The 55365-nt window shown below is 70.8% G+C and carries 56 protein-coding genes and 5 tRNA genes (1 of these 61 cut by a window edge); 38 read left to right on the plus strand and 23 right to left on the minus strand.

The window, feature by feature from the left end; all coding sequences use genetic code 11:
* Nucleotides 1-242 carry the 3' end of a catalase gene (locus RNL97_RS24135; protein WP_030580300.1) on the plus strand. The gene continues 1282 nt to the left of window position 1, outside the view, so 242 of the gene's 1524 nt are visible here — the last part of the coding sequence; its start codon lies beyond the left edge, outside the window; the stop codon is at nt 240-242.
* Between the two features lie 66 nt (nt 243-308).
* Here the strand turns inward: RNL97_RS24135 and RNL97_RS24140 are convergent, their stop codons facing one another.
* On the minus strand, nt 309-782 hold the full coding sequence (locus tag RNL97_RS24140) for an NUDIX hydrolase (protein ID WP_030580303.1): 474 nt from the start codon (nt 780-782) through the stop codon (nt 309-311).
* Between the two features lie 96 nt (nt 783-878).
* Between RNL97_RS24140 and RNL97_RS24145 the strand changes: the two genes are divergently transcribed.
* Complete coding sequence (locus RNL97_RS24145; RefSeq protein WP_313751187.1) at nt 879-1487, plus strand: GNAT family N-acetyltransferase; 609 nt, start codon at nt 879-881, stop codon at nt 1485-1487.
* An 89-nt stretch (nt 1488-1576) separates the two neighbouring features.
* Here RNL97_RS24145 and RNL97_RS24150 read toward each other — a convergent pair whose 3' ends face one another.
* The gene (locus RNL97_RS24150) at nt 1577-1873 is read right to left on the minus strand and encodes a hypothetical protein (protein WP_030580309.1); all 297 of its coding nucleotides are present in this window, start codon (nt 1871-1873) and stop codon (nt 1577-1579) included.
* A gap of 144 nt (nt 1874-2017) precedes the next feature.
* Nucleotides 2018-2587: an MSMEG_1061 family FMN-dependent PPOX-type flavoprotein gene (locus tag RNL97_RS24155; RefSeq protein WP_030580312.1), complete on the minus strand. Its 570-nt coding sequence runs from the start codon at nt 2585-2587 to the stop codon at nt 2018-2020.
* Nucleotides 2588-2796: 209 nt separating this feature from the next.
* On the opposite strand from RNL97_RS24155, the gene RNL97_RS24160 reads away from it, so the two are divergent.
* The 4 genes from RNL97_RS24160 to RNL97_RS24175 all read left to right on the plus strand — a co-directional run bounded on the left by RNL97_RS24160 (nt 2797) and on the right by RNL97_RS24175 (nt 6947).
* Nucleotides 2797-3870: a FecCD family ABC transporter permease gene (locus RNL97_RS24160; RefSeq protein WP_030580315.1), complete on the plus strand. Its 1074-nt coding sequence runs from the start codon at nt 2797-2799 to the stop codon at nt 3868-3870.
* Entirely contained in the window at nt 3867-4949 is a 1083-nt protein-coding gene (locus tag RNL97_RS24165; protein ID WP_030580318.1) for a FecCD family ABC transporter permease, read from the plus strand. The genes RNL97_RS24160 and RNL97_RS24165 overlap by 4 nt, the downstream gene beginning before the upstream one ends.
* A 1-nt stretch (nt 4950) precedes the next feature.
* Nucleotides 4951-5814 carry an ABC transporter ATP-binding protein gene (locus RNL97_RS24170; RefSeq protein ID WP_243315273.1) on the plus strand — a complete coding sequence of 288 codons (864 nt, stop codon included), beginning with the start codon at nt 4951-4953 and terminating at the stop codon, nt 5812-5814.
* Nucleotides 5815-5915: 101 nt separating this feature from the next.
* Nucleotides 5916-6947: an iron-siderophore ABC transporter substrate-binding protein gene (locus tag RNL97_RS24175; protein ID WP_313751189.1), complete on the plus strand. Its 1032-nt coding sequence runs from the start codon at nt 5916-5918 to the stop codon at nt 6945-6947.
* 79 nt (nt 6948-7026) lie between these two features.
* On the opposite strand, the gene RNL97_RS24180 is transcribed toward RNL97_RS24175, so the two are convergent.
* Nucleotides 7027-7635 carry a YceI family protein gene (locus RNL97_RS24180; RefSeq protein WP_030580329.1) on the minus strand — a complete coding sequence of 203 codons (609 nt, stop codon included), beginning with the start codon at nt 7633-7635 and terminating at the stop codon, nt 7027-7029.
* A 248-nt stretch (nt 7636-7883) separates the two neighbouring features.
* Here RNL97_RS24180 and RNL97_RS24185 point away from each other — a divergent pair, with 248 nt between their 5' ends.
* Complete coding sequence (locus RNL97_RS24185) at nt 7884-8408, plus strand: hypothetical protein (protein ID WP_030580332.1); 525 nt, start codon at nt 7884-7886, stop codon at nt 8406-8408.
* Nucleotides 8409-8459: 51 nt separating this feature from the next.
* On the opposite strand, the gene RNL97_RS24190 is transcribed toward RNL97_RS24185, so the two are convergent.
* Complete coding sequence (locus tag RNL97_RS24190; protein ID WP_030580336.1) at nt 8460-9134, minus strand: peptidoglycan-binding domain-containing protein; 675 nt, start codon at nt 9132-9134, stop codon at nt 8460-8462.
* A gap of 159 nt (nt 9135-9293) precedes the next feature.
* On the minus strand, nt 9294-10505 hold the full coding sequence (locus RNL97_RS24195; protein WP_243316421.1) for a glycoside hydrolase family 64 protein: 1212 nt from the start codon (nt 10503-10505) through the stop codon (nt 9294-9296).
* Nucleotides 10506-10896: 391 nt separating this feature from the next.
* Between RNL97_RS24195 and RNL97_RS24200 the strand changes: the two genes are divergently transcribed.
* The 3 genes from RNL97_RS24200 (at nt 10897) to RNL97_RS24210 (ending at nt 16902) form a co-directional block, all read left to right on the plus strand.
* Nucleotides 10897-14784 carry an endo-alpha-N-acetylgalactosaminidase family protein gene (locus tag RNL97_RS24200; RefSeq protein WP_243315275.1) on the plus strand — a complete coding sequence of 1296 codons (3888 nt, stop codon included), beginning with the start codon at nt 10897-10899 and terminating at the stop codon, nt 14782-14784.
* Between the two features lie 262 nt (nt 14785-15046).
* Nucleotides 15047-16630 carry an acyl-CoA carboxylase subunit beta gene (locus tag RNL97_RS24205; protein ID WP_010056337.1) on the plus strand — a complete coding sequence of 528 codons (1584 nt, stop codon included), beginning with the start codon at nt 15047-15049 and terminating at the stop codon, nt 16628-16630.
* A 68-nt stretch (nt 16631-16698) separates the two neighbouring features.
* Complete coding sequence (locus RNL97_RS24210; protein WP_030580347.1) at nt 16699-16902, plus strand: acyl-CoA carboxylase subunit epsilon; 204 nt, start codon at nt 16699-16701, stop codon at nt 16900-16902.
* Between the two features lie 89 nt (nt 16903-16991).
* Here RNL97_RS24210 and RNL97_RS24215 read toward each other — a convergent pair whose 3' ends face one another.
* The 8 genes from RNL97_RS24215 to RNL97_RS24250 all read right to left on the minus strand — a co-directional run bounded on the left by RNL97_RS24215 (nt 16992) and on the right by RNL97_RS24250 (nt 27590).
* Complete coding sequence (locus tag RNL97_RS24215) at nt 16992-17573, minus strand: GTP-binding protein (RefSeq protein WP_014048542.1); 582 nt, start codon at nt 17571-17573, stop codon at nt 16992-16994.
* Entirely contained in the window at nt 17554-18198 is a 645-nt protein-coding gene (locus tag RNL97_RS24220) for a DUF742 domain-containing protein (protein WP_030580353.1), read from the minus strand. The genes RNL97_RS24215 and RNL97_RS24220 overlap by 20 nt, the downstream gene beginning before the upstream one ends.
* Nucleotides 18199-18288: 90 nt before the next feature.
* Nucleotides 18289-18702: a roadblock/LC7 domain-containing protein gene (locus RNL97_RS24225; protein WP_006127847.1), complete on the minus strand. Its 414-nt coding sequence runs from the start codon at nt 18700-18702 to the stop codon at nt 18289-18291.
* A 10-nt stretch (nt 18703-18712) separates the two neighbouring features.
* On the minus strand, nt 18713-21952 hold the full coding sequence (locus tag RNL97_RS24230; protein ID WP_313751190.1) for a sensor histidine kinase: 3240 nt from the start codon (nt 21950-21952) through the stop codon (nt 18713-18715).
* 363 nt (nt 21953-22315) lie between these two features.
* Nucleotides 22316-22897: a GTP-binding protein gene (locus RNL97_RS24235; protein ID WP_003966011.1), complete on the minus strand. Its 582-nt coding sequence runs from the start codon at nt 22895-22897 to the stop codon at nt 22316-22318.
* Nucleotides 22878-23285, minus strand: coding sequence for a DUF742 domain-containing protein (locus RNL97_RS24240; RefSeq protein ID WP_003966010.1), 408 nt, complete (start codon nt 23283-23285; stop codon nt 22878-22880). Before RNL97_RS24240 ends, RNL97_RS24235 begins: the two co-directional genes overlap by 20 nt.
* A gap of 135 nt (nt 23286-23420) precedes the next feature.
* On the minus strand, nt 23421-23834 hold the full coding sequence (locus tag RNL97_RS24245) for a roadblock/LC7 domain-containing protein (protein WP_006127850.1): 414 nt from the start codon (nt 23832-23834) through the stop codon (nt 23421-23423).
* 9 nt (nt 23835-23843) lie between these two features.
* Entirely contained in the window at nt 23844-27590 is a 3747-nt protein-coding gene (locus RNL97_RS24250) for a sensor histidine kinase (protein ID WP_030580359.1), read from the minus strand.
* Between the two features lie 582 nt (nt 27591-28172).
* On the opposite strand from RNL97_RS24250, the gene RNL97_RS24255 reads away from it, so the two are divergent.
* The 9 genes from RNL97_RS24255 (at nt 28173) to RNL97_RS24295 (ending at nt 32092) form a co-directional block, all read left to right on the plus strand.
* Nucleotides 28173-28355 carry a hypothetical protein gene (locus tag RNL97_RS24255; protein WP_030580362.1) on the plus strand — a complete coding sequence of 61 codons (183 nt, stop codon included), beginning with the start codon at nt 28173-28175 and terminating at the stop codon, nt 28353-28355.
* Between the two features lie 94 nt (nt 28356-28449).
* Nucleotides 28450-29235 (plus strand): fumarylacetoacetate hydrolase family protein, encoded by a 786-nt coding sequence (locus RNL97_RS24260; protein WP_030580365.1) that lies wholly within the window; start codon nt 28450-28452, stop codon nt 29233-29235.
* The gene (gltX, locus tag RNL97_RS24265) at nt 29228-30703 is read left to right on the plus strand and encodes a glutamate--tRNA ligase (protein WP_030580368.1); all 1476 of its coding nucleotides are present in this window, start codon (nt 29228-29230) and stop codon (nt 30701-30703) included. Before RNL97_RS24260 ends, gltX begins: the two co-directional genes overlap by 8 nt.
* A gap of 97 nt (nt 30704-30800) precedes the next feature.
* Nucleotides 30801-31520, plus strand: coding sequence for an HAD family hydrolase (locus RNL97_RS24270; RefSeq protein WP_030580371.1), 720 nt, complete (start codon nt 30801-30803; stop codon nt 31518-31520).
* 88 nt (nt 31521-31608) lie between these two features.
* A tRNA-Gln gene (locus RNL97_RS24275) sits at nt 31609-31680 on the plus strand.
* 27 nt (nt 31681-31707) lie between these two features.
* Nucleotides 31708-31780, plus strand: a tRNA-Glu gene (locus RNL97_RS24280).
* Nucleotides 31781-31842: 62 nt separating this feature from the next.
* Nucleotides 31843-31915: transfer RNA gene (locus RNL97_RS24285), tRNA-Glu, on the plus strand.
* A 12-nt stretch (nt 31916-31927) separates the two neighbouring features.
* A tRNA-Gln gene (locus RNL97_RS24290) sits at nt 31928-31999 on the plus strand.
* 20 nt (nt 32000-32019) lie between these two features.
* Nucleotides 32020-32092 (plus strand) — tRNA-Glu (locus RNL97_RS24295).
* 61 nt (nt 32093-32153) lie between these two features.
* On the opposite strand, the gene RNL97_RS24300 is transcribed toward RNL97_RS24295, so the two are convergent.
* Together RNL97_RS24300 and ndgR are read right to left on the minus strand one after the other, a co-directional pair.
* Nucleotides 32154-32294, minus strand: coding sequence for a hypothetical protein (locus RNL97_RS24300; protein ID WP_243315278.1), 141 nt, complete (start codon nt 32292-32294; stop codon nt 32154-32156).
* A gap of 48 nt (nt 32295-32342) precedes the next feature.
* Entirely contained in the window at nt 32343-33059 is a 717-nt protein-coding gene (ndgR, locus tag RNL97_RS24305) for an IclR family transcriptional regulator NdgR (RefSeq protein WP_006127859.1), read from the minus strand.
* 173 nt (nt 33060-33232) lie between these two features.
* Here ndgR and leuC point away from each other — a divergent pair, with 173 nt between their 5' ends.
* The 4 genes from leuC (at nt 33233) to RNL97_RS24325 (ending at nt 36384) form a co-directional block, all read left to right on the plus strand.
* Nucleotides 33233-34660 (plus strand): 3-isopropylmalate dehydratase large subunit, encoded by a 1428-nt coding sequence (gene leuC / locus RNL97_RS24310; protein ID WP_030580375.1) that lies wholly within the window; start codon nt 33233-33235, stop codon nt 34658-34660.
* Between the two features lie 2 nt (nt 34661-34662).
* Nucleotides 34663-35256, plus strand: coding sequence for a 3-isopropylmalate dehydratase small subunit (gene leuD / locus RNL97_RS24315; protein ID WP_030580377.1), 594 nt, complete (start codon nt 34663-34665; stop codon nt 35254-35256).
* 104 nt (nt 35257-35360) lie between these two features.
* Nucleotides 35361-35588, plus strand: a complete 228-nt coding sequence (locus RNL97_RS24320) for an SCO5555 family protein (protein ID WP_030580379.1) — start codon at nt 35361-35363, stop codon at nt 35586-35588.
* Between the two features lie 142 nt (nt 35589-35730).
* On the plus strand, nt 35731-36384 hold the full coding sequence (locus RNL97_RS24325) for an HU family DNA-binding protein (RefSeq protein WP_030580381.1): 654 nt from the start codon (nt 35731-35733) through the stop codon (nt 36382-36384).
* Between the two features lie 138 nt (nt 36385-36522).
* Here the strand turns inward: RNL97_RS24325 and RNL97_RS24330 are convergent, their stop codons facing one another.
* Both RNL97_RS24330 and cofC read right to left on the minus strand, forming a co-directional pair.
* Entirely contained in the window at nt 36523-36726 is a 204-nt protein-coding gene (locus RNL97_RS24330; RefSeq protein ID WP_010062008.1) for a hypothetical protein, read from the minus strand.
* A gap of 10 nt (nt 36727-36736) precedes the next feature.
* Nucleotides 36737-37423, minus strand: a complete 687-nt coding sequence (cofC, locus tag RNL97_RS24335) for a 2-phospho-L-lactate guanylyltransferase (RefSeq protein WP_030580383.1) — start codon at nt 37421-37423, stop codon at nt 36737-36739.
* A 146-nt stretch (nt 37424-37569) separates the two neighbouring features.
* On the opposite strand from cofC, the gene RNL97_RS24340 reads away from it, so the two are divergent.
* Genes RNL97_RS24340 through RNL97_RS24350 form a run of 3 tightly spaced genes read left to right on the plus strand, consistent with a single transcriptional unit; the run spans nt 37570 to nt 40539 of the window.
* Nucleotides 37570-38322 carry a lysophospholipid acyltransferase family protein gene (locus RNL97_RS24340; protein ID WP_030580386.1) on the plus strand — a complete coding sequence of 251 codons (753 nt, stop codon included), beginning with the start codon at nt 37570-37572 and terminating at the stop codon, nt 38320-38322.
* Entirely contained in the window at nt 38319-39329 is a 1011-nt protein-coding gene (locus RNL97_RS24345; protein WP_030580388.1) for an NAD(P)H-dependent glycerol-3-phosphate dehydrogenase, read from the plus strand. The genes RNL97_RS24340 and RNL97_RS24345 overlap by 4 nt, the downstream gene beginning before the upstream one ends.
* 34 nt (nt 39330-39363) lie before the next feature.
* Nucleotides 39364-40539 carry a D-alanine--D-alanine ligase family protein gene (locus tag RNL97_RS24350; protein WP_313751191.1) on the plus strand — a complete coding sequence of 392 codons (1176 nt, stop codon included), beginning with the start codon at nt 39364-39366 and terminating at the stop codon, nt 40537-40539.
* 18 nt (nt 40540-40557) lie between these two features.
* Here the strand turns inward: RNL97_RS24350 and RNL97_RS24355 are convergent, their stop codons facing one another.
* Together RNL97_RS24355 and RNL97_RS24360 are read right to left on the minus strand one after the other, a co-directional pair.
* Entirely contained in the window at nt 40558-41046 is a 489-nt protein-coding gene (locus RNL97_RS24355; protein ID WP_313751192.1) for a DUF3515 domain-containing protein, read from the minus strand.
* Between the two features lie 20 nt (nt 41047-41066).
* A complete protein-coding gene (locus RNL97_RS24360) occupies nt 41067-41300 on the minus strand; it encodes an Lrp/AsnC family transcriptional regulator (RefSeq protein ID WP_030580397.1) in 234 nt (77 codons plus the stop codon).
* A 219-nt stretch (nt 41301-41519) separates the two neighbouring features.
* Here RNL97_RS24360 and RNL97_RS24365 point away from each other — a divergent pair, with 219 nt between their 5' ends.
* Together RNL97_RS24365 and thiD are read left to right on the plus strand one after the other, a co-directional pair.
* Complete coding sequence (locus RNL97_RS24365; RefSeq protein WP_030580400.1) at nt 41520-42500, plus strand: thiamine-phosphate kinase; 981 nt, start codon at nt 41520-41522, stop codon at nt 42498-42500.
* 17 nt (nt 42501-42517) lie between these two features.
* Entirely contained in the window at nt 42518-43330 is an 813-nt protein-coding gene (gene thiD, locus RNL97_RS24370; protein WP_030580403.1) for a bifunctional hydroxymethylpyrimidine kinase/phosphomethylpyrimidine kinase, read from the plus strand.
* Nucleotides 43331-43434: 104 nt separating this feature from the next.
* Here thiD and rpmB read toward each other — a convergent pair whose 3' ends face one another.
* Nucleotides 43435-43620: a 50S ribosomal protein L28 gene (gene rpmB, locus RNL97_RS24375; protein ID WP_006127872.1), complete on the minus strand. Its 186-nt coding sequence runs from the start codon at nt 43618-43620 to the stop codon at nt 43435-43437.
* Between the two features lie 258 nt (nt 43621-43878).
* Between rpmB and RNL97_RS24380 the strand changes: the two genes are divergently transcribed.
* The 9 genes from RNL97_RS24380 (at nt 43879) to mutM (ending at nt 53214) form a co-directional block, all read left to right on the plus strand.
* Entirely contained in the window at nt 43879-45609 is a 1731-nt protein-coding gene (locus RNL97_RS24380) for a DAK2 domain-containing protein (protein ID WP_243315280.1), read from the plus strand.
* Between the two features lie 41 nt (nt 45610-45650).
* Entirely contained in the window at nt 45651-47873 is a 2223-nt protein-coding gene (gene recG / locus RNL97_RS24385) for an ATP-dependent DNA helicase RecG (RefSeq protein WP_030580409.1), read from the plus strand.
* A gap of 140 nt (nt 47874-48013) precedes the next feature.
* Nucleotides 48014-48598, plus strand: coding sequence for a 16S rRNA (guanine(966)-N(2))-methyltransferase RsmD (rsmD, locus tag RNL97_RS24390; RefSeq protein WP_030580412.1), 585 nt, complete (start codon nt 48014-48016; stop codon nt 48596-48598).
* 26 nt (nt 48599-48624) lie between these two features.
* Complete coding sequence (coaD, locus tag RNL97_RS24395) at nt 48625-49104, plus strand: pantetheine-phosphate adenylyltransferase (RefSeq protein WP_007448181.1); 480 nt, start codon at nt 48625-48627, stop codon at nt 49102-49104.
* Nucleotides 49105-49220: 116 nt separating this feature from the next.
* Nucleotides 49221-50357 (plus strand): ATP synthase F0 subunit B, encoded by a 1137-nt coding sequence (locus RNL97_RS24400; RefSeq protein ID WP_313751193.1) that lies wholly within the window; start codon nt 49221-49223, stop codon nt 50355-50357.
* A 256-nt stretch (nt 50358-50613) separates the two neighbouring features.
* On the plus strand, nt 50614-51189 hold the full coding sequence (locus RNL97_RS24405; RefSeq protein WP_313751194.1) for a YceD family protein: 576 nt from the start codon (nt 50614-50616) through the stop codon (nt 51187-51189).
* A 2-nt stretch (nt 51190-51191) separates the two neighbouring features.
* A complete protein-coding gene (gene rpmF, locus RNL97_RS24410) occupies nt 51192-51365 on the plus strand; it encodes a 50S ribosomal protein L32 (RefSeq protein ID WP_003965982.1) in 174 nt (57 codons plus the stop codon).
* A gap of 19 nt (nt 51366-51384) precedes the next feature.
* Nucleotides 51385-52209, plus strand: coding sequence for a ribonuclease III (gene rnc / locus RNL97_RS24415; RefSeq protein WP_030580423.1), 825 nt, complete (start codon nt 51385-51387; stop codon nt 52207-52209).
* Between the two features lie 144 nt (nt 52210-52353).
* On the plus strand, nt 52354-53214 hold the full coding sequence (mutM, locus tag RNL97_RS24420) for a bifunctional DNA-formamidopyrimidine glycosylase/DNA-(apurinic or apyrimidinic site) lyase (RefSeq protein WP_030580426.1): 861 nt from the start codon (nt 52354-52356) through the stop codon (nt 53212-53214).
* Here the strand turns inward: mutM and RNL97_RS24425 are convergent.
* A complete protein-coding gene (locus RNL97_RS24425; protein ID WP_030580429.1) occupies nt 53187-53588 on the minus strand; it encodes a winged helix-turn-helix transcriptional regulator in 402 nt (133 codons plus the stop codon). The two genes, mutM and RNL97_RS24425, sit on opposite strands and share 28 nt — an antisense overlap.
* Nucleotides 53589-53662: 74 nt before the next feature.
* Nucleotides 53663-54622, minus strand: coding sequence for a CAP domain-containing protein (locus RNL97_RS24430; RefSeq protein WP_243315284.1), 960 nt, complete (start codon nt 54620-54622; stop codon nt 53663-53665).
* Between the two features lie 234 nt (nt 54623-54856).
* Between RNL97_RS24430 and RNL97_RS24435 the strand changes: the two genes are divergently transcribed.
* Entirely contained in the window at nt 54857-55138 is a 282-nt protein-coding gene (locus RNL97_RS24435; protein ID WP_030587789.1) for an acylphosphatase, read from the plus strand.
* Nucleotides 55139-55365 lie beyond the last annotated feature (227 nt).

Below are 55365 nucleotides of genomic sequence, written 5' to 3' on the forward strand. Positions count from 1 at the left end.
CGATGGTCCGCGAGGTCCTGGACGACGCGGCGCGGGACCGGCTGGTGGACAACGTGGTCGGCCACCTGCTGAACGGCGTGACCGAGCCGGTGCTCCAGCGGGCGTTCCAGTACTGGTCGAACATCGACGCGACCATCGGCAAGCGCATCCAGGAGGGCGTCCGCGCGAAGGCGGGCGAGAAGGACCCGAAGGCGGCCGAGCAGGGCAACCCGGCCCGCTCGTCGATGCAGCGCAAGGCGTAAAGGGCGCGAGGCCCTGAGGTCCGGCCGCCGGTCTCCCGTCAGGGGGGCCGGCGGCCGGGTTCGTTCTCAGTGCTGGACGAGCCCGCCGACCGGGACACCGGGCACGTGCCCGGTGGGCGGGAGGCTCTGCGCCAGGGCGATCCCGACATCCACCAGCGACGACCGGCGCACGCGGGCGACCTGGGACAGCGGAGTCCACACGGCCTCGGCGGTGTCGCCGTTCGGCTCGGGACGGAGCGTGCCGCCGGTGACGCGGACACCGTAGAAGACGCCGACGTTCTGCAGCTCCGGCGCGCCGGGCAGGCGGCGCTCGTCCGCCGGGATCACCCGCGAGTCCACGCCGAGCAGGCGCTCGACCACGGCCTCCAGGCCGGTCTCCTCGGTGATCTCCCTGATCACCGTGTCGAACGGGTCCTCCGCGTGCTCGACCCCGCCGCCCGGGAGGGTCCAGACGCGGTCGCCGTCCCGGCTCACGGCCAGCGCGAGGAGCACACGGCCGTTCTCGATGCACACCGCGTACGCGGCCAGGCGTCGGTCCATTGCGCGAGGCTATCTCCGGTATCCGGTATCCGGGGGCCGGTGTCCGGGGCTGGGGACCCCGACCCCCCTCCCCGCTCAAGATCATCAGCGTGCAGAATGACCCGTATGTCGATAACGAACACTCCGCGGGCGGCCACGCTCGACGACGCCCCGGAGATCAGCCGCGCCCTGGCCCGCGCCTTCGCCGACGACCCGATGATGGGGTGGTTCTTCCCCGGCGGGGCTTCGCGCGAGCCCGACCTGGTCCGGTACTTCACGACGATCTTCACCCGGCAGTACGGCCGCCACGGGGTGTGCGAGCGCACCGCGTCGGCTGCCGCGTTCTGGGTGACGCCGGAAGGCCAGGAGAAGTCCGTTCCCGACGCCGAGACGGTCGCGGAGCTGGAGGAGATCCTCGGCGACCGGGCGCCGCTGTTCCGGAAGGCGGTCGTGGCGGCCGCCGAGCAGGGTCCCGAGGAGCCGCACTGGTATCTGGCGGTCGTCGGCGCCGACCCGGCAGCCCGGGGCCAGGGGCACGGGGCGGCGCTGCTGCGTTCCGGGCTGGCCAAGGCCGACGCGGCGGGCCTGCCGGTCTACCTGGAGTCCTCCAAGCCGGACAACCTGCCGTTCTACGAGCACTTCGGCTTCGCGGTGCTCGGCGAGGCGCGGCTGCCGGGCGGCGGCCCGGCGCTGTGGGTGATGCGGCGCGCGCCGCGCGCCGTCTGACCGGACGGGTGGAGGGACGTTCCCGCCGCGCGGGAACGTTTCTCCGGAACTCCGGCTGAGCGGGGAGCGTCGCCGACCAGGGGGCGAGGTCAGTCGGGGTACGCGGTGAAGAGCGCTTTCTCCGCCAGGGGCCGCGTCCCCGGCGCGTCCGCTCGCCCGACCGGTGAACTGCGGGTGTCGGCCCAGATGGCCTCCAGCCCGAGGGGGCGGCCCAGGTCGTGACTGCTCCAGGGCTGCCAGGGATCTGCCGTCGCACCGGAGACGCCGTGCGGTGGCGCCCCCGGCGGGGCCTCGCGTTCGATGCCGTCGAGTCGCCGTTCGAACTCCGCCTGGAGGCGGTTCATCGTGGCGAGGAAGTCCCTCAGCAGGATGGTTTCTTCAGTCATGGGGTCGGCACATCTCTCTGCGAGACTTCAGCTGTCACATCCCGACAACGACAGGGCCCGGCCGAGGGGACGCGGCAATCGGGTGAGCGTGCGGGAGGCACCGAGGCGCGCTTCACGTACCGGTGGCAGCGGATCGCCGGCCGGTCACCCCGTCGCTTCCGCCCCCGCCCACGTCCGAGGCGCCCACACCCCCGACCGCTTCAGCGAGGCCGGGCAGTGGCGGAAGATCTCGTCGATCTCGACGACCAGCGCCAGTTTCGGCCGCTGGCCCTTCAGGGTCATCGCGTCGAAGAACGGCGCGTCCGTGAGGATGCGGGCGCGGCCGTTGACACGCAGGACGTCCATCGCGCCCGGTATCAGGTAGAGCAGGCCCACGTGCGGGTTCGACAGGATGTTGTGGAAGCTGTCCGCGCGGCGGTTTCCCGGGCGGTCGGGGAGGGCGATCGTGCCCCGGTCCAGGACATGGGTGAAGCCGGGGGTGTCGCCGCGCGGGGTCGCGTCGCAGTTGCCGTCCGCGTCGGACGTGGCCAGGGTGCAGAACGGCGAGCGGGCCAGCAGGGCCAGGTCGTCGTCGGTGAGCCGGTCGTGGACCTTGTCGATGACGATCGGGTGCGGGGTGCCCAGAAGCTCGCGCAGTTCGTCCGCCGAGCCCAGGGGTACGGCCCCGGCCAGCGGGCCGGCGGCGGGTGCGGTGGGGTCTGCGGCGTACGACAAGGCGGTGCTCCGGAGCTCGTGGGGGTGCGGCAGCGCGCCGCACTGACAGGCGCTGTTAGGGTGACCTTACTTTGGGCCCCCTTATGTTTCCCGTCCGGGGTGGACCGGCCGATGAGGGCGTCTCCCGTGCGCCGGGGGCGCTCCCCGGCGCCGACGAACCAGCGTGAGGAACGAACAACAGTGCACCACCGCATTCCGGCGGCCGGGTCGTGAGCGGCTCGGCCTTCCTGGAGAAGGGGAGGGAGGCGTCGGCCGACGGCGGCAAGGAAGCGCGGCGCAAGCGCAGCCGGCCCGTGCTCGCCCTCGGGCTGCTCGCCGCCCTGGCCGTGCTGTTCCTCACCGCCGTCGCCAGTCTGGCCATCGGCTCCGGAGATGTGCCCTTCCGCGACGTCGTCGACGGGGTGCTCGATCCGGACACGGCCGTCAAGGGGCAGCTCATCGTCCAGGAGGTCCGCATCCCGCGCACCGTCGCCGGGCTGCTGGCCGGTGCGGCGCTCGGCCTCGCGGGCACGGTGATGCAGGGCGTCGCCCGCAACCCCCTCGCCGACCCCCAGCTCCTCGGCATCAACGCCGGTGCCTCCGTGGCCGTCGTCTGCTCGATCACCCTGCTCGGGTTCACCGTCGCCACCCAGTTCATCTGGTTCGGCTTCCTCGGCGCGCTGCTCGCCGCCCTCCTCGTGTACGGGGTCGGCTCGCTCGGGCGGGAAGGCGCGACACCGGTGAAGCTGGCCCTGGCCGGGGCCGCGACCGCCGCCGTCCTCACCTCGATCACCAGCGCGATCCTGCTCCAGGACCGAGGCAGCTACGACCAGTTCCGCTTCTGGCAGCTCGGTGCGCTGACCGCCCGCGGCTCCGAGGTGCTGTGGCAGGTCTCGCCGTTCATCCTGGTCGGCACCGTCCTCGCCCTGGCCCTCGGGCCGCAGCTCAACGCCCTCTCCCTCGGCGACGACCTCGCCCGCGGCCTCGGCCAGCGCGTCGGGGCCATCCGCATGGTGTCCGCCCTCGCCGTGGTGATCCTCTGCGGCGCGGCCACCGTCGTCGCCGGGCCCATCGGCTTCGTCGGCCTCGCCGTACCGCACGCCGCCCGGCTCATCACCGGGCCCGACTACCGCTGGGTGCTCCCGTACAGCATGGTGCTCGCCCCGGTCATGCTGCTCGTCGCCGACATCGTCGGCCGGGTCATCGCCCGCCCGGGCGAGGTGCAGGTCGGCGTGGTCACGGCCGCGATCGGCTGCATCCCCTTCATCTGGCTGGTCCGCCGCAGGAAGCTGGTGGAACTGTGAGCCGGACCCCGGTCGTCGCCAGGAACGCCACCGCCGACGACGAGCGCCTCACCGACGCCGTACGCCAGGTCTCCGCCGTACGCGGCCGGGGCCTGCGCCGCTCCGTCCTCGTCGGCTCGGGCCTGTTCGCCGCCGTGGTGGTCGTGTTCGGCGTCTCGCTCAGTTTCGGCGACATGGTGATGCCCCTGGGGAAGGTCGTGGCCACCCTGTTCGGCGGTGGCGACGGCGGATCACGGTTCGTCGTGCTGGACCTGCGGCTGCCCCGCGCCCTCCTCGCGATCCTCGTCGGCATCGCCTTCGGACTCTCCGGAGCCGTCTTCCAGACCGTGCTGCGCAACCCGCTCGCCAGCCCCGACCTCATCGGCATCAGCGCCGGGGCCAGTGCGGTCGCCGTCACCGCAGCCCTGCTCTTCCAGGTCAGCGGACTCGCCCTGTCCGCGAGCGCCCTCACCGGCTCCCTGGTCGCCGGAGCCGCCATCTATCTGCTCGCGTGGCGGCAGGGCACCGCAGGACAGCGCCTGGTCCTCGTCGGCATCGGCGTCGGCATGGGGCTCTCCAGCATCGTCTGGTACGTGATGGCCCGCTCCGAGACCACTGACGCGCAGGAGGCGTTCCGCTGGCTCGCGGGCAGCCTCAACGGCCGTTCCTGGGGCCAGATGTGGCCGCTCCTCATCGCCCTCGGCCTCCTCGTACCGCTGACCGTCCTCGCCGCCCACGCGCTGCGCCCCCTCCAGCTCGGGGACGACGCCGCGGCCGGGCTCGGCGCGCAGGTCGAGAGCGGCCGGCTCGCGCTGCTGGCCTGCGCGACGGCGCTCGCCGGGGTCGCGACCGCCGCCGCCGGGCCCGTCGGGTTCGTGGCGTTCGTCGCCGCCCCGATCGCCCGCCGGCTGGTCCCGGGCCGGGGCGCGGCCCTGCCGCAGGCCGCCCTGACCGGGGCGTTGATCGTCCTGGTCGCGGACTTCGCGGCGCAGCACCTGTTTCCGGTGCAGCTGCCGGTGGGCGTGGTCACCAGCATCATCGGGGCCCCGTACCTGCTGCTGCTCCTGGCCCGCGCCAACCGCGTCGGCAGCGGGGGTTGAGATGGCGAAGCAGACAGTCCAGAAGGACAAGGACGACGAAAGGTGTGGCCCTGTCGTGGCCGAACACACTCTGGAAGCCCGGGACGTCCGGCTCGGCTACGGCGAACGCGAGATCGTCCCCGGTCTGAGCGTCGCCGTGCCGCCCGGGAAGATCACGGTCATCGTCGGCCCCAACGCCTGCGGCAAGTCGACCCTGTTGCGGGCGATGGCCCGGCTGCTGGCCCCCTCCGCCGGGGCGGTGCTCCTGGACGGCCGGTCCCTCCAGGAGATGCCGACCAAGGAGGTCGCCTCCGTGCTCGGCATCCTGCCGCAGAGCCCCACGGCCCCGGAAGGCATCACCGTCTCCGACCTGGTCGGGCGCGGCCGCTACCCGCACCAGGGCTGGTTCCGCCGCTGGAGCGCGGAGGACGACCGGGCGGTCGCACAGGCGCTGCTGTCGACCGATGTCCTCGAACTCGCCGACCGGTCGGTGGACGAGCTGTCCGGCGGCCAGCGCCAGCGGGTGTGGATAGCGATGGCGCTCGCCCAGCACACCGACATCCTCCTGCTCGACGAACCGACGACCTACCTCGACGCCAGCCACCAGCTCGACGTCCTCGACCTGCTCACCGACCTCAACCGCGAGCAGGGCGTCACCATGGTGGCCGTGCTGCACGACCTGAACCTTGCCTGCCGGTACGCCGACCACATGATCGCGATGAAGGCGGGGCGGATCGTCGCCGAGGGCCGGCCGGTCGACATCGTCACGGCGGAGCTGGTCGGAGAGGTCTTCGGGATGCGCTGCTCGGTGATCGAGGACCCGGCGTCGGCCACCCCGATGGTCGTGCCGCTGGGCCGCCACCACGTCAAGGACCCGGCCGCCTGAGCTTCGCACGTACGGGCGCGGACTCTGGGGCGTACGGGGGAGCAGGGCACTGAGGTCGACCCGATGGCACCGTTGTCATTAGGTGAGGCTAGCCTAAGGGTATGAACGCTTCCGCTTCCCGCGCCCGGCGCGCCCGCCGTACCCCCGTCCTGGTGGCCGGTGCCGTGGCCGCCCTGCTCGTCGGCCTCTCGGCCTGTGGTTCGTCGGACGACTCCGACAGCTCCGCGTCCTCCTCCGCCTCCGGGAAAGCCTCCGCAGGCGCCTTCCCCGCCGAGGTCGCGACCAAGTTCGGCGAGGTCACCGTCGACAAGCAGCCCAAGCGCATCGTCGCGCTCGGCTGGGGCGACGCCGAGACCGTGCTCGCGCTCGGCGGCCAGCCGGTCGGGGCCAGCGACTGGCTGCCGTTCGGCGGCGAGGGCGTCGGCCCGTGGGCCAAGGGCATGTACGACAAGAAGCCCGAGCTCATCGGCACGATGGAGCCGGAGTTCGAGAAGATCGCCTCCCTTCAGCCGGACCTGATCCTGGACACCAAGTCCAGCGGCGACCGGACCCGCTACGACACCCTGAAGAAGATCGCCCCGACCGTGGGCGTGCCGAAGGGCGGGGATCAGTACAAGATCTCGTGGGAGCAGCAGACCATGATGATCGCCGCCGCCATGGGCGTACCGGAGAAGGGCGAGGAGCTGATCGCGGAGACGGAGGAGAAGTTCGAGGCCGCCGCGAAGGCCCACCCCGAGTTCAAGGGCAAGACCATCACGGTCGGTTCGCGTACGTCCGAGGGCTTCGGCGTCTACGTCGGTGGCACCGGGCGGATCGACTTCGTCGAGCGGCTCGGCTTCAAGAACAACCCGAAGGCCGAGGCCCGGGCCGGCGAGGGCTTCTCCGTGTCCGTCTCCAAGGAGAATCTGGACCTGCTCGACGCCGATCTGACGGTCATGACCCCGATCGGCATCCCGGCCACGGACATCAGCGGCGACCCGCTGTACAAGGCGGTCCCGTCGGTGAAGGCGGGCAACGCCATCGTCTTCGACGACAAGGACATCTCCCAGGCGTTCGCGACGGACTCCATCCTGTCCGTCTCGTACGCGCTGGAGAAGGTCGTCCCGCTCTTCGCGGAGAAGGTCGCGAAGTAGCCGGCCGACCTGCACACGCGCAGCGCCCCGTCCCCGGGAGATCCGGGTGCGGGGCGCTGCGCGTGTGCAGGTCAGGGTGTCAGGCTGCCGGGGCCGCCTTGATCGCGGAGATGTCGAAGGTCAGCTTCACCTTGTCGCTGACCATCACGCCGCCGGTCTCCAGCGCCGCGTTCCAGGTCAGGCCCCAGTCGGAGCGCAGGATGTCGGCGCTGCCCTCGAAGCCGACGCGCTCGTTGCCGTAGACGTCGGTGGCGGAGCCGTTGAACTCCAGGTCGATGGAGAGCGGGCGCGTGACGTCCTTGATGGTGAGGTCGCCGGTGATCCGGTACGCATCGCCGCCCAGCTGCTCGGCCTTGGTCGAGCGGAACGTCATGAGCGGGAACTTCTCGGCGTCGAAGAAGTCACCGCTGACCAGGTGGCCGTCGCGGTCGGCGATACCGGTGTCCACGCTGGCGATCTTCACGTCGATGGAGGCGGAGGAGTTCGCCGGATCCGTGCCGTCGAGCACCAGGGTGCCCTCGTGCTCGCCGAAGGAGCCGCGCACGTTGGTGACCATCGCGTGGCGCACCGTGAAGCCGATGCTGCTGTGCGCCGGGTCGAGGGCGTAGGTGCCGGTGAGGGCGGCGAGTGCCGGGTCCACCGCGGGGGCTTCGGCGGTGGCGGTCGACTTGCGGTTGAACAGAGCCATGGCTCCTCCTCGGGGGACGTGTACGTGGAGGTTGTTTAACCTTCAACGAGATTGACTGTAGCTCTGTCTTGTTCAAGTTTCAACCTTCAGCGCTGCGCGAGCGTGGCGCGGGTGGATGCGGGGGTGCTCCGGAGCCTCTCGCCCTCTGGCGGACGCGCGTAGATCTCGGGCACTATCTCCCTGCCCCGGTGTACGCGGACCCGTTCCCGTACGCCCACTGTTTTGTCATGAGCAGGAGGAATCCCCCCATGGTCACCCGTCCACGACTCCGCTCCGCCCTCACCGCCCTGGCACTCGTGCTGGGCGCGCTCTTCGCGCCCGGGATCGGCGTCCTCGGAGGCGGCGCCACCGAGGCGCACGCCGTGACCAAGCTGACCCACGCGCAGGCGACCTCCCGGTTCAGCTCGTCCGGGATCACCTGGTCGTCCTCCGGTGGCTGCTCCGACCGGAACAACCCCACCTGCACGTCGTTCGACCAGCTCAACCTGGCCAGCGCCCAGGGCGCGCAGACCCTCAAGAGCGCCACCGGCTGCGCGCTCAGGATCACCGGAGGCACGGAGACCGGGCACGCCGGCGGAACGTACTCGCACTGGAACGGCTACAAGCTCGACTTCGCCAAGAGCACCTGCGTGAACAACTACGTCACCGGCACCTTCACCTACATCGGCACCCGCGGCGACGGCGCCCGCCAGTACCAGTCCGGATCCGGCAACATCTACGCGGACGAGGGCAACCACTGGGACGTGACCTACTACAACTGCGGCGGCTGCTGACAGGGGAGCTTCGCCGGGGGCCGTCCCGCACCGGGGCGGCCCCTCGCACGCCTACGGGATCGGGTCGGCGTCCGGGCCCTCCCGCTCCAGCAGGTCCCGGGCGAAGTCCTCCCACTGCGCGTACCGGTCCGGATACGCGGACCGCTGGACCGCCTGGCACACATCGCCCGGCTCCATCGACTCCCAGCCGTCGATCTGGAGCAGGCCCGGATTGGCGCTGGGCGAGGGCAGTCCGTAGAAGGACTTGGACGCGGTCGGCACGTGCGTGATCTGCGCCGGCGTGCCCCAGCCCATGCTCGGGCGCTGCTGGAAGACGCCGAGCGAGTCATGGTCGGCCGGCGAGGTGTAGTTGACGAACTTCGACTCCTGCATCGCCGTCATCAGGGCGATGACCTGGGCCTCCTCGGGGAGCTCCGCCCCCTTCCCGACGCCGATGACCGTCCGGGCGTGGGCGAGCTGCTCCGGGCCGAGGTCGGACGGGGCGGCGAAGAACGTCCGCAGCTCGCTGTCCGGGGCGGTCTTGAGCAGCTGCGCGGTGGTGGTGTCCACCCGGCCGGTCGCGGGGAGGCCGTAGCTCTGCTGGAAGGCGCGCAGGCCGTGGGCGCCGGAGGCCTGCGGGGCGGGTGACGGCGGGGCGGGGTCCGCGTGGGCCGGGGCCGCGGCGGTCAGCAGCAGTCCGGCGGCGACGGCCGTGAGCAGCCGGTGGGGGAGTCGGTTCATTCGCATACGGCACCGTCCCGGGGCGAGGCGACGAAGTCAAGAACGCCACACATCGTGTCAATTGATGAGGTATCGGGTCGTCGGGGGCGGCGGCAGGGAGTGTCCCGGACATGGGTGTGCCCCCGCCCGTCGGGCGGGGGCACACACGGGCCTACCGGGCGGGCGTCAGGAGCCCACGCTCACCGTGAAGCGGCGCGGGTTCCCGTCGTGCGCCGCGCCCGAGACGTCCGGCTCCCCGTCCGGTCGGACGTCGTCGTACGGGAACGCGTATCCGATCGGGCTGTTCGCGTGGACCACCCGGGACCAGTGGTTGGTGACCGCGGTCGTGTAGTAGTCCGCCGTGGACGTGCCGTTCGGCTGGCTCGGGTGGCTCAGCATGATCGAGCGGTTGAAGCCCGCCGCCAGCCGGGCCAGGATCGCCTTCTTGTCGTCGGAGTCGTCCGGGTTGTTCGTGAACGGCCCGTGGTTGCAGGTGAAGATGTCCTTCGTCGCCGGCTTGGTGAAGGTGTGGCCGCCCTCGAAGGTGAGGACGTCACCGCTGACCCGGCCCGCCAGCGTGCCCCGGCCGCCCTGGAGGTCGATGCGCAGGTCCTCGGAGCGGTACTTCTCCCACACCTCGTCGATCTGCGCCTCGAACAGGCCCCGGAACGGCATCTCGTCCGGCCGGTCGAAGTACGGCGCCATGATGTTCTGCGGCGAGACGACCCGTAGCACCTTGCCGTCGTCGCCCCGCGTGATCAGGTTGTCCCAGGGCTGCCCGTCGGCCGCTGCCTGGGCGGTGAGGTCCTCCGCGATCCGCTCCACCGCGCCCTCCGGGTGCGGGGCGACGACGTGGGTGGCGTCCCCCTCCAGCGTGATGCCGATCGGGAGCGCGGTGATCAGGTCCACGTAGCTGATGTTGGAGTACAGCTGCTCGGTGTTGAAGGTGAACTCGGCGAACGCCCAGGTCCGACCGTAGTTCGGGTCCGTCGGCGTCGCGAAGGCCGGCTCCACCAGGGACGGGCCCGGGTTGAGGAAGAAGTCCAGCTTGTCGTCGCGGACGAAGTAGACCCGCGCCCCGTACATCTGCGGCAGGGTCAGCACGACCGGTCCCGCGCCCGCGCCCTTGAGCGGGATGGCGCAGTCGACGGGCAGCGGGGTCTGCGGCGCGCCGGGGGAGTCGGGGCGGTAGACGCCGCCGTCCGGCTTCAGCAGCACCCAGCGGTCGGTGCCCAGCTCATGGCCGGTCACATACGCGTGCACCGTGCCCGGCAACGACTTGTTCTCCAGGGCCAGTTCGCAGGTCGCGGGGGCCGCCGACGCACGAGGGCTCAGAGCGGTGCCCCAGGCGGGGTACGTGAGCGCCGCGGCCGATGCGGCGGCGCCGGTCAGGAACATTCGGCGTGAAATCACGAGGGGGACTCCCGAGGTGGTGGGGGGGCCGCAGGCGGGGGGTGGGGGGTGGCGCGGGGGAGGTCAGGAACCGTGGGGGGTGCCTGCGGTGCGCACCACTCTCGCGAGGCCCGGCACGACCGTCAATACTTGCGACTGAGAGCGCTCTCAAAAACTCCGAGTCTTCACAACTCGACGCCCCGAAGCGGTACTTGCCGGAACCGAGTGGGTGCGAACTGTGACCGGAAGGGGGTATTCCCGGCCAAGAGGTGAACGGGGCCGCGAGTCGGCCCCCGTACTGCCGACTTGGACTAACGCACCGGGGTTGTTGGACGGAGTCGCCCCCCGGCCCCGAAGTTCGTTGACGGTGTCCGGACACGACGACTACTCAGGGGCCATGTCGCCAAGATTCCCTCGCCCCGGCCTGCTCGCCGCGGCCTCCGCAGCCGTCCTGGCGCTCGTGGGGGCCGCCCTCCCCGCCGCGGCCAACGCCCCGTCGCCCTCCGCCCCGGCCGGAGAGGCCAAGGCCGACGGGCCGGCCGCCACCGGGTCCGCCGTGATCCGGTCCGACCGCCTCGGCGTCGCCGTCGCCGACGACTTCCCGCGCGTCCTGTCGTACACCGACCGGGCGAGCGGCAAACAGCTGCTCGGCTCCACCCGGCCGGTCACCGCCGTCACCCTCAACGGCACCGCCCACCCGGTGAAGCTCAAGGGTGCGCCGAAGATCACCGGCTCCGCCGCCCGCTACACCCTCGTCTTCGACTCCCTGCCGGGCGTCGAGATCGACGCCTCGCTCACCGTCTCGGGGCGGGCCACCACGTTCAAGGTGACCGCCGTCCGCGACACGTCCGCCTTCCGGGTCGGGACCATCGACATCCCCGGGCACGACCTGATCTCCGTCGGGTCCACCGAGTCCGGGGCCGCCACCGCGTTCACCCAGCTCGACCCGGACTCCACCCGCACAGCCGACGTCTTCGCGAAGGTCACCGGGGAGACGAGGCCCGACTCCGCGCCCGTCGGGGCCAGTTACGCGATCCTCAACACCGGCTCGCTCGCCGCGGCGATCGAGTCCAACTCCTCGTACGACAAGCCCTCCGGGGCCACCGGCGGCGACGACGCCCGCTTCTGGCACCAGGCGCGCACCGAGGAGGACGGCACCGTCCGGGTCGGCGTCCGGTCCGGCCAGTGGACCTACCGCGGCGAGGGCGCCCCGGCCCCCGAGAGCGGCGAGAACCTGCCCTGGGCCAAGGTCGTCGTCACCCCCGACGCCAACGGCGACCGGGCCGTCGACTGGCAGGACGGGGCGATCGCCTTCCGCTCCATCGGCGTCACCGCGCCCGGAAGCGAGGACACCGCCAAGCGGGTCGTGACCCACATCCCGTTCAACTTCGCCAGCCAGGCCACCCACCCCTTCCTGCGCACCCTGGACGACGTCAAGCGGATCTCGAAGGCCACCGACGGCCTCGGCCAGCTCGCCGTCCTCAAGGGGTACGGCTCCGAGGGCCACGACTCCGCCCACCCGGACTACGGCGGCAACTACAACAAGCGGGCCGGCGGGTTGAAGGACCTCAACACCCTGCTGAAGGAAGGCGGGAAGTGGGGCGCCGACTTCGGCGTCCACGTCAACGCCACCGAGTCCTACCCGGAGGCCAAGGCCTTCTCCGAGCAGCTCGTCGACAAGACCAAGCCCGGCTGGAACTGGCTCAACCAGAGCTACTACATCGACCAGCGCCGCGACATCAACAGCGGCGACCTGGCCAAGCGCTTCCGGCAACTGCGCGAGGAAACCGACGAGAACCTCGACTTCCTCTACATCGACGTCTACTACAGCCACGGCTGGATCGCCGACAAGACGATCCAGACCGTGCAGAAGCAGGGCTGGACCGTCGGCACCGAGTGGGCCGACAAGTTCGAACGCGCCTCGCTCTGGTCGCACTGGGCCAACGACCTCGACTACGGCGGGGCCACCAACAAGGGCCTCAACTCGCAGATCATCCGGTTCATCCGCAACGGCGAGAAGGACATCTGGAACAACCACCCGGTCCTCGGCCAGAGCGCCCTGGAGGACTTCGAGGGCTGGACCGGCGAGACCGACTGGAACGCCTTCACCGCCAACATCTGGCAGAAGAACCTCCCCGCCAAGTACCTCCAGCAGCAGAGGATCATCCGCTGGGACGGCAACGACATCACCTTCACCGGCGGGGTGCGCGGCACGGTCGAGGACGGCAGGCGAACCTTCTACGACCGGGGCCGCAAGGTGCTCAGCGGCACCGACTACCTGCTCCCGTGGGACGGCGGCAAGAAGCTCTACCACTACAGCGGGACCGGCGGCACCAGCACCTGGGAAGTGCCCGGCAAGGGCGCGTACACCCTCTACAAGCTGACCGACAACGGACGCGAGAAGGTCTCCACCGTCCGCCCCTCGGGCGGGAAGCTCACGTTGACCGCCACCGCCGGACAGGCCTACGTCCTCTACCCCGACCGGGCGCCGAAGGAGAGCACCGCCGACTGGGGCAAGGGCACAGGGCTCACGGACCCCGGCTTCAACGACCGGGAGCTGAAGGGCTGGGCCAGGACCGGCACGGCCGTCCGCGACACCGACGACCAGGGACGCAACAGCGCCGAACTCTCGGGGACGGCCACGGCCGCGCTCTCCCAGGCCGTCACCGGCCTCAAGCCCGGCAAGCGCTACACCGCCTCCGCCCTGATCGAGGTCGAACCGGGCAGGAGCCGCCGCACCACCGTGAGCGCCGGCGGGACGTCGGTCGCCGTCGAACGCTCCACGGTGAAGGACCACGTCGCCGCCTCCGACTGGCACGGCACCTTCTTCCAGCGCGCCAAGGCCACCTTCACCGCGCCCGCGAACGGCCGCACCACGCTGCGCATCGAGGCGGCGGCGGGCAGCGCGGCGAAGGTCCGCGCCGATGACGTACGGATCGTCGAGAACGCCCCCGCCACCCGCACCGGCGCCGAGGCGTACGAGGACTTCGAGGCCGTCGACCAGGGCTGGGGCCCCTTCCTCAAGGGCGACGCGGGCGGCTCCACCGACCCCCGCACCCACATCTCCCAGCTGAACGCCCCGTACACCCAGTCCGGCTGGAACGGGAAGCTGATCGACGACGTGCTCGGCGGGAGGGAGTCCCTGAAGTCCCACGAGGAGAACACCGGGCTCGTCTACCGCACCGCCCCCTGGACCGTCCCGATGAAGGACGGCCATCGGTACAGGATCGAGTTCGCCTACCAGTCCAGCCACGCCGGCGCCTACAGCTGGGCCGAGGGCTACGACCGGATCGCCGACGGCAAGGCCGCCTCGACCGAGACCCGGGCCACCCCGATCGGGCAGCAGCGCACCACGGGACAGTTCAGCCGGACCCTCACCGCGGGCTGCGGCGACACCTGGACCGGGCTGCGCAAGCTCCCCGGAGCACCCGAGGGCGCGGACTTCGTGCTCGACGGCTTCACCGTCACCGACCTCGGCCCCGCCCCGGCGGGCGAGGAGGCCGTCTGCGGCACCCTCGCCGTGGCCGCCGACGCCGAGACCCTGGAGCCCGGAGCCCCGAACACCGTGCGGGCGACCTTCGGCAACGACGAGGCGAGTGCCGCCACCGGTGTGAAGCTCGCGCTGACCGTGCCCGAGGGCTGGCAGGCCGAGCCGGCGGGCCCGGTCGCCTTCGACTCGGTCGCGCCGGGCGCGAAGGTCACCGGCAGCTGGCGGGTCACCCCGCCGGTGGACGCCCCCTACGACACGTACGCGCTGGAGGCGAAGGCCACGTACGCCGTCCAGGGAGCCGGTCGCACGCTGGGCGCGGGTACCTCCGTCCGTACGCTCCCGCCGCCGCCCACGAAGGACGGCTGGGCCGGCGACCTGGACTGGACCGCCGCGCAGAACGGCTGGGGGCCGGTCGAGCGCGACCGGTCCAACGGGGAGGCCGGGGCCGGGGACGGCGGGCCGCTGAAGATCGGCGGCGTCGTCTACGACAAGGGCCTGGGCACACACGCCCCGGCGACGATCCGCTACTACCTGGGCGGGAAGTGCACTTCCTTCACCGCCGAGGTGGGGGTGGACGACGTGCAGACGACCCGGGGGAGTGTCCGGTTCTCGGTCACCGCCGACGGGACGGAGAAAGTGGCGTCGCCCGTCCGGGGGGCGGCGGACCCGGCTTGGAAGCTCACCGCCGACGTCACCGGCGCCAAGTACGTCGAGCTGGTCGTCCAGGACGGCGGCGACGGCAACGGCAACGACCACGCCGACTGGGGCAACGCCCGCTTCCACTGCGGAGGTTGACCCCGGCAGGACGGCCGCCCGGGGCGCGGTGGACGGCGGGGGGCCGCCCTGCGCCATACTGTGGGGGCCTTCGGGCCCCCTCAGGGGCGTGTGGTCCACCGCACACGCTTCACTTGTGGAGTCTCCACAACCGGAGTCGGCGTTTCGCTGGGGGATCGCGTGCGCGGCGGCATGGTTCTGTTCACTCCCACCACGAAACAGGGCAGGAGACTGTACGGAGTCGACGGCGCCATTTCTGGGTCGGGGTTCGTAGGGTCGATGCATGACCGTTGTGGACGAAACCCAGGGTGAGCCGACCGACGCCCGAGGCCGGGTGGCCGAACTGCTGGCCCTGCGCGAGCAGGCGCGGCGCGGACCGAGCGAGCGGGCGACCGAGGCGCAGCACGCCAAGGGCAAGCTGACCGCCCGGGAGCGGATCGAGCTGCTGCTGGACGCGGGTTCGTTCAAGGAGGTCGAGCAGCTCCGCCGGCACCGGGCCACCGGGTTCGGCCTGGAGGCCAAGAAGCCCTACACCGACGGTGTCATCACCGGCTGGGGCACGGTCGAGGGCCGCACGGTCTTCGTCTACGCGCACGACTTCCGCATCTTCGGCGGGGCGCTGGGCGAGGCCCACGCCACGAAGATCCACAAGATCATGGACATGGCCATCTCGGCCGGCGCCCCGCTGGTGTCGCTGAACGACGGCGCCGGCGCCCGTATCCAGGAGGGCGTCTCGGCGCTCGCCGGCTACGGCGGCATCTTCCAGCGCAACACGCGCGCCTCCGGTGTCATCCCGCAGATCAGCGTGATGCTCGGCCCGTGCGCGGGCGGCGCGGCGTACAGCCCGGCGCTCACCGACTTCGTCTTCATGGTCCGTGAGACCTCGCAGATGTTCATCACCGGACCGGACGTCGTGAAGGCGGTCACCGGCGAGGAGATCACCCAGAACGGCCTCGGCGGCGCGGACGTGCACGCCGAGACCTCGGGCGTCGCCCACTTCGCGTACGACGACGAGGAGACCTGCATCGCCGAGGTCCGCTACCTCATCGGGATGCTCCCCTCCAACAACCGCGAGAACCCGCCGACCGTGGAGAGCGACGACCCCGCCGACCGGCGCGGCGACGTGCTGCTCGACCTGGTCCCGGCCGACGGCAACCGCCCGTACGACATGCACAAGGTGATCGAGGAGCTCGTCGACGACGGCGACTACCTGGAGATCCACGAGCGCTGGGCCCGCAACATCGTCTGCGCCCTGGCCCGCATGGACGGCCAGGTCGTCGGCATCGTCGCCAACCAGCCGCAGTCGCTGGCCGGGGTCCTGGACATCGAGGCGTCCGAGAAGGCCGCGCGCTTCGTCCAGATGTGCGACGCTTTCAACATCCCGATCATCACCCTTCTGGACGTTCCCGGCTTCCTGCCGGGTGTCGACCAGGAGCACGGTGGGATCATCCGCCACGGCGCGAAGCTCCTGTACGCCTACTGCAACGCCACCGTGCCGCGGATCTCGCTGATCCTGCGGAAGGCCTACGGAGGCGCGTACATCGTCATGGACAGCCAGTCCATCGGGGCCGACCTCACCTACGCCTGGCCCACCAACGAGATCGCGGTGATGGGCGCCGAGGGCGCGGCCAACGTCATCTTCCGCCGCCAGATCGCGGACGCCGAGGACCCCGAGGCCATGCGCGCCCGCATGGTCAAGGAGTACAAGGCCGAGCTGATGCACCCCTACTACGCGGCCGAGCGCGGCCTGGTCGACGACGTGATCGACCCCGCCGAGACCCGCGAGGTGCTCATCGCCTCGCTCGCCATGCTCCGCAACAAGCACGCCGACCTGCCGTCCCGCAAGCACGGCAACCCCCCGCAGTAGTCGCCCGGCAGCGGCGCGATCCGCCGCACGGTCCACGACATCCTGCCGAGAAGACGGAGACACCCGCCATGAGCCCCACCCCCGCCGAGTCCGTCCTGCGCGTCGAGAAGGGCCACGCGGCCCCCGAGGAGCTGGCGGCCATCACCGCCGTCCTGATGGCCCGTGCCGCGGCCCAGCCGGCCGTCCCCGCCCACCGGGGCCGTGACACCGCCGGCTGGCGCCGCCTGGAGCGCACGCCGGGCTTCCGCGCCCCGCACAGCTGGCAGGGCTGACCACCCCGCCATCGCGCCTCAGGCTCTACGAGAAGGGCCCCGCACTCCTTCAGGAGTGCGGGGCCCTTCTCGTACGACCGGCGGGTGTCCTAGCGCAGGCGCGCCATCAGGGCGTGCTCGACCAGGGTGATGAGCGCGCTCTTGGCGTCCGCGCGGTGGCGGGCGTCCGTCGTCAGGATCGGGGTGTCCGGCCCGATCTGGAGCGCTTCGCGGACCTCGTCGGGGGTGTAGGGCTGGTGTCCGTCGAAGCCGTTGAGGGCGATGACGAAGGGGAGGCCGCTGTTCTCGAAGTAGTCGACGGCGGGGAAGCAGTCGGCGAGACGGCGGGTGTCGACGAGGACGACGGCGCCGATGGCGCCGCGGACCAGGTCGTCCCACATGAACCAGAAGCGGTCCTGCCCGGGCGTACCGAACAGGTACAGGATCAGGTCCTGGTCGAGCGTGATGCGGCCGAAGTCCATGGCGACGGTGGTCGTCGTCTTGTCCCCGGTGTGGGTCAGATCGTCGATGCCCGCCGAGGCGGACGTCATCACGGCTTCGGTGCGCAGCGGGTTGATCTCCGAGACGGCACCGACAAACGTGGTCTTACCCACGCCGAAGCCCCCTGCCACCACGATCTTCGCCGAGGTAGTGGAGCGGGCCGCTCCGCCGCTAGAGCTTGCGAAGTCCACTGAGCACCCTTTCGAGCAGTGTCACATCTGGCTGGCCGCCGGCGGCCTCGTCGCCGCCGGGCTGATGGATAGCGACGAGTCCGGCCTCGGCCAGGTCGGCGACGAGGATCCGGGCAACGCCGAGGGGGATCGAGAGAAGGGCCGAGATCTCGGCGACCGACTTGATCTCGATGCAGAGCCGGCAGATCCGCTGATGCTCGGGCAACTGCCCTTGCAGCCGGGCCGGATCGGCCGTCGTGCTGACCAGTGCCTCGATGGCGAGCTGGTAACGCGGTCGGGTCCGGCCGCCGGTCATGGCGTACGGACGGACCAGCGGGTTGTGCGCGGCGGGCTGGTCGGGCTCGGGGGCCCGTCGCTGCTGCACCGGCTGGATGCGCGGCTGCTGGGACGTGTCGTACCGCTGCTGCGGTTGCTGCGGCCACCCCGGCCACGGCTGCTGCTGGGGCCACTCGGGCTCCGGGCCGCCAGGAGCACCCTGCTGCTGGTGCTCCTGCTGCTGATATGGCTGATACTGCCCGGGTCCTTGACCGCCGGGTGCGGCAGGGAAGCCGAAACGGTTGTCACCGTGCTCACCCGGAACCCTCTGGTCACCGTTGTATGGGTGCCCGCCTGTGGGTGCTGCCACGCTTCCTCCTCCGACTGCCGGTCGCCGATCCCAGTGGGGCCGCGCCACCGCACTTTATGGCGCGGTGGCGAGAAACGCACTGTCTGTCTACTAGTTAAGAAGACTTCCCTGAAGTTCGGCGCGGAGGTCAGGAGTCAGGACACTGCCCGCGCGGTCCACCAGAAGGGCCATTTCGTACCCAACCAGACCGATATCGGCGTCCGGGTGGGCCAGGACGGCGAGCGAGGATCCGTCGGAGATGGACATGATGAAGAGGAATCCCCGCTCCATCTCCACAACGGTCTGATTCACGGCGCCGCCCTCGAAGATCCGCGAGGCGCCCGCGGTCAGCGACGTCAGACCGGAGGCGACGGCCGCCAGCTGGTCGGCGCGGTCGCGCGGGAAGCCTTCGGACATCGCCAGCAGGAGTCCGTCGGCGGAGACCACCACCGTGTGCGACACCCCGGGGGTGTTGTCCACGAAGTTGGTGATCAACCAGTTGAGATTCTGCGCCGCCTGGCTCATCGGGCTCACACTAACGCTCCTGGTTGTAGGTGGTACTGGTGTCCGACCCCGCGCTGCGTCCTCGCTGGACCCCTCGCCGCAGGTTGCTCAACCTGCCGCGGACGTCCTCGGGGGCGCGGGAGACCTGTGGGCCGCCCTGCTGGGTCTGCTCCGCCGTGCCCTCGACCAGGTTGGCCTTGGGCACGCGCCGGGGGAGACCGGAGGGGGTGATTCCGCCCGCCTTCGGCTCACGGAGCTTCTCGGCCCGCTCCCAGCGCTCGTCGTTCGTCGAGCGCCAGTCGTCGGAGCCGTCCCCGTCCGTCTGCGGGTCCTGCCGCTGTTCCTGCTGCGGGCGGGGCCGCTGGGCCGCAGCGGGCTGGTCGTCGCCGCGGCCGCCGGGGCCGGGCTGCCAGTGCTGCTGACCGCCGCGGCGCGGCAGACCGGCTTCGGTCAGCTCGTGGCCGACGTTCGGGGTGGGTCCCGGACGGTCGAAGCCTACGCGCTCCGAAGGCTCCGCGGGCGTGCTCGGAACAGATTCCGGTTCGGCCGGAGCGATCGGCTCATAACCACTCCGGAAACCGTTCTGGACAGGCCAATCATCCTGGTGGGACTGGTCCGCCGAGGCCGCGTACGCGTCGGAGTACTGACCCTGCCCGGCGTCCGGAACGGCATATGCCGATTCCGTGTAGCCGTCCTGCGGGTGCTGCTGCGCCTGCTGGTCCTGCGGGTAGCCGTCCCCGGCGCCGTACTGCTCCTGCTCGTACGACCCCTGGTACTGCTGCTGCGGCTGCTGCCCGTACTCGTCCTGGCCGTACTGCTCTTCGGCGTAGCCCTGCTGCGGCTGCTGCTGGTCGCCGTACGGGGCGCCCGCGTACGGCTCCGGTGCGTAGCCCTGCTGTTCCCGGGTGTTGTCCGCGTAGGGGCCGCCGACGCCGGTCTGGGCCTCCAGGGCCGCCCTGCGCTCCTCACGCATCAACGAACGGTTGACCGGGTCCAGCTGACCCGGGTCCGCCGGGGGCTCGTAGCGCGAGTCGTCGAAGCCGAGCTCCGCCGCCGTGCGCATCGGGGCCTGCTGCGGAGCCGGATCGAAGGCCGACTGCTGCTGCTCGGGGATGATCGAGGAGACGGTGAAGTCGTCCTGGCCGCCCTGCGGACCGCCACCGCCACCGTGGGTGATGGCGTCCGGCAGCATGACCAGCGAGGTGGTCCCGGCCTGCTCGCCCGAGGGGCGCAGCTGGACCCGGATCCCGTGCCGGTCGGCCAGCCGGCCGACCACGAACAGGCCCATGCGCTGGGACACCGCGGCGTCCACGGTCGGCGGGTTGGCCAGCTTGTGGTTGATGTCGGCGAAGTCCTCGGCGGTGAGGCCGATGCCCTTGTCGTGGATCTCGACCATGACCCGGCCGTCGGGCAGCCGGGTCGCGGTGACCCTGACCTTGGTCTGCGGCGAGGAGAACGTGGTGGCGTTCTCCAGCAGCTCGGCAAGCAGATGCACGAGGTCGGTCACGGCCTGGCCGTGGATCTCGCTCTCCGGCACACCGGTCAGCTGGATGCGCTCGTAGGACTCCACCTCGGAGGAGGCGGCACGTAGGACGTCCACCAGCGGCACCGGCTGGTTCCAGCGGCGGCCCGGTTCCTCGCCCGCGAGGACGAGGAGGTTCTCGCCGTTGCGGCGCATACGGGTCGCCAGGTGGTCCAGCTTGAAGAGGCTCTCCAGCTGGTCCGGGTCGGCCTCGTTGTTCTCCAGGCTGGTGATCAGGGTCAGCTGGCCCTCGATGAGCGACTGGTTGCGGCGCGAGAGGTTCGTGAAGATCGCATTGACGTTGCCCCGCAGCATGGCCTGCTCGGCGGCGAGCCGGACGGCCTCGCGGTGCACCTGGTCGAAGGCGCGGGCGACCTCGCCGATCTCGTCCTGCGTGGTGATCGGGATCGGCTGCACCCGGGTGTCGACCCGGCCCGGGTCGGTACGCGAGAGCTGGTCGACGAGGGAGGGCAGGCGCTGCTCGGCGATGGAGAAGGCGGCGGTACGCAGCTGGCGCATCGAGCGGCTCATCTGGCGGGCCATGAGCCCGGCCAGGATGAACGCGGCCAGCAGCGCGATGACGACGATGAGGCCGTTGACGATGGCGTCGGTCTTGGCGTCGGAGGAGATGCTCGCGGCCTCGTCCACCGCCTTGGTGACCAGCTCGTCCTCGACGGTGGAGTACCCCTCGAACTTCGCGGTCGCGGCGGCCATCCAGGTCTCGGGCGTGATGCCCTTCTTGGCCAGCTCCGCGGGGTCCTGCCCCTTGCCGATCTCCTGGGCCATGCCGTCGAAGACCGAGCCGTCGATGCTCGGCGGCGCCACGAAGGGCTTGCCGGCGGCCTCGGCCTGCTCCTTGGCGGCCTTCAGCTGCTTGGCACCCTCGGCGGCCTTGCCGGTCATGACCTGCTTGAGGCGGTCGACGTCGGCCTGGGTACCACCGGAGTTGAACTCGCCGAGCGCGATCTGTTCCAGGTAGTTGTACGAGCCGAAGGCCTTGACCTGGGCGTCGTAGGTGCCGGGCTTCTTGCTCGGGCGCACCAGAAGGTGCATGCCGATCGAGCGCTGAAGCGATTCTGCAGCCTTGGACAGCTCGATCGCGTAGACCGTACGGCCGTAACTGGTGATGTTGCCGGTGCCGAGGCCGAGCTCGTTGGAGAACTCCATCAGCGAGTGCTGGACCTGTACGTAGCCCTCTTCGGTCTTCACCGGGTCCAGGGCCTGCGAATAGGCGGCCTTGCGCAGCTCGGGAAGCTTGGGCTCCTCCCCCTTGAACAGCTTCAGGCGGCGCTCCAGGCCGGGCTTGGACGGCATGTCCTTCACCGCGGCGTCGAACTTCCGCGCGGCGTCGTCCGTGGTCGCCCGGGTCTGCTCGACCACATCGGCGTCACGGTCGCCCGAGAGCAGCGGCTGGGCGGTGAGGTCCCGCTCGTTCAGCAGCGCCTGCCCGTAGTCGGACGCGGCGCGCACGACGACGGCGATCTTCTCGGCCTCCTGTGCCTCGCCCCACGTGTCGATGGAGCCCTTCACCTGGAAACCGCCCATGACCAGGCCGACCAGGACCGGGATCAGGAGGATGGCGTTGAGCCGGGTGGCCACCCGCCAGTTGCGCGGGGACAGCCGACTGGTGCTGCCACCACCCGCGGACTCGGTGCCGGACGCATTCGCAGGGGACGCCACAGCGCGCGGCGGCGGGGTGAAGTTGCCCCGCTCGGGCTGCGCCGCGGAGCCCTCGTTGCTTCGCCTCACTCGACCAACAACCTCTCGGCGTCGGCACCTACGCTGTGCCGGATTATTTCGTTCAGGGCCCGTACTACTGGGGAGTTCGTCGAATTGCAGCACGGGGACCGGTCCCGTTCCAAACACTCGGAATCACGCATTCCGAGTGGCCCAGACCTCAGATAAATCGGGCATAAAGAGCGAGCCCCGCCAAAAGGCGGGGCTCATGTGAGCGCAGTGGCACCGAATGGATGCATCGGGTGGCGGCGTGGAGTCAATTCTCTGTCGAAACGTTATGAACACGGGGGCGGATCGTGTCAAACGACACAGGCCGCCCCCGCGTGACTACTGCAACTTCCGTATACCGATATCGACTTGTTCCTGGTGGGAGAACTACTTCAGGCGTGCCATGAGCGCGTGCTCGACCAGGGTGATCAGGCCGCTCTTGGCGTCCGCGCGGTGGCGGGCGTCCGTCGTGATGATGGGCGCGTCGGGCCCGATCTGGAGCGCTTCGCGGACCTCGTCGGGGGTGTAGGGCTGGTGTCCGTCGAAGCCGTTGAGGGCGATGACGAAGGGGAGGCCGCTGTTCTCGAAGTAGTCGACGGCGGGGAAGCAGTCGGCGAGACGGCGGGTGTCGACGAGGACGACGGCGCCGATGGCGCCGCGGACCAGGTCGTCCCACATGAACCAGAAGCGGTCCTGCCCGGGCGTACCGAACAGGTACAGGATCAGGTCCTGGTCGAGCGTGATACGTCCGAAGTCCATGGCCACCGTCGTGGTGGTCTTGTCCCCGGTGTGCGTCAGGTCGTCGATGCCCGCGGACGCGGACGTCATGACGGCCTCGGTGCGCAGGGGGTTGATCTCCGAGACGGCCCCGACGAACGTGGTCTTGCCCACGCCGAAGCCGCCCGCCACCACGATCTTCGCCGAGGTGGTGGCGCGGCCCGTACCGCCGCTAGAGCTTGCGAAGTCCACTGAGCACCCTTTCGAGCAGTGTCACATCCGGCGCGCCGCCGGCCTCTCCGTTGCCCGGCTGGTGGATGGCCACCATGCCGGCTTCCGCCAGGTCCGCCACCAGGATCCGGGCGACGCCGAGCGGCATCGACAGCAGCGCCGACACCTCCGCCACCGATTTGACCTCACGGCAGAGGTGGCAGATCCGCTGGTGCTCGGGGAGCAGGGTCCCCAGATGCGCGGGGTCTGCCGTCGTGCTGACCAGCGCCTCTATGGCGAGCTGGTAGCGCGGCCGGGTCCGGCCGCCGGTCATGGCGTAAGGACGAACCAGCGGCTGGTCGCCTTCCCCGTCGTACGACGCGTGGTGCAGTGCGCCGTACGGATCGGGTGAGGCGGGTGGCGGGGTCATGAATCCTCCGGGCGTGACAGCAGGTTCTCGGCTTGCCGTCTGCAAGGGGCCGGTGAGGGGACTAAAGCGGCCTGTCGGGTGAGGGTTGTGGGCATTACCTGGGGGGATCGTGTCGTGAATCCGCTGGATGGCCGTCTAGTGGAGCAGACTGCCTTGGAGTTCGGCGCGGAGGTCGGGCGTGAGGACGGTGCCGGCACGGTCGACCAGGAGGGCCATTTCGTACCCGACCAGACCGATGTCGGCGTCCGGGTGGGCCAGAACGGCCAGGGACGAGCCGTCGGAGATGGACATGAGGAAGAGGAATCCCCGCTCCATCTCCACAACCGTCTGACTGACGGCGCCGCCCTCGAAGATCCGGGACGCACCCGCGGTCAGCGAGGTGAGACCGGACGCGACGGCGGCGAGCTGGTCGGCGCGGTCGCGCGGAAATCCTTCGGACATCGCCAGCAGCAGGCCATCCGCGGAGACCACCACCGTGTGGGACACCCCTGGGGTGTTGTCCACGAAGTTGGTGATCAGCCAGTTCAGATTCTGCGCGGCCTGACTCATGGGGCTCAACTAACGCTCCTGCTGGTGAGTGGGGCCGAGATGGAAACTGCCGGTCTGCGAGCCGTTGTTGGCCTGCCGACCCTGCTGGATGCCCCGGCGGAGATTGGTCAGACGACCGCGCACGTCATCGGGCGCGCGCGAAACCTGAGGTCCGGACTGGTGATTCTGCTGCTGTGCGGTCCCCGGAACCAAATTGGCGCGGGGAACACGGCGAGGCAGCCCGGAGGTGGTGACACCGCCGGCGGCGGGCTTCTTGACCCGCTCGGCCTGGCGTACGAGTTCGTCGTTGGGCGAGGCCCGCCACGAACTGGTGACCGGGGCGTCGGCCGCACCGCGCTGAGGCAGCGGCGGAACCGGCACACCGGTGGGCTCCGGAGCGGCCGGCGCCTGCGGCTCGGCGGGCGGCTGCTGACCGCCCTGGCCCGGACCGTGGAACCAGTTCGTCTCCAGCGTGTCGTACAGCGGCGTACGCCCGTCCCCGGGACCGGCCGGAGGCAGGGCCTCCGGCTGCTGGGGGAGCGCCGGACGGTACGGAGCCTCGCCCGCCGGGGAGGCGGACGGACGCGGCGCACCGAAGTCGTTGCCTCGCGGCGCGGGCAGCTGGTGGTCCTGGCCCTGGCCCTGCTGGGGCTGGTGCGGGCCACCGAAGTCCGGCCGGGCGAACTGCGCCGTGCTCGCCGGGTCCTGGCCCTGCGGAGCCTGCTGCGGGTACGAGCGGTCCTGCGGAGCGCCCTGGCCCGAGAAGTCCGGCCGGGCGAACTCGGAGGTCGCGCCGGGACCCTGGAAGTCGCCCGAGGGCCGCTGGTTCGGCGGGCCGTTGAAGGACGGGTCCTGGCCGGGGCCCGCCGGACGGGCGAACTGCCCGGTCGCGTCGTGCTCCTCGTGACCGCGTGGGGCGTCGGCGCCCCAGCTGGTGGCGGCGGGACGCTGCGGCTGCGGGTCGCCCCCGGGCAGCTCGGCGCGCGGCCCACCGGGCGGCGGAAGCTGACGGCCGGGGCCGCCGGGCTGCGGGAAACCGCCCTGCTCCTGGCGGCTCTGGGGCTGCTGCCCCCCGGGGCCCTGCTGGTTCGACTGGTTCTGCTGCCCGTTCTGGCCCTGCTGGTTCTGCCAGCCGGACGGGGCCTGCTGGTTCTGCGGGGCGAACTGGCCCGGGCGGCCGTTCTGCCCGGAGGACGCCGGAGCGCCGTGGCCGAACAGGTTGGGCTGTGAGCCGCCGTCGCCGCGGCCGGGCGCATCGCCCTGGGGGCCGCGGGCGCCGAGCCGGGCGCTGTTGCCGAAGGCGCCGGAGAGACCGCCGCCCTGGCGCTGCGGGGCCGGGCCCTGGCCCGGGAAGTCCTGGCCGGGGCCGCCGTTGTTCGGCTGGCCGCCGCCCTGCGGGCCCTGCGGCCGGCCCGCTGACCCGTCCCGGGCCGGCAGTGCCGCCCGGGGACCCGCGCCCGCGCCGACCTGGCCGCGCTGGGCGCCGCCGAGGCTCTTGGCGCCCGGACCGCCCGGACCGCTGCCGAGGCCGGTGCGCTGGGCGTTGCCCGCACCGTTCCCGTTGCCCGCGAGCAGACCGCCCGGGGCGCCGGGCTGCTGGCCGGGGCCCTGCTTGGACGGGGGCTGCTTGCCGCCGTGCGCGACGTCGACGGGCAGCATGACCAGCGCGGTCGTACCGCCGGAGTCGGAGGGGCGCAGCTGGATCCGGATGCCGTGACGCAGCGACAGCCGGCCGACCACGAACAGACCCATGCGGCGGGAGACGGAGACGTCCACCGTCGGCGGCTGCGCGAGCCGCTCGTTGATCGCGGCGAGGTCCTCGGGGGAGAGGCCGATACCGGTGTCGTGGATCTCGACCAGGACGCGGCCGTCGGGCAGCGCGTGACCGGTGACCTTGACCTTCGTCTGCGGCGAGGAGAACGACGTGGCGTTCTCCAGCAGCTCGGCGAGCAGGTGCACGAGGTCGTTGACGACGCGGCCCGCGACCTCGGTGGCGGGCACCGCCGACAGCTCGATGCGCTCGTACTGCTCCACCTCGGACGCGGCGGCGCGGAGCACGTCGACCAGCGGGACGGGGCGGGTCCACCGGCGGCCCGGCTCCTCGCCCGCGAGGACGAGGAGGTTCTCGCCGTTCCGGCGCATACGGGTCGCGAGGTGGTCGAGCTTGAAGAGCGAGGACAGCTGGTCCGGGTCGGCCTCGCGCGACTCCAGCTCGGAGATGAGCGAGAGCTGGCGCTGGATGAGGCCCTGGGAGCGGCGCGAGAGGTTGGTGAACATCGCGTTGACGTTGCCCCGGAGGAGGGCCTGCTCGGCGGCGAGGCGGACGGCCTCACGGTGCACGTCGTCGAAGGCCGCGGCCACCTGGCCGATCTCGTCCCGGGAGTGCACACCGACCGACTCGACGGAGGTGTCGACGTCCTGCGGGTCGGTCTCGGAGAGCTGCTTGACGAGCTCGGGCAGCCGGTCCTGGGCGACGCGGGTGGCGGTGTCCTGGAGGCGGCGCAGGGACCGGATCATGGAGCGGGCCACCACGAAGGCGCCGACGAGCGAGACGCCGAGCACGATGAAGATGACCGCACCGTTGACGATCGCGTCGCGCTGGGAGGCCTGGCGCAGCTCGCGGGCCTTGGCCTCCATGTCGCTGAGGAGGGTGGCCTCGATCGTCTCCATGGCCTTGATCTTGATGGTGCTCTGGTCGTACCAGTCCAGGTACGACCGGACCTGCTTGCCCTCGATCCCGTTCGTGGTGGTCAGGATCCGCTTGGCGTACATGTTCCCGGCGTTGATCTCCGGGTTGCCGTTGTCCAGGGGCGCCATGAGCTCTTCGGCGCTCTGCCCGGTCGCCGCGTAGATCTGCTTGAACGACAGGAGGGCGCGGCCCTCCTTCTCCTGCGCGTTCTTACCGAACTGCCGGTCGTTCGGGTTGAGGTGCGGCTCCTTGACCGACCCGCCGGGCAGCGCCGCGGCGATGATCGCGCGCTGGACGGAGGCGTACTCCTTGGCGGAGGAGAACGCCGCCAGGGCCCGGGTCCGCTTGATCATGTCCGGGTTGCTGGTCGCCTGCGCCATGTCCTGCGAGAGGCTCAGCAGCGAGGTGATCAGCTGGCTGTACTGGTCGATCGTGTTGAGACTCGGCGTGCCCTCTTCGTACGCCGTCTTGCGGATCGTGCGGATGTTGCCGAGCTGGGAGGCGATCGCCCCGATGCTCGCGTGGATGCTCTCCAGCGACTCGTTGCCCTGGGTGTCGCCGATGGAGTCGGTCTCGTCGAGGAAGGCGTTCTTGGCCCGGTCGGTCTTGTCCCGGGGCCCGGTGACCTTGTAGTCGGTGGGCTTGGACTTGTTCGACAGCGGACCGGCCGACTGGTCGCGCTCCACCTGGAGAGCCTGGGCGAGCGAGGTCGCCTGCTTGGTCATCTTCGTCAGCAGCTGCATGTGCTCCAGCTGCTGCATGTCGGTCATGGACTCGTTGATCCTCAGACCGCCCAGGCTGGTCGCGGCGACCACGGGGAGGGCGAGGAGCGAGACCAGTCGCGTGCTGATGCGCCAGTTACGGAGCGCTATTCGCGAGCCGGTGTCGACCGGTCCGCGCGGCTGTGCGGCCGTGTCCGGCTCCGCACCGCTCGTCGTGGAGCCCGGGCGCTGCGCACGGTCGCTGTTGTCGCCGGCAGCGGCCGGCCCGGGGTTCTGGGCGTGCTGGGGCGAGGAACCGCGGTCGGTCCCGCCGCGCGGCTCCTGTTCCGCCGGAGCGCTGCCATCCCTCTTGAAACGTCCCTGCACTAGCGTCGCAACCTCTGGACCAGGCGTCCCGCCCGCGTGTGCGGACAGGGCGGTGTCGGCGTCGTGGGGCGCTGGACGCGCCCCATGGTGGTCGTGTGAGCGACCGGCGTACTTCCCCCTCCCGCCGCCACTCGGCGCTGCGTTGCGCCCCGGCGCGCCGGTCTGAAACCCGCGGCGGTGCGTGGAATTCCAGCACAGTGCAGGATCTCCAACAAGGCCCATGTACCGGGCTGTGACCTGCGTGACACGTTGTGATGAACGAGTGACATGCAGTGGAGAGTGATCGTGGGTAAAGCGGACTTTTACGGAGGACTTACCTAGGGGTGGGGGGTGTCCCAGTCGCGATGATCAGGAGCGGAATGGTGGATTCAGTGATGCAATGTCCGTTTTCTGGATCACGGCCAGTCGCCCGGAATGAGTCAATTGTCGATTAGTTCGTGAGCAAACTCACATGATGATCGTCGCCTCATCCCGGCTCCGGCGGGGAATCGGATGTTTAGCCTGACGCTTTACAGGGATGGCGAATCCGACAAGCCGGCGCCGCGACGAGCGACGCCCTCACCGACAGGGTCCTGACGGCAGATGAAGACGACGACGATGTTCCGCAACATTGCCAACCCCCGGCGCACCACGCTGGCGCACCTCAAGGACGCCGAAGCGCTGCAGACGCCCCCGGTGCCGGAGCACGCTGCCGACCTGCCCAACGTCACCGCCAACCCGCGCCGCACCATCCTCATGGAAGCCCCGGTCGCGGTCGCCCGGTAGCCACCCCCGGCATCCGCGAGCTGTGCCCCTCCCGCGGCGTTAGCCTGGAGCGTCAGTCTTCAGCAAGCCAGCAAGTGAGGGGCGACAGCATCCCGTGCGCATCGCCAGGTTCTCCATCGACGGCAATGTCGCCTTCGGCGCCGTCGAGGGACAGGGCACCGTGGAATCCGGTGACCTCGTCCTCGACATCATCAAGGGCATTCCGTATGCCGACTTCGAGCTCTCGGGCACCAAAGTCCCGCTGAACAAGGTCCGGCTGCTGCCCCCCGTGCTCCCCAACAAGGTCGTGGCCATCGGCCGCAACTACGCGGAGCACGCCGCCGAACTCGGCCACGAGCTCCCCGAAGCGCCGATCACCTTCTTCAAGCCCACCACCTCGGTGATCGGCTCCGGCGACGCGATCGAGTACCCCTCCTTCTCCGAAGAGCTGCACCACGAGGCCGAGCTGGCCGTGGTCATCGGCCGCATGTGCCGCGAGGTCCCCCGCGAGCGCGTCAAGGACGTCGTCTTCGGCTACACCTGCGCGAACGACGTCACCGCCCGCGATGTGCAGAAGCGCGAGAAGCAGTGGGCCCGCGCCAAGGGCTTCGACACCTCCTGCCCGCTGGGCCCCTGGGTGGAGACCGACGTCGACCCCCACGACCTCACCATCCAGGCGACGGTCAACGGCGAGCAGCGGCAGCTCGGCCGCACGAGCGACATGGTCCGCTCCATCGAGGACCTGGTCGTCCACATCACGGAGGCCATGACCCTCCTCCCGGGCGACGTCATCCTCACGGGCACCCCCGCAGGGGTCGGACCCCTGCACGTCGGCGACGAGGTCGCCGTCACCATCGAAGGCATCGGCACTCTCACCAACAAGGTGATCAAGCGTGGCTAACGCACCCGTCCGTGTACGTTTCTGTCCCTCCCCGACCGGAAACCCCCACGTGGGCCTGGTCCGGACGGCCCTTTTCAACTGGGCCTTCGCCCGGCACCACCAGGGCACCCTGGTCTTCCGGATCGAGGACACCGACGCGGCGCGCGACTCCGAGGAGTCCTACCAGCAGCTGCTCGACTCGATGCGCTGGCTCGGCCTGGACTGGGACGAGGGCCCCGAGATCGGCGGCCCGCACGCCCCCTACCGCCAGTCGCAGCGGATGGACCTGTACAAGGACGTCGCCGAGAAGCTCCTCGCCGCCGGGTACGCCTACCCCTGCTACTGCACCACCGAGGAGCTGGACACCCGCCGCGACGCCGCCCGCGCCGCCGGGAAGCCGTCCGGCTACGACGGCCACTGCCGTGACCTCACCGCCGAGCAGAAGGCGGCGTACGAGGCCGAGGGCCGCACCTCGATCGTCCGCTTCCGGATGCCCGACGAGGCGATCACCTTCACCGACCTGGTCCGCGGCGAGATCACCGTCCAGCCGGAGAACGTCCCCGACTACGGCATCGTCCGCGCCAACGGGGCCCCGCTCTACACCCTGGTCAACCCGGTCGACGACGCCCTGATGGAGATCACCCACGTCCTGCGCGGCGAGGACCTGCTCTCCTCCACCCCGCGCCAGATCGCCCTGTACCGGGCGCTCATCGAGCTGGGCATCGCGAAGGACACCCCCGCCTTCGGCCACCTGCCGTACGTCATGGGCGAGGGCAACAAGAAGCTCTCCAAGCGCGACCCGCAGGCATCCCTCAACCTCTACCGGGAGCGCGGCTTCCTTCCCGAGGGCCTGCTGAACTACCTCTCGCTGCTCGGCTGGTCGATCGCCGAGGACCGCGACATCTTCTCGATGGACGAACTGGTCGCCGCGTTCGACATCAAGGACGTCAACGCGAACCCGGCCCGCTTCGACCTCAAGAAGTGCGAGCACATCAACGCCGAGCACATCCGCATGCTCGATGTGAAGACCTTCACCGAGGCCTGCGGCCCCTGGCTGAAGGCCCCCTTCGCACCCTGGGCCCCCGAGGCCTTCGACGCGGAGAAGTGGACCAGGATCGCCCCGTACGCCCAGACCCGGGTCACGGTGCTCTCCGACATCACCGACAACGTCGACTTCCTCTTCCTCGACGAGCCGGTGGACGACGAGGCCTCCTGGACCAAGGCGATGAAGGGCGACCCGGTGGCCCTGCTCACCACGGCCCGCGCCAACCTGGAGGCGGCCGACTGGAGCGACCCGGAGTCGCTGAAGAACGCCGTCCTGGCCGCCGGCGAGGCCCACGGCCTCAAGCTCGGCAAGGCCCAGGCCCCGGTCCGCGTCGCCGTCACCGGCCGCACGGTGGGCCTGCCGCTCTTCGAGTCCCTGGAGATCCTGGGCCGCGAGAAGAGCCTGGCCCGCGTGGACGCCGCGCTGGCGAAGCTGGCCGGGTAACCGGACCGGACGCCTCCGGGGAGGGCCGCAGCCGACCGGCTGCGGCCCTCCCCGTTTCCTCCTCCGCGGTGGCCCGCCGACGGCTACCGTGAGATCCATGCCGATCCGCGCCGTGCTCTGGGACATCGACGACACGATCTTCGACTACGCGGGTGCCGACCGCACGGGCATGCGGCAGCATCTGGGGCTCGCGGGGCTTCCCGAGGCGTACGCATCGGTCGACGAGGCCCTCGACGCCTGGAAGGCGATCACCGTCCGGCACTGGGCGCGCGTCGCCGCCGGGCAGACGGACTTCCTCGGGCAGCGCCGGGACCGGGTGCGGGAGTTCCTCTCGCGGGCCATGACGGACGCCGAGGCCGACGACTGGTTCGCCGGCCATGTGACCCACTACGAGGCCGCCTGGGCGCTCTTCCCGGACGTGCTGCCGGCCCTGGACCGCCTGGTGCCCGACTACCGTCACGCGATCCTGTCCAACTCCAGCACCGACCACCAGCACCGCAAGCTCACCGCGCTCGGCGTCCGGGACCGCTTCGAGGCGATGGTCTGCGCCGTGGAGCTCGGCATCTCCAAACCGGAGGCCGGCGCCTTCCACGCGGCCTGCGAGGCGCTCGCGCTGGAGCCGCACGAAGTGGCGTACGTGGGCGACGAGCCGGACATCGACGCGAGCGGAGCCGTCGCCGCCGGACTCACCGGCATCTGGCTCGACCGGCGGGGCAGGGGCGGACGCTCCGATCTCGTGCGGATCACCGGGCTCGACCAACTGCCGGGCCTGCTGGCAGGCGATACCCGTTTTGGAGCGCCGGACACCTTCGGGTAATGTTCTTTCTGCGCCGCCCGAGCGGGCCGAGAGATCCGGCCGGAAGGCGCAGACAGAAGTGAAGCCCCCGCCAGGGGTTGCATTTCAGTGGGCTATGGTGTAATTGGCAACACTACGGTTTCTGGTACCGTCATTCTAGGTTCGAGTCCTGGTAGCCCAGCGCAGTACAGTACGACCAGCAGGACAAGCCCCCGTTGTGTAGCGGCCTAGCACGCTGCCCTCTCACGGCAGTAGCGCCGGTTCGAATCCGGTCGGGGGTACAGATCCTTCCCGCGAGAACATCATGGGTCGCACCCATCGCTCTCGATGCAGGATCGCTAGGGCCCCCGTTGTGTAGCGGCCTAGCACGCTGCCCTCTCACGGCAGTAGCGCCGGTTCGAATCCGGTCGGGGGTACTTGTCTCACCATGGGCTATGGTGTAATTGGCAACACTACGGTTTCTGGTACCGTCATTCTAGGTTCGAGTCCTGGTAGCCCAGCGCAAGTCAGCAGTAACCACGCCCCCGTTGTGTAGCGGCCTAGCACGCTGCCCTCTCACGGCAGTAGCGCCGGTTCGAATCCGGTCGGGGGTACAACACAGCAGTGCGGAAAGGCCCTTCACCTCGGTGGAGGGCCTTTTTCCTTTATCGGGCCCTACCGGTGGGCCGACGCCACCGAGTCGTACGCCTCCAACTCGCCCCCATCGCGCACCGCGGCCTGCTCGATGATCCGGGCCTGCCGGGTCAACTGGCCGATGCCGCACGGATATCCGAGCCCCAAGAGAACGGCCGCCACGACGCTGGGGCGGCCTGCCGGAGAGGGGGAGGGGAGTGGCGGGCCGGATCAGCCGCTGCGGCGCAGGGCCTCGGTCAGCCGTGCCGCCGAGTCGATGACCGCCTGAGCGTGCATCCGGCCCGGGTGGCGGGTCAGCCGCTCGATCGGTCCGGAGATCGAGACTGCGGCGACCACCCGGTTCGAGGGGCCGCGCACCGGAGCCGAGACCGAGGCGACGCCCGGCTCCCGCTCGCCGATCGACTGGGCCCAGCCCCGCCTGCGTACGCCGGAGAGCGCCGTCGCCGTGAAGCGGGCGCCCTGGAGGCCCCGGTGCAGGCGCTCCGGCTCCTCCCAGGCCATCAGGATCTGGGCGGAGGAGCCCGCCTTCATCGTGAGCGTGGAGCCGACCGGCACCGTGTCCCGGAGTCCGGACAGCCGTTCCGCCGCCGCCACGCAGATCCGCATGTCGCCCTGCCGGCGGTAGAGCTGCGCGCTCTCGCCGGTGATGTCGCGCAGGTGGGTGAGTACCGGACCGGCCGTGGCCAGCAGGCGGTCCTCGCCCGCCGCGGCTGCCAGTTCCGACAGCCGGGGGCCGAGAATGAACCGGCCCTGCATATCCCTCGCCACCATCCGGTGGTGTTCCAGTGCCACGGCCAGACGGTGGGCCGTGGGCCGTGCGAGCCCGGTCGCCGCGACCAGCCCGGCGAGGGTGGCCGGACCGGACTCCAGGGCGCTCAATACCAGAGCTGCCTTGTCGAGAACGCCGACGCCGCTAGAGTTGTCCATACGACGATACTCCCGTCTCACTCTGTGAAACGCAAGTTCAATTTTCTGCGGAAGTTGCGAACCTGTAGGAGCGGCCGCACAACGGCTCGCAGCCACCGCCCCGCACGGGGGTCCGGACGGAGGCGCACCGATCTCTAGTTGGGCCGGCGAAGACGCCGGCCGGAGGGAAAGCGATGGGTAGGACACTCGCGGAGAAGGTCTGGGACGACCATGTCGTCCGGCGCGCGGAGGGCGAGCCCGACCTTCTCTTCATCGATCTGCACCTGCTGCACGAGGTGACCAGCCCGCAGGCCTTCGACGGGCTGCGGCAGGCCGGACGTCCCGTGCGGCGCCTCGACCTCACCATCGCCACCGAGGACCACAACACCCCGACCCTCGACATCGACAAGCCGATCGCGGACCCCGTCTCCCGCGCCCAGTTGGAGACGCTGCGCAAGAACTGCGCGGACTTCGGCGTCCGGCTGCACCCGCTGGGCGACGTCGAGCAGGGCGTCGTGCACGTGGTCGGCCCGCAGCTGGGGCTGACCCAGCCCGGCACCACCGTGGTCTGCGGCGACTCCCACACGTCCACGCACGGCGCGTTCGGGGCGCTGGCGTTCGGCATCGGCACCAGCCAGGTCGAGCACGTCCTGGCCACCCAGACGCTGCCCCTGGCCCGCCCGAAGACCATGGCCATCACGGTCGAGGGCGAACTGCCCGACGAGGTCACCGCGAAGGACCTGATCCTGGCGATCATCGCCCGGATCGGCACCGGCGGCGGCCAGGGCTACATCCTCGAATACCGCGGCTCCGCCATCGAGAAGCTCTCGATGGAGGCCCGGATGACCATCTGCAACATGTCGATCGAGGCGGGCGCCCGCGCCGGCATGATCGCCCCCGACGCCACCACCTTCGACTACCTCAAGGGCCGCGACCACGCCCCGCAGGGCGAGGAGTGGGACGCCGCCGTCGCGTACTGGAACACCCTGCGCTCCGACGACGACGCCGTGTTCGACGCCGAGGTCGTCATCGACGCCACCGAACTGGCCCCGTTCGTCACCTGGGGCACCAACCCCGGCCAGGGCGCGCCTCTGTCGGCCAACGTCCCCGACCCGGCTTCGTACGAGGACGCCTCGGAGCGCCACGCCGCCGAAAAGGCCCTGGAGTACATGGGGTTGTCCGCGGGACAGCCGCTGCGCGAGATCAGCGTCGACACCGTCTTCGTAGGTTCCTGCACCAACGGCCGGATCGAGGACCTGCGCAACGCGGCCTCGATCCTGGACGGCCGCAAAGTCGCGAGCGGCGTACGGATGCTGGTCGTCCCCGGCTCGGTGCGGGTCGCCCTCCAGGCCGTCTCGGAGGGCCTGGACAAGGTCTTCACCGAGGCCGGCGCCGAATGGCGGCACGCGGGTTGCTCGATGTGCCTCGGCATGAACCCCGACCAGCTGGCCCCCGGCGAGCGCTCCGCCTCCACCTCGAACCGCAACTTCGAGGGCAGGCAGGGCAAGGGCGGCCGCACCCACCTGGTCTCGCCCCAGGTCGCCGCCGCCACCGCGGTGCTGGGCCATCTGGCCTCGCCCGCCGACCTGTCCGACGCCCGTACCCCCGCCGGAGTCCGATAGCCATGGAAGCCTTCACCACGCACACCGGCCGGGTCGTCCCGCTGCGCCGCAGCAACGTCGACACCGACCAGATCATCCCCGCCCACTGGCTGAAGAAGGTCACTCGCGACGGGTTCGAGGACGGCCTCTTCGAAGCCTGGCGCAAGGACGAGAACTTCGTCCTCAACCGCCCCGAACGCCAGGGCGCCTCGGTCCTGGTCGCCGGTCCCGACTTCGGTACGGGCTCCTCCCGCGAACACGCGGTCTGGGCCCTGCAGAACTACGGCTTCAAGACGGTCATCTCCTCCCGCTTCGCCGACATCTTCCGCGGCAACTCGCTGAAGAACGGCCTGCTCACGGTGGTGCTGGAGCAGAAGGTCGTCGACGCCCTCTGGGAGCTGACGGAGGCCGACCCGACCGCCGAGGTGACCGTCGACCTGGAGGCGCGTCAGGTCCGCGCCGAGGGCATCACCGCCGACTTCGAGCTGGACGAGAACGCCCGCTGGCGGCTGCTGAACGGCCTCGACGACATCAGCCTCACCCTTCAGAACGAAGCGGACATCGCCGCGTACGAGGCGTCCAGGCCCGCCTTCAAGCCGCGTACCATTGCCGCCTGAGCAGCGCTTTTCCAGGACTGCGCCCCCTGCCTCCCGGCAGGGGGCGCAGTCGCTTGTTGAGACCCCGTCGGGCGACAACTCGCCCCAGATGGCACAATCGGTGCATGGAACGCGACAGCCAACTCAAGCTCTATGGCCAAGTCGCCGACCGATTGAAGGAAGCGCACGCGAAGGTGCGTGCACTGCAAGTCCCGGATGGCGTACGGATGGCGCTGACCCGGAAGCTGTTGGTCGTCACGGCCGCGGCGAAGCACGATCTCCCGGACGCGGCAAGGCGTCTGGACCGGTTGATGAAGGACCTCGATGAGGGCCGATTCCCCGAAGGTGACTGACACGTGGAACTGCGCATCGGTCGACTTCGTTGCGGCACTAGGGTGATTAGCCCGTTTCGTGTTTGATTTGCGGTATATATCTGCCTAACGTGCGAAAAAGCTTGAACACTTTCGTTCTGGCAATGTCTCCGAAGGGGAAGACGTGAACAAGGCGCAGCTCGTAGAAGCGATTGCCGACAAGGTCGGCGGCCGCCAGCAGGCCGCGGACGCCGTCGACGCGGTACTCGACGCGATCGTCCGTGCCGTTGTCGCCGGGGACCGTGTCTCGGTCACCGGCTTCGGCTCGTTCGAGAAGGTCGACCGCCCCGCCCGGTACGCCCGCAACCCGCAGACGGGTGAGCGCGTCCGGGTCAAGAAGACCTCGGTGCCCCGTTTCCGTGCGGGCCAGGGCTTCAAGGACCTGGTGAGCGGCTCGAAGAAGCTCCCCAAGAACGACGTGGCCGTCAAGAAGGCCCCCAAGGGCAGCCTCTCGGGCGGATCTTCCGCCGCCCGCACGACGGTGAAGGCCGCCGCCGCCAAGAAGTCGGCCGCCAAGAAGGCCACCGCGAAGAAGGCCACCGCCAAGAAGGCGACTCCGGCGAAGACCACCGCCGCGAAGAAGACCACGGCCAAGAAGACGACCGGGACGGCGAAGAAGACGTCCGCGGCCGCGAAGAAGGCGACCCCGGCCAAGAAGGTCACGGCCACCGCCAAGAAGACCGCGCCCGCCAAGAAGGCCACGGCGAAGAAGGCGCCCGCGAAGAAGACCACGGCGCGCACGACCACGGCCAAGAAGGCCACCGCACGCAAGAAGTGAGCCCCGGGCACCCGCTCGCTCCTCACGACGCGCCGGGCCGGGCTCCCCTCCGGGGGAGCCCGGCCCGCGGGCTGTCCGGCCCTCGTTCGGCCCAGCGGAGTCCGGCCGGAACACCGGACCGGAACACCGGGCGCCGGATCAGAACGTCTGCAGTGTCACCAGCGTGATCCGCAGGGCCGCCCCCTCGCCCTCGCCCTCGATGCGCACGCGCTGACCCGGGCGCAGCAGCAGCAGGCCGCCCGCGTCGAAAGCCGCGGCGTCGAACTCCACCGGGGTGCCGTCGTCCAGCAGCACACTGCCGCCACGGGTCTCGGGGTCGTACGTGTACGAGGTCGCCTGCATGGGCGGCAGCCTATCGGTCGCGGGCGAAGGCGGGCACGGCCGCGAGCCGCGCCGTGTGCGGCCCCACCCCCAGGGCCAGGGCGACCCGCAGGTCCTCGCCCGTATCCACGTCCCGGCGCACCGACTCGACTCCGGACAGCGCTATTTCCACCGCCCCCGACGCCAGATGCCGGGGCCCGGACGGCCCACCGAAAGCCGGACGGAATTCCGCGCCGCTCGTAGCGGCCAGAAATGTCGTTCCGATTCCCGCCGCGTCCCGGAGAAAAGCGCTGGGAAAAGCGGAGGCAAAATCGAGCACCCGCGCCAATTCACCGCTGCGCAGCGCCGGCAGATCCGCGTTGAGCGCGGCCACCGCGGCAGCGGGCCGCAGGGCCCGCGCCGAGCGCGCGCCGTGCGCGAGCGCCGCGTTGAGCCCGGCCCCCGGAGCGTCCGGCACGATCCGGGCCCCGAGCGCGGAGAGGGCCGCCGCGGCCACCGCGTCGTCCGTGACGACCACCACATCCCGCACCCGGGGACAGGCCAGCGCCGCGGCCACCGTGTCCTGGGCGAACGCCAGGGCCAGCAGCGGCCGCGCATCCTCGCCCGCCGCCCGTCCCAGGCGGCTCTTGGCCCGGGCGAGCGGCTTCAGCGGAACGACCAGGGACCAGGCCCCGGCCGGATCGGTGTTCGTGGCGATCTCCCCCTCCGTACGCGTCAGGACCTATTCTCGCCTGCCGGTACGACAACCCGGAGGCCCGCTGCCGAAGGTGAGGCGTACGGTGTTCTCGACAGAGCAGGGCCCTGGGTCGAGACTTGACCGTCAGTAGCCAGGCCGCAGGTTGAAATCCTAAGGAAGGTATCCGAGTGTCCCGCCGCAGAATCGGCTTCTGGTACCGCCTGGCGGCGGTCATCGCCAAGCCGCCACTGGTGGTCCTGTTCAAGCGCGACTGGCGGGGGATGGAGCACATTCCGGCCGACGGCGGATTCATCACCGCCGTCAATCACAACTCCTATCTGGACCCGCTCTCCTACGGCCACTTCCAGTACAACACCGGGCGGGTGCCCCGACTCCTGGCGAAGGCCGCCCTCTTCCGCACCCCGTTCGTCGGGATGATGCTGCGCGGCACCGGCCAGATCCCCGTCTACCGCGAGACCACCAACGCCCTGGACGCCTTCCGGGCCGCCGTGGACGCCATCGAGCGCGGCGAGTGCGTCGCCTTCTACCCCGAGGGCACCCTCACCCGGGACCCCGACATGTGGCCGATGGCCGGGAAGACCGGGGCCGCCCGGGTCGCCCTGATGACCAAGGCGCCCGTCATCCCGGTCGCCCAGTGGGGCGCGAACCTCGCGATGCCGCCGTACGCCAAGGAGCACAAGTTCCGGCTCTTCCCCCGCAAGACGCTCCAGGTGCAGGCCGGACCGCCTGTCGACCTCAGTCGCTTCCACGGCCTGGAGCCCACGCCGGAGGTGCTGCGCGAGGCGACCGAGGTCATCATGGCGGCGGTCACCCGCCAGCTGGAGGACCTGCGCGGCGAGAAGGCGCCCGCCGAGCTCTACGATCACCGCAAAGCCCGTGCTGAACAACGGCGCAGGGCCCAGGGAAAGGGACCCACGTGACGCACCCCGTAAAAGCAGCCGTCTTCGGAACCGGCTCATGGGGTACGGCCTTCGCCGTGATCCTCGCCGACGCGGGCTGCGACGTCACCCTCTGGGGCCGCCGCGCCGAGGTCGCCGAGGCCGTCAACACCACGCACACCAACCCGGACTACCTCCCGGGCATCGTGCTCCCCGACTCCATCCGCGCCACCACCGACGCCGCCGAGGCCCTGCGCGGCGCGGAGTTCGCCTTCCTGGTCGTGCCCTCCCAGACGCTGCGCGCCAACCTCGCCGACTGGGCCCCGCACCTGGGGCCGGACACCGTCCTGGTCTCCCTGATGAAGGGCGTCGAACTGGGCACCGCCGAGTTGATGAGCGAGGTGATCGCGGACGTCACCAAGGTCTCCGCCGACCGCATCGCCGTCGTCTCGGGCCCCAACCTCGCCAAGGAGATCGCGGAGCGCCGCCCCGCCGCGGCCGTCGTCGCCTGCTCCGACGAGTCCGTCGCCCAGCGCCTCCAGGCCGCCTGCCACACCGCGTACTTCCGCCCGTACACCAACACCGACGTGGTCGGCTGCGAGCTCGGCGGCGCCGTGAAGAACGTCATCGGTCTCGCCGTCGGCATCGCTGACGGCATGGGCCTCGGCGACAACACCAAGGGCTCCCTCATCACCCGGGGCCTCGCCGAGACCACCCGACTGGGCCTGGCCATGGGCGCGGACCCGTTGACGTTCTCCGGCCTCGCCGGCCTGGGCGACCTGGTGGCCACCTGCTCCTCGCCGCTCTCGCGGAACCACACCTTCGGCACCAACCTCGGCCGCGGCATGACGCTCCAGGAGACGATCGCCGTCACCAAGCAGACCGCCGAGGGCGTCAAGTCCTGCGAATCGGTCCTCGACCTGGCCCGCAGGCACGGGGTCGACATGCCCATCACCGAGACCGTCGTCTCGATCGTCCACGAGGGCAAGTCGCCGGTGGTCGCCGTCAAGGAGCTGATGTCGCGGAGCGCCAAGGCCGAGCGACGCTGACGCCGCCCTTACCAGCAGGTACGCTCATCGCGATATGAGCAGCGAGAACCTCCCCCAGAGCCCTGAGCGCGCCGAGAGCCCTGAGCCGCACGGCCGTAAACCCCGTGTGGCCGTCGTGTTCGGCGGTCGCAGCTCCGAACACGGCATCTCGGTCGTCACGGCCGGCGCCGTCATGAAGGCCATCGACCGGACGAAGTACGACGTCCTGCCGATCGGCATCACGACGGACGGCCGCTGGGCGCTCACCGCCGACGAGCCCGAACGCATGGCCATCACCGACCGCAAGGTCCCCGACGTGGACCGGCTCACCGGATCCGCCGAGGGCAGCGTCGTGCTCTCCGTGGACCCGGGCAGCCGCGAGGTCGTCTACACCGAGCCCGGCGCGGTGCCCAAGGCGCTGGGCGAGGTCGACGTCGTCTTCCCCGTGCTGCACGGCCCGTACGGGGAGGACGGCACCCTCCAGGGCCTTCTCGAACTCTCCGGTGTGCCCTACGTCGGTGCGGGCGTCCTCGCCTCCGCCGTCGGCCAGGACAAGGAGTACATGAAGCGCGTCTTCATCTCCTTCGGGCTGCCCGTCGGACCCTACGAGGTCGTCCGGCCCCGCGAGTGGGACAACGACCCCGCCGCCGCCCGCAAGCGGATTGTCGACTTCGCCGGCGAGCACGGCTGGCCGCTGTTCATCAAGCCCGCCCGCGGCGGCTCCTCGGTGGGCATCACCAAGGTCGACGGCCTCGAAGGGCTCGACGAGGCGATCGAGGAGGCCCGCCGACACGACCCGAAGTTCCTCGTCGAGTCGCTGCTGCGCGGCCGTGAGATCGAGTGCGGGGTGCTGGAGTTCGAGGACGGCCCGCGCGCCAGCGTGCCCGCCGAGATCCCGCCGGTCACCGCGCACGACTTCTACGACTTCGAGGCCAAGTACATCGACTCGGCCACGGGTCTGGTGCCGGCGCCGCTCACCGAGGAGCAGACCGCCGAGGTGCAGCGGCTCGCCGTCGCCGCCTTCGACGCGGTCTCCTGCGAGGGCCTGGTACGCGCCGACTTCTTCCTCACCGAGGACGGCACCTTCGTCATCAACGAGATCAACACCCTGCCGGGCTTCACCCCGATCTCCATGTACCCGCGCATGTGGCAGGAGAGCGGCGTCGACTACCCGGAGCTGGTCGACCGGCTGATCCAGGCCGCGTTGACCCGCTCCACCGGACTGCGCTGAGACGAGGGGCGGGGGAACTCAGAACCGGCTCGGGACCGTCTCCGCGACCGGGCCGGCGAACGAGGCCAGCGGCGTGATGTCGTGGGCGTACGTCGAATCCAGCGTGACCTCGACGTACGCCTTGCGGTACGTGGTGGTGAACCGCGGACCGGAGCCCTCGGGCTCCTCCAGCAGCCACTGCACCCCGTCCGCCTCGACGCCCTCCGACTGGGGGTCGTCCATCTTCGCGGGCCGGGGGACCCCGCAGCGCAGTACGATCGCCCCGTCCCCCCACCCGGCGGTCAGCTCCGAATCGGGGGACGGGTCACTGCGTTCCAGTCCGAGGACGGTCCCGGGCAGTTCCTCGTGGAGGGCCTCGCAGTACGCGGCGGCCTCCGCGGACGGTGTGGGAACCGGGACCGAGGGCTGGACGTCGCTCAGGGAACAGCCCGCCGCGGCCAGCACGAGCACGGCAGCGGACGGACCGAGGAATATCGAGCGGGGGGAACGGCGGGCGGATGACGTCACCGGCCCAGCCTAGACGGGGGTCAGAGGTGGACGACCGGGCAGGTCAGAGTCCGTGTGATGCCGTCCACCTGCTGCACCTTGGCGACCACGATGCGGCCGAGTTCGTCGACCGTGTCTGCCTGGGCCCGCACGATCACGTCGTACGGACCGGTGACGTCCTCTGCCTGGATGACTCCCGGAATCTTGGAGATGGTCTCGGCGACGATCGACGCCTTGCCCACCTCGGTCTGGATGAGGATGTACGCCTGTACCACGGAACCTCCAGGGCGGCCACGAGGATCATGTGGGGGAAAGGGACGCCACGTTATCGCGTTGCCGTGGGCCGCGGGGAGACCTACGGGCCGGATGACGTCCACAGCGTGGCGTACAGGGCGCAGAAGTTGACGTATCTCTTGACGGTACCGACAGCACAGACGGCTCGCGACCGGGGGCCCGGACGGGTGTCCGGGGCGATAAAGGAGAGGTGAGACTCGGTGAAGGGAACCGTGGGCGAGTTGGGGGAGTTCGGGCTCATCAGAGAGCTCACGTCCCGGCTCACCACCACTCCGGCGGTACGGCTGGGCCCCGGCGACGACGCCGCGGTCGTGGCCGCCCCCGACCGCAGGGTCGTGGCCAGTACGGACATCCTGCTGGAAGGGCGGCACTTCCGCCGTGACTGGTCGACGGCGTACGACGTCGGTCGCAAGGCAGCCGCCCAGAACCTCGCCGACATCGCGGCGATGGGCGCCGTGCCCACCGCGCTGCTCCTCGGCCTCGTCGTCCCCGCCGACCTCCCCGTCACCTGGGCCGCCGAGCTGATGGACGGGCTCCGCGACGAATGCCAGGTGGCGGGCGCGGCCGTGGTCGGCGGCGATGTGGTGGGCGGCGACACGATCACCGTCTCCATCACCGCCCTCGGCGACCTGCGCAACCACGAACCGGTCACCCGGGGCGGCGCCCGTCCCGGCGACGTCGTCGCGGTCACCGGCTGGCTCGGCTGGTCGGCGGCCGGTTACGCGGTGCTCTCCCGCGGCTTCCGCTCGCCCCGCGCCTTCGTCGAGGCCCACCGCCGCCCCGAACCGCCGTACCACGCGGGCCCCGCTGCCGCCGGGCTCGGCGCCACCGCCATGACCGACGTCAGCGACGGCCTCGTCGCCGACCTCGGACACATCGCGGAGGCCAGCAAGTGCCGTATCGATCTGCGCTCCGGGCTCATCGACATCCCCTCGCAGATGTCCGACATCGGCCAGGCCGTCGGCGTCGACCCGCTCCAGTGGGTGCTGACCGGGGGAGAGGACCACGCGATCGTGGCGACCTTCCCGCCCGACGTGAAGCTCCCCGCTCGCTGGAAGGTGATCGGCGAGGTCCTCAACCCCTCCGCCCTGCCCCAGGTCACCGTCGACGGCGCCCCCTGGACCAGCAAGGGCGGCTGGGACCACTTCGGCTCGATCGAGGACGCCCACCCGCCCCGGTGACCGTTAGATTGCTGCGTATGCCCATACGTTCCGCTGTACCGCCCCGTGTGCTCACCGTCGCCGGATCCGACTCCGGCGGCGGTGCGGGGATCCAGGCCGATCTGAAGACGATGCTCGCCCTCGGTGTGCACGGCATGAGCGTGCTCACCGCCGTCACCGCACAGAACTCCCTCGGCGTCCAGGGCGCGTGGGAGCTTCCGGTGGAGGCCGTACGCGCCCAGTACCGCAGCGTCGTCGACGACATCGGCGTCCAGGCCGTGAAGACCGGCATGCTCGCCTCCGCCGCCGTCGTGGAGACCGTCGCCGAACTCCTCGCCGGAACCGACGCCCCCGTCGTCGTCGACCCGGTCGGCGTCTCCAAGCACGGGGACGCGCTGCTCGCCGCCGAGGCCCTCGACTCCGTACGGACCAGGCTGCTCCCCACCGCCACCGTCGCCACCCCGAACCTCGACGAAGTGGCCCAGCTCACCGGCGTCCGGGTCAGCGACGAGAGCGGGATGCGCCGGGCCGCCGAGGAGATCCTCGGCTTCGGACCGCGCTGGGTCGTCATCAAGGGCGGCCATCTGCCCGGAGAGGCCGCGGACCTGCTCACCGACGGGAGCGCGGAACACTGGCTGCGCGCCCCCCGGCACGACAACCGCCACACCCACGGCACCGGATGCACGCTGGCCTCCGCCATCGCCTCCGGGCTCGCGCTCGGGATGGACGTACCCACGGCGGTCCGGGGCGCGAAGACGTACGTCACCGGCGCGATCGAGGCCGGCTTCCCGCTCGGCGGCGGCATCGGCCCGGTCGACCACGGCTGGCTGACCCGCCGCCCGGCCGCCTGACGACCGGCTTCCGGGCACACCGGCTCCTGAGCACAGCAAAAAGCCGGTCCACCGAGGTGGACCGGCTTTTTGGGCAACCGGAGGGCTGCGCTACGACGGGGACGTCAGCGCGCGACCTTGCCGGCCTTGATGCACGAGGTGCAGACGTTGAGCCGCTTCGGCGTCCGACCGACCACGGCACGCACGCGCTGGATGTTGGGATTCCAGCGACGAGACGTACGGCGGTGCGAGAACGAAACGCTGTTGCCGAAGCTCGGCCCCTTGCCGCAAACGTCGCAGTTGGCAGCCACGGGTCACTCCAAAGACTTCAGATGCACTTACAGTGAATTCCGGCGCGCCGGAATCAGTTCGACTGAAGTGGCGGTACCGGAGGAATGGCCCGACTCTCATCGGGCAACCGGAGCAGCATACAACGCCTGCTTCGGAGATACGAAACTACCACGGCTCGCCCGCCCGCCCTCCCGCCCCCCTGTCCCTGCCGGGACCCCGGCAGGCGGGCTAACCTGCGGTGCAGCCCGTTGCCACGGCCGCTTCAAGGAGGACCATCGGTGCCGCAGCTCCCCGACGACCTGGACGCCGTCGCGGTACGCAGGTGGTGCTCACTGGCCCTGGAGGCGCTGGGCCGGGAGCGCGCGGAGATCGACGCGATCAACGTCTATCCCATCGCCGACGGGGACACCGGCACCAACCTCTATCTGACCCTTGAGTCCGCGGCCGCGGCCGTCGAAGCCGTGTTCGCCGCCCATGAGACCGGCACCACCGCACCCGCCACCGCCGACGCCGTACGCGCCATGGCGCACGGCGCCCTGATCGGCGCCCGCGGGAACTCCGGCACGATCCTGGCCCAGCTGCTGCGCGGCATGGCCGGGGTACTGGCCGACGGCGGCGACGCCGCCCATCTGCGCCTCGCCCTCACGAGCGCCGCCGACGCGGCCCGGCAGGCCGTCGCCCACCCCGTCGAGGGCACCGTGCTCACCGTCGCCGCCGAGGCCGCCCAGGCCGCCCGGGGCGAGGACCCCGACCTGCGCACCGTCGTCACCGCCGCCTACGAGGGGGCGCGCGCCGCCCTCGCGCGCACCCCCGAGCAGCTCGCCGTCCTCGGCCGGGCCGGCGTGGTCGACGCCGGGGGCCGGGGCCTGGTGGCGGTGCTGGGCGCGCTGGTGGAGACGGTGACCGGGCAGGCCCCCGCACGGGGACCCCGTACCGCCTCCGGGAACGCCGCGAAGGCCCCCGTGACCGTGGACGGGGGGTCCGTGCTGGGTCTGCCGGTGGGCGGCACACCGGTGGAGGGCGTCACGGAGGGAGACCTTCCGGTGGGCGCTCCGGGTCAGGGGCCGCTCGACTGCCCCGAGGACGGGGGCGCGGGGCCGGCGTTCGAGGTGATCTACCTCCTGGAGGCCCGCGACGAGCAGGTGGCCCGGCTGCGCACCCGGCTCGACGCTCTCGGCGACTCCCTGGTCGTGGTCGGCGGTGACGGGCTCTGGCACGTCCACGTCCATGTCGACGACGCCGGGGCGGCCGTGGAGGCGGGCGTCGAGGCCGGGCGGCCGTACCGGATCCGGATCACCCACTTCGCCACCGAGAGCGGCCACGACGTCCGCGTCCAGGCCGAACCCGCCCAGCGCGCCGTCGTCGTGGTGGTCCCCGGCGACGGCCTGGCCGGGCTCTGCACCGAGGCCGGCGCCACCACCGTGATCGCCCGCCCCGGCGAACCCCCCGCCAGCGGCGAACTGGTGGACGCGATCCGCCGCGCCCACGCCCGCGAGGTGGTCCTGCTGCCCAACGACGCGGCCCTGCGCCACACCGCGGCCGCCGCCGCCGAACAGGCCAGGACCGAGGGGGTCCGGGTCGCCCTCGTCCCCACCCGCGCCGCCGTCCAGGGCATCGCCGCGCTCGCCGTCCACGAGCCCGACCGGGGCTTCGACGAGGACGTGGTCGCCATGACCGCCGCCGCCGGGGCCACCCGCTACGCCGAACTGGCCGTCGCCGAGCGCCAGTCGTGGACCATGGCGGGCATCTGCCAGGCCGGCGACATCCTCGGCCTGATCGACGGCGACGTGGCCGTGATCGGCGCCGACGTCCCGGGCACCGCCCGCACCGTGCTCGACCGGATGCTGGCGGCGGGCGGCGAACTGGTCACCCTCGTCCTCGGCGAGGACGTTCCCGACTCGCTGGCCGAGGCGCTGGAGGAGCACGTACGGGAGGGCCACCTCGCCGTGGACACGGTGGTCTACCGGGGCGGCCACCAGCGCGCGCCGCTGCTCATCGGCGTCGAGTAGCCGCCGCGCCCGGCGGACAGCTGTCAGTGCCGTGGTGTGCAATGGATCGCGTGTCCTCGTTCGATGAACCTCTCAAGAAGCTGCTCGGCGGAGCCACCGCGAAGGTGATGGCCGAACACCTCGACCTGCACACGGTCGGTGATCTGCTCCACCACTACCCGCGGCGGTACGAGGAGCGCGGCAAGCTGACCGCGCTGGCCGACCTCCCGCTGGACGAGCACGTCACGGTCGTCGCCCAGGTCGCCGACGCCCGGATCCTGATGTTCAACAACGGCCGGGGCAAACGCCTGGAGGTCACCCTCACCGACGGCAGCGGCCGCCTCCAGCTGGTCTTCTTCGGCCACGGCGTCCACAAGCCGCACAAGGAGCTGCTGCCGGGCCGCCAGGCGATGTTCGCGGGCAAGGTCTCCCTCTTCAACCGCAAGATGCAGCTGGCCCACCCCACGTACCAACTCCTCGACGCCTCCGACGCCGACGAGGCCACCGAGGCCGTGGACGCCTTCGCCGGGCGGCTGCTGCCGATCTACCCCGCCTGCAAACAGCTCGACTCCTGGCGGATCGCCAAGGCCGTCGACGCCGTGCTGCCCAGCGCCCAGGACGCGGTGGACCCGCTGCCGGCCGCCCTGCGCGAGGGGCGCGGCTTCACCCCGCTGCCCGAGGCCCTGCTCAAGGTGCACCGCCCGCAGACCAAGGCGGACATCGAGGACGCCAAGGCCCGGCTCAAATGGGACGAGGCGTTCGTCCTCCAGGTCGCCCTGGCCCGCCGCCGGTACGCCGACACCCAGCTGCCCGCCGCCGCCCGCCGCCCCGTCGCGGACGGCCTGCTGGACGCGTTCGACGCCAAGCTGCCCTTCACCCTCACCGAGGGCCAGCGGAAGGTCAGCAAGGAGATCTTCGACGACCTCGCCACCGAGCACCCGATGCACCGCCTCCTCCAGGGCGAGGTCGGCTCCGGGAAGACCATGGTGGCCCTGCGCGCCATGCTCGCCGTGGTCGACGCGGGCGGCCAGGCCGCGATGCTCGCCCCCACCGAGGTCCTCGCCCAGCAGCACCACCGCTCGATCACCGAGATGATGGGCGAGCTGGCCGAGGGCGGCATGCTGGGCGGCTCGGACCGGGGGACGAAGGTCGTGCTGCTCACCGGCTCCATGGGCACGGCGGCCCGGCGTCAGGCCCTGCTCGACCTGGTCACCGGGGAGGCCGGGATCGTCATCGGCACCCACGCCCTCATCGAGGACAAGGTCCAGTTCCACGACCTGGGCCTGGTCGTCGTGGACGAACAGCACCGCTTCGGCGTGGAACAGCGCGACGCCCTGCGCTCGAAGGGGAAGCAACCGCCCCATCTGCTCGTCATGACCGCCACCCCCATTCCCCGTACGGTCGCGATGACGGTCTTCGGCGACCTGGAGACCTCCGTCCTGGACCAGCTCCCGGCCGGACGCTCCCCGATCGCCAGCCATGTCGTCCCCGCCAAGGACAAGCCCCACTTTCTCGCCCGTGCCTGGGAACGCGTCCGCGAGGAGGTCGAGAACGGCCACCAGGCGTATGTGGTCTGCCCCCGCATCGGCGACGACACGGACGAGGCCGAGGGGAAGGGCGGCAAGAAGGCGAAGGCCAAGAAGGCGGCTCCCGAGGAGGAGGGCGACAAGCGCCCGCCGCTCGCCGTCCTGGAGATCGCCGACGAGCTGCGCAAGGGGGCCCTCGCCGGGCTGGCCGTCGAGGTGCTGCACGGCCGTATGCACCCCGACGAGAAGGACGACGTCATGCGCCGGTTCGCCGCCGGGGACGTCGACGTCCTGGTCGCCACCACCGTCATCGAGGTCGGGGTCAACGTCCCCAACGCCACCGCCATGGTGATCATGGACGCCGACCGCTTCGGCGTCTCCCAGCTCCACCAGCTGCGCGGCCGCGTCGGCCGGGGCTCCGCCCCCGGGCTCTGCCTGCTGGTCAGCGAGGCCCACGAGGCGAGCCCCGCGCGCGCCCGCCTCTCCGCCGTCGCCGCCACGCTCGACGGCTTCGAGCTCTCCCGGATCGACCTGGAGCAGCGCCGCGAGGGCGATGTGCTGGGCCAGGCCCAGTCCGGGGTGCGCTCCTCGCTGCGGATGCTCACCGTCATCGACGACGAGGAGGTCATCGCCGCCGCCCGCGAGGAGGCCGTGGCGATCGTCGCCGCCGACCCGGAGCTGGAGCACCTGCCGGAGCTGCGCACGGTGCTGGCCGCCCTCCTGGACAAGGACCGCGAGGAGTATCTCGACAAGGGGTGAACCCCCGGGGCCGTCCTGCTCGGCGCATGAGCCCCGGGGCCGTCCTGCTGGTGCGGGCCGTACGCCATATCGTGGACGCACGGCCCGCGCCCGTACGCGCGCCCCCGATGGACACCCCCGACCCCGAGGACCCGACACCCATGACCCGCGTGATCGCCGGCTCGGCCGGCGGACGCCGCCTGGCCGTCCCGCCCGGCACCGGCACCCGCCCCACCTCCGACCGTGCGCGCGAGGGCCTCTTCTCCACCTGGCAGGCGCTCCTCGGCACCCTGGAGGGGACCCGGGTCGCCGATCTTTACGCCGGCTCCGGCGCCGTCGGCCTCGAAGCGCTCTCCCGTGGCGCGGTCCACGCCCTGCTCGTGGAGGCCGACCCGAAAGCCGTCCGCACCGTCCGCGACAACGTCCGCACCCTGGGCCTCCCGGGCGCCGACGTGCGTACCGGCAGAGCCGAACAGATCGTGACAGGACCGGCGCCAGCCGACCCGTACGACATCGTCTTCCTCGATCCGCCGTACGCCGTCACCGACGACGATCTCCGCGAGATCCTGCTCACACTCCGTGCTCAGGGGTGGCTCGCCGGCGATGCGCTCGTCACCGTGGAACGCAGCACCCGGGGCGGAGAATTCGGCTGGCCCGCCGGATTCGAGCCACTGCGGTCCCGTCGCTACGGCGAGGGAACGCTTTGGTACGGTCGCGCCGCCGCTACGTGCGAAGACGCACGATGACCGGACCGGAGAGCGAGGGAACCACAGTGCGCCGCGCCGTCTGTCCGGGGTCGTTCGACCCCATCACCAACGGACATCTCGACATCATTGGCCGAGCCTCGAAGCTGTACGACGTGGTGCACGTGGCGGTGATGATCAACCAGTCCAAGAAGGGGCTGTTCACCGTGGACGAGCGGATCGAGCTGATCCGCGAGGTCACCGCCGACTTCGGCAACGTCGAGGTGGAGTCCTTCCACGGCCTGCTGGTCGACTTCTGCAAGCAGCGGGAGATCCCGGCGATCGTGAAGGGCCTGCGGGCCGTCAGCGACTTCGACTACGAGCTGCAGATGGCCCAGATGAACAACGGCCTCTCCGGCGTCGAGACGCTCTTCGTGCCGACCAACCCGACGTACAGCTTCCTGTCGTCCTCGCTGGTCAAGGAGGTGGCGACCTGGGGCGGCGATGTCTCCCACCTGCTGCCGCCGACCGTCCACGAGGCGCTCGTGAAGCGGCTCGGCGAACGCTGAGCCACTGACGGGCCGTCACCCGGTGTCGGGCGGCGGCCGACTGGCCTTACAGTCGTCCCGTCCGTCTCCAACGGAGCAGCAGCTTCAACAGAGCAGCAGAGAGTGGCGAGCACACGGTGGACGTGCAGAAGAAGCTCGACGAGATCGTCGAAGCGGTCGGGAGCGCCCGATCCATGCCCATGTCGGCCTCGTGCGTGGTCAACCGCGCCGAACTCCTCGCCATGCTCGAAGAGGTGCGCCAGGCACTGCCCGGCTCCCTCGCCCAGGCCCAGGAGCTGATCGGCGGCCAGGAGCAGATCGCCGAGCAGGCCCGCCAGGAGGCCGAGCGGATCATCGAGTCGGCCCACGCCCAGCGCGCCTCGCTGATCTCCGAGACCGAGATCGCCCGGCAGTCGCAGAGCGAGGCCGACCGGATCCTGTCCGAGGCCCGCCGCGAGGCCGAGGAGGTCCGGGCCGAGGCCGACGACTACGTCGACAGCAAGCTCGCCAACTTCGAGGTCGTCCTCACCAAGACCATCGGCTCCGTGGACCGCGGCCGTGAGAAGCTCCTCGGCCGCGGCCAGGGCCTGGACGAGCAGGGCTACGAGGACCCCGACTTCACCGAGGCTCCCGAGCGCAGCGCCGACCCGGAGACGCTGAAGCAGCGGGCCGACGCGTACGTGGACGCCAAGTTCGGCGCCTTCGAGGCCGTGCTCGCCAAGACCCTGGAGGCGGTCGGCCGAGGCCGGCAGAAGCTGCACGGCCGGGTCGCCACCGACGACCTCGGCGCGCACATCGCCGCCCAGGACGCCGCGGGCGGCCAGGGCCACACCAGCGACGCCGACTATCTGGCCGGTCTCGCCGAACTGGTCGCCCCCGAACCCCAGCAGGCACCGCAGCAGGCGCCCCAGCAGCCCGCCTACCCGGTGCAGCCGCCGACCGAGCCGAGCTACGCGCAGGCGGCGTACGGCTACCAGGAGCAGCCGCTCCAGCAGGGCGTCCAGGACGCCTACGGCTACCAGCAGCCCGACCCGTACGCGGCGTACCAGCAGCAGGGGGGCTACGACCCCAACGGCTACCCGCCCCAGCCCACCGGCCGGCCCGACTACGGGTGGCAGCAGCAGTCCCAGCAGTCCCAGCAGCCCCAGCAGCACGGGCAGGGACAGGGGCAGACGCCCGACCAGCACGGCGGCGGCGCGCTGGACGAGACCAGCCTCTTCGACACCAGCATGATCGACCTGGAGCAGCTGCGCCGGTACGAACAGGGTCGCTGACCCCGGCGGGGTTGCCCCGATTGGGTGCTGAGCGGTCCGTCCAGTATCCTGAATCCTCGGTCGCACATAGGTCCGCGATCACTGCTGCCCGTTTTCGTCCACGAATCCGGACGGTTCGTCCCGGACCGGGAGACGACCCCCTCCTTCGCAGTACGACACCCATGATTCGAAAGCAGGAAAAGCCCTGAACGGCCACCTCGACCACCGCAACCCTCTCGTGTTCGATACGCACGAGCTGGGTCGGCGTCCCGGTGCCATGAAGCGGCTGTCCCGCTCGGTGAAAGCACCCGGTTCACCGGTCCTGGGCATCGACGGCGTCATCGGCGTGCCGGAAGGCGCACCCGTGGAGCTGGACCTCCGCCTCGAATCGGTCATGGAAGGGGTGCTTGTCACAGGCACCGCCCGTGCGACCGCCGAGGGGGAGTGCGTAAGGTGTCTGGAGCCGCTGACCGTAGAGGTCGACGCGGACTTCCAGGAAATGTTCTCGTACCCTGACGCCGATGACCGGGGCCGCAGCAGTGCGGCGGAACCGGCCGACGACGCCGAGGACGACGAGGACAGGTTCTTTCTCGAGGACGGCTTGTTCGACCTCGAACCCATGCTGCGTGACGCGGTAGTGCTCGCACTGCCCATGCAGCCGGTGTGCGCGGAGGACTGCGCCGGTCTGTGTTCCGAATGCGGAATCAGGCTGGACGAGAATCCGGGCCACCACCACGACGCCGTCGACATCCGTTGGGCGGCACTGCAAGGACTCGCCGAGACCGTTCAGGACGGCGAGAAGGACAACATGGGCGGCGCCGAACCGGGCGTCGACGAGAAGCAGGAGAAGTAGCCGTGGCTGTTCCGAAGCGGAAGATGTCGCGCAGCAACACGCGCCACCGCCGGTCGCAGTGGAAGGCTGCGGTCCCCACCCTGGTTTCGTGCGAGCGTTGCCAGGAGCCCAAGCTCCAGCACATTGCGTGCCCGAGCTGCGGCACCTACAACAAGCGCCAGGTCCTCGAGGTCTGAGCGGCTGGTGAGAGGCCCGATGTCTGAGTTGTCCAGCGCCAAGAAGCAGGCAGACAACGTCAACACAGCCTCGTCCCACACGCTTCTGGAAGGGCGGCTCGGGTATCACCTCGAGTCCGCCCTTCTGGTGCGTGCGCTGACCCACCGCTCCTACGCATACGAGAACGGCGGTCTGCCCACCAACGAGCGGCTCGAATTCCTCGGGGATTCGGTGCTCGGACTGGTGGTCACGGACACGCTGTACCGCACCCACCCCGACCTGCCCGAAGGCCAGCTGGCCAAGTTGCGGGCCGCGGTGGTCAACTCGCGTGCGCTGGCGGAAGTGGGCCGCGGCCTCGAACTCGGCTCCTTCATCCGGCTCGGCCGCGGTGAAGAGGGCACGGGGGGCCGGGACAAGGCTTCCATCCTCGCCGACACACTGGAAGCAGTGATCGGCGCGGTCTATCTCGACCAGGGCCTCAGCGCGGCCTCGGAGCTGGTCCACCGGCTCTTCGACCCGCTGATCGACAGGTCCTCGAACCTCGGCGCCGGCCTGGACTGGAAGACCAGCCTCCAGGAACTCACCGCGAGCGAGAGCCTCGGAGTCCCCGAGTACCTCGTCACGGAGACCGGCCCGGATCACGAGAAGACCTTCACTGCTGCCGCCCGCGTCGGTGGTGTCTCGTACGGCACCGGCACCGGCCGTAGCAAGAAGGAAGCGGAGCAGCAGGCGGCCGAGTCCGCCTGGCGCGAGATCAGCGCCGCCGCAGAGGCACGGCAGGCCGCGGAGAAGTCCGCGGCCGACGGAGGGGCCGCCGACACCCCTGCCGACCCGTCGCCGAGCACGGACGCCGCTCCGGCCTGAAGCTGTACGAGAACCCCTCGGTGCCCCTGCGCACCGGGGGGTTTTCCCTGTCCAGGGTGCGGTTCGCGCGCTTCCCGGAGTCTCCGCGCCTCCACCCGCCCCGTCCCCCCCGTACTACCGTCGATGTGTCTGGAGTGGTGCACCGTGCCCGAGCTGCCCGAGGTCGAAGTCGTCCGCAGGGGACTTGAGCGCTGGGTCAGCGGCCGCACCGTCACCGAGGTCGAGGTCCTGCACCCGCGCTCGGTCCGTCGGCACCTCGCGGGCGGCGTCGACTTCGCCGCCCGGCTCCGCGGGGCCCGCTTCGGGGCGGCGATGCGGCGCGGCAAGTACCTCTGGGTGCCGATCGAGGAGGCATCCGCCTCGCTGCTCGGCCACCTCGGGATGAGCGGACAGCTCCTGGTGCAGCCCGCGGACGCGCCCGACGAGAAGCACCTGCGGATCCGGATGCGGTTCGACGACGCGCTCGGCACCGAACTGCGCTTCGTCGACCAGCGCACCTTCGGCGGGCTCTCGCTGCACGGCAACACCCCCGACGGACTGCCCGACACCATCGCGCACATCGCCCGTGACCCGCTCGACCCGCTCTTCGACGACGCCGCGTTCCACACCGCGCTGCGTCTGCGCCGCACCACCGTCAAGCGCGCCCTGCTCGACCAGTCGCTGATCAGCGGCGTCGGCAACATCTACGCCGACGAGGCGCTCTGGCGGGCCAGGCTGCACTACGACCGGCCGACCGCGACCCTGACCCGCCCCAAGTCCGCCGAACTGCTCGGCCACGCCCGCGACGTCATGAACGCCGCCCTCGCCCAGGGCGGCACCAGCTTCGACAGCCTGTACGTCAACGTGAACGGCGAGTCCGGCTACTTCGACCGGTCGCTCGACGCGTACGGCCGGGAGGGCGAGCCCTGCAACCGGTGCGGCACGCCGATGCGCCGCCGCGCCTGGATGAACCGCTCCAGCTACTACTGCCCGCGCTGTCAGCGGCCGCCGCGCGCCTCGTCGTAACGCGCCCGGGAGGCCAGGACCTCGCCCATCCGCCCCTCGACGCAGTGGATGAGGCCGAGCAGCTTCTCCGCGACCTCGCGGCCGAACGGGGTGAGCTCGTAGTCCACCCGGGGCGGGTTCACCGGCTGGGCCTCCCGCAGGACGAGCCCGTCCCGCTCCAGGGCGTGCAGGGTCTGGGAGAGCATCTTCTCGCTGACCCCGTCGACCCGGCGGCGCAGCTCGTTGAACCGGAGGCTCTCCTCGTACAGCGCGCCGATCGTCAGACCGCCCCAGCGCCCGGTGACGTGCTCCAGCGTCGAGCGCGAGGGGCACGCACGCGAGAAGACGTCGAACGCGAGGCTGTCGAAGTTGTCCGTACCCGTATCGCTGGCCATACCAAAAGCTTACTCCCGTACAGCGCTCACCCCGAGGGAGCGCTGTACGGGAGCAAGGAGACCCGAGGAGTCGGTCAGAAGCCGAAGTTCTGGACCCACCACGGTCCGCCGGAGCCCTCGTGGACACCGATACCGATGGTCTTGTAGTCGCAGTTGAGAATGTTCGCCCGGTGGCCTTCGCTGTTCATCCAGCCCTCCATCACGGCCTGGGCATCCGCCTGGCCGCGAGCGATGTTCTCCGCCGCCAGTCCCTGGACGCCCGCCTGCGCGGCGCGGTCCCAGGGGCTGTCGCCGTCCGGGTCCGTGTGGTCGAAGAAACCGCGGGCCGCCATGTCCTCGCTGAAGTTCTGGGCCAGCGAGGTCAGCGGGGCGCTGGTGGACAGCGGGGAGCAGCCGGCCTTCGCGCGCTCCTGGTTCACCAGGGCCAGCACCTCGCTGCGTGCGGAGGCGTCGGTCGGGGAGGGGCTCGGCTTCTTGCCGGGCGGCGGGGCGGCGGAGGTCTTCGGCGGCGTCGGAGCCTTGCTCGCCGGGGCGGAGCTCTTCTTCGGGGCCGAGGTGGGGGCCTTCGGCTTCTTCGACGGGACGGCGGCCGGCTTCTTCGACGTGGAGGGCGCGGCCGACTTCGACGGCGTCTTCGAGGGCGAGGCGGAAGGCGTCTTGGACGGGGTCCCGGAAGGCGTCTTCGACGGCGACCCGCTCGACGCTCCGGGACGCTCGCCGCCCCGGCCGGCGGGGGAGGAGGACCGGTCGGCCGGCGCGGTGGAGCTGCCGCCCTGCGTCAGCAGATCGGGAGCGCCGCCGGTGCGCACCTGGTCGGAGGCGGTGGGGGAGCCGGTGGTGTACGTCTCGTCGCCCGGGATCAGACCCGAGGCGACGGCGACCGCGCCGACGGCCACGGCCGCCGAGACGCCGAGGAGCCCGGTCCGGATCGGCACGGCGGACTTCTTCCGGCGCGTGCCCCGGCGCCGGGAAGCGGCCCCGGCCGCAGGCTGTTCAGCGGCGGGGCCTGCGGCGGATCGTCGGTGGCGTCCCATGCGCTGTGCCTTCCTGATACTCCGGACGTCGCCTACGACGTCACGCGACTGCCCCGTTGCTGAACCGCCCCGATGATCGAATTCGGTCGCACGCGGGAATGCCCTTTGATCGACTTTCCGTCGACACTCGTCCGATACTCACCCGATCGAGTGAGGCTGTTGCGACGGGACTGTAGCCCATGGGCGAAAGGGGGCGGCGTGCTTCTTGCGCAATTGGCCGGTTAGCGTTCGGGCATGAACGAAGAAGCACGCCTCGTCGTCTGGGTACGCGGCCGAGTACAGCAAGTAGGCTTCCGCTGGTTCACCAGGGCAAACGCTTTGGAGATCGGCGGCCTCATCGGGTTCGCCCTCAATCTGGACGACGGCAGGGTGCAGATCGTGGCCGAGGGCCGGCGTGAGAATTGCCACCGTCTGCTGGAGTGGCTGCGGTCCGACGACACACCCGGGCGCGTGGACGGAGTCACTGAGATCTGGGACACGCCGCGCGGTGGATACGACGGATTCGCGATCCGCTGATCCCGCCGGGAGCGGCCGCTTCCGATCCGCTCCGTGAACACCGGGCGCCGAACGGTCACCGGAACGCTCGCTCGGTCCCCGCACCCGAAATGACCTGCGACGGGACCTGGCAGCGACCGATGGTTGCCAGAAGCGGAATGTCGTGCAAGGCTGCGGCATTGACGAAGATCCGCGCACCCCTCGGGGTCCCGCAGGAGAGTCGCGCCGCATGATCGTTCAGCCGCGCG

This window comes from Streptomyces parvus (assembly GCF_032121415.1).
Classification (GTDB): domain Bacteria; phylum Actinomycetota; class Actinomycetes; order Streptomycetales; family Streptomycetaceae; genus Streptomyces; species Streptomyces globisporus_A.

Excerpts from the sequence above, each read along its gene's own strand:
- RNL97_RS24350 (WP_313751191.1), top strand. The coding sequence starts at position 39,364 with ATGAGCAGCGAGAACCTCCCCCAGAGCCCTGAGCGCGCCGAGAGCCCT.
- thiD (WP_030580403.1), top strand. The coding sequence starts at position 42,518 with ATGCCCATACGTTCCGCTGTACCGCCCCGTGTGCTCACCGTCGCCGGA.
- RNL97_RS24145 (WP_313751187.1), top strand. The coding sequence starts at position 879 with ATGACCCGTATGTCGATAACGAACACTCCGCGGGCGGCCACGCTCGAC.
- RNL97_RS24245 (WP_006127850.1), bottom strand. The coding sequence starts at position 23,834 with ATGAGTCAGGCCGCGCAGAATCTGAACTGGCTGATCACCAACTTCGTG.
- RNL97_RS24205 (WP_010056337.1), top strand. The coding sequence starts at position 15,047 with ATGACCGTTGTGGACGAAACCCAGGGTGAGCCGACCGACGCCCGAGGC.
- recG (WP_030580409.1), top strand. The coding sequence starts at position 45,651 with ATGGATCGCGTGTCCTCGTTCGATGAACCTCTCAAGAAGCTGCTCGGC.
- RNL97_RS24320 (WP_030580379.1), top strand. The coding sequence starts at position 35,361 with ATGGAACGCGACAGCCAACTCAAGCTCTATGGCCAAGTCGCCGACCGA.
- RNL97_RS24140 (WP_030580303.1), bottom strand. The coding sequence starts at position 782 with ATGGACCGACGCCTGGCCGCGTACGCGGTGTGCATCGAGAACGGCCGT.
- RNL97_RS24195 (WP_243316421.1), bottom strand. The coding sequence starts at position 10,505 with ATGTTCCTGACCGGCGCCGCCGCATCGGCCGCGGCGCTCACGTACCCC.
- RNL97_RS24240 (WP_003966010.1), bottom strand. The coding sequence starts at position 23,285 with ATGACCCCGCCACCCGCCTCACCCGATCCGTACGGCGCACTGCACCAC.
- rsmD (WP_030580412.1), top strand. The coding sequence starts at position 48,014 with ATGACCCGCGTGATCGCCGGCTCGGCCGGCGGACGCCGCCTGGCCGTC.
- RNL97_RS24180 (WP_030580329.1), bottom strand. The coding sequence starts at position 7,635 with ATGGCTCTGTTCAACCGCAAGTCGACCGCCACCGCCGAAGCCCCCGCG.
- RNL97_RS24210 (WP_030580347.1), top strand. The coding sequence starts at position 16,699 with ATGAGCCCCACCCCCGCCGAGTCCGTCCTGCGCGTCGAGAAGGGCCAC.
- RNL97_RS24405 (WP_313751194.1), top strand. The coding sequence starts at position 50,614 with ATGAAGCGGCTGTCCCGCTCGGTGAAAGCACCCGGTTCACCGGTCCTG.
- RNL97_RS24255 (WP_030580362.1), top strand. The coding sequence starts at position 28,173 with ATGAAGACGACGACGATGTTCCGCAACATTGCCAACCCCCGGCGCACC.
- RNL97_RS24170 (WP_243315273.1), top strand. The coding sequence starts at position 4,951 with ATGGCGAAGCAGACAGTCCAGAAGGACAAGGACGACGAAAGGTGTGGC.
- RNL97_RS24150 (WP_030580309.1), bottom strand. The coding sequence starts at position 1,873 with ATGACTGAAGAAACCATCCTGCTGAGGGACTTCCTCGCCACGATGAAC.
- RNL97_RS24225 (WP_006127847.1), bottom strand. The coding sequence starts at position 18,702 with ATGAGCCAGGCGGCGCAGAATCTCAACTGGTTGATCACCAACTTCGTG.
- RNL97_RS24435 (WP_030587789.1), top strand. The coding sequence starts at position 54,857 with ATGAACGAAGAAGCACGCCTCGTCGTCTGGGTACGCGGCCGAGTACAG.
- RNL97_RS24425 (WP_030580429.1), bottom strand. The coding sequence starts at position 53,588 with ATGGCCAGCGATACGGGTACGGACAACTTCGACAGCCTCGCGTTCGAC.
- RNL97_RS24330 (WP_010062008.1), bottom strand. The coding sequence starts at position 36,726 with ATGCAGGCGACCTCGTACACGTACGACCCCGAGACCCGTGGCGGCAGT.
- ndgR (WP_006127859.1), bottom strand. The coding sequence starts at position 33,059 with ATGGACAACTCTAGCGGCGTCGGCGTTCTCGACAAGGCAGCTCTGGTA.
- rnc (WP_030580423.1), top strand. The coding sequence starts at position 51,385 with ATGTCTGAGTTGTCCAGCGCCAAGAAGCAGGCAGACAACGTCAACACA.
- RNL97_RS24200 (WP_243315275.1), top strand. The coding sequence starts at position 10,897 with ATGTCGCCAAGATTCCCTCGCCCCGGCCTGCTCGCCGCGGCCTCCGCA.
- RNL97_RS24270 (WP_030580371.1), top strand. The coding sequence starts at position 30,801 with ATGCCGATCCGCGCCGTGCTCTGGGACATCGACGACACGATCTTCGAC.
- RNL97_RS24190 (WP_030580336.1), bottom strand. The coding sequence starts at position 9,134 with ATGCGAATGAACCGACTCCCCCACCGGCTGCTCACGGCCGTCGCCGCC.
- leuD (WP_030580377.1), top strand. The coding sequence starts at position 34,663 with ATGGAAGCCTTCACCACGCACACCGGCCGGGTCGTCCCGCTGCGCCGC.
- RNL97_RS24175 (WP_313751189.1), top strand. The coding sequence starts at position 5,916 with ATGAACGCTTCCGCTTCCCGCGCCCGGCGCGCCCGCCGTACCCCCGTC.
- RNL97_RS24430 (WP_243315284.1), bottom strand. The coding sequence starts at position 54,622 with ATGGGACGCCACCGACGATCCGCCGCAGGCCCCGCCGCTGAACAGCCT.
- leuC (WP_030580375.1), top strand. The coding sequence starts at position 33,233 with ATGGGTAGGACACTCGCGGAGAAGGTCTGGGACGACCATGTCGTCCGG.
- RNL97_RS24185 (WP_030580332.1), top strand. The coding sequence starts at position 7,884 with ATGGTCACCCGTCCACGACTCCGCTCCGCCCTCACCGCCCTGGCACTC.